The organism is Streptomyces sp. NPDC031100, from assembly GCF_055570785.1.
The window spans coordinates 1-57,671 of sequence record NZ_JBVIGN010000014.1 but is presented as its reverse complement, the minus strand read 5'-3'; the positions used below and the strand labels follow the sequence as shown (position 1 = coordinate 57,671).

41 protein-coding genes and 2 pseudogenes (1 of these 43 running past the window's edge) are annotated in these 57,671 nt (G+C 72.7%); 18 read left to right on the top strand and 25 right to left on the bottom strand.

What is annotated here, in order from left to right:
- Together ACZ5DS_RS33140 and ACZ5DS_RS33135 are read left to right on the top strand one after the other, a co-directional pair.
- On the top strand, window positions 1–514 hold the 3' portion of the coding sequence (locus tag ACZ5DS_RS33140) for an HAD family hydrolase (RefSeq protein ID WP_468245928.1). Its footprint begins 176 nt before the window's first position; the window shows 514 of its 690 coding nt (coding positions 177–690); its start codon lies off the left edge, out of view; the stop codon is at window positions 512–514.
- Between the two features lie 148 nt (window positions 515–662).
- Window positions 663–1,328: a TetR/AcrR family transcriptional regulator gene (locus ACZ5DS_RS33135; protein WP_468245926.1), complete on the top strand. Its 666-nt coding sequence runs from the start codon at window positions 663–665 to the stop codon at window positions 1,326–1,328.
- Window positions 1,329–1,371: 43 nt separating this feature from the next.
- On the opposite strand, the gene ACZ5DS_RS33130 is transcribed toward ACZ5DS_RS33135, so the two are convergent.
- The gene (locus ACZ5DS_RS33130) at window positions 1,372–1,875 is read right to left on the bottom strand and encodes a DUF6214 family protein (protein WP_468246272.1); all 504 of its coding nucleotides are present in this window, start codon (window positions 1,873–1,875) and stop codon (window positions 1,372–1,374) included.
- A 205-nt stretch (window positions 1,876–2,080) separates the two neighbouring features.
- On the opposite strand from ACZ5DS_RS33130, the gene ACZ5DS_RS33125 reads away from it, so the two are divergent.
- The gene (locus tag ACZ5DS_RS33125; protein WP_468245925.1) at window positions 2,081–3,424 is read left to right on the top strand and encodes an FAD-dependent oxidoreductase; all 1,344 of its coding nucleotides are present in this window, start codon (window positions 2,081–2,083) and stop codon (window positions 3,422–3,424) included.
- Window positions 3,425–3,552: 128 nt separating this feature from the next.
- On the top strand, window positions 3,553–4,917 hold the full coding sequence (locus ACZ5DS_RS33120) for a nucleobase:cation symporter-2 family protein (RefSeq protein WP_468245923.1): 1,365 nt from the start codon (window positions 3,553–3,555) through the stop codon (window positions 4,915–4,917).
- A gap of 76 nt (window positions 4,918–4,993) precedes the next feature.
- On the opposite strand, the gene ACZ5DS_RS33115 is transcribed toward ACZ5DS_RS33120, so the two are convergent.
- Entirely contained in the window at window positions 4,994–5,794 is an 801-nt protein-coding gene (locus ACZ5DS_RS33115) for a PaaX family transcriptional regulator C-terminal domain-containing protein (protein WP_468245922.1), read from the bottom strand.
- Between the two features lie 63 nt (window positions 5,795–5,857).
- On the opposite strand from ACZ5DS_RS33115, the gene ACZ5DS_RS33110 reads away from it, so the two are divergent.
- Together ACZ5DS_RS33110 and ACZ5DS_RS33105 are read left to right on the top strand one after the other, a co-directional pair.
- Entirely contained in the window at window positions 5,858–7,534 is a 1,677-nt protein-coding gene (locus tag ACZ5DS_RS33110; RefSeq protein WP_468245921.1) for an acyl-CoA dehydrogenase family protein, read from the top strand.
- Between the two features lie 145 nt (window positions 7,535–7,679).
- Window positions 7,680–9,656, top strand: coding sequence for a HEAT repeat domain-containing protein (locus tag ACZ5DS_RS33105; RefSeq protein WP_468245919.1), 1,977 nt, complete (start codon window positions 7,680–7,682; stop codon window positions 9,654–9,656).
- A 124-nt stretch (window positions 9,657–9,780) separates the two neighbouring features.
- On the opposite strand, the gene ACZ5DS_RS33100 is transcribed toward ACZ5DS_RS33105, so the two are convergent.
- Complete coding sequence (locus ACZ5DS_RS33100) at window positions 9,781–9,918, bottom strand: hypothetical protein (protein WP_468245917.1); 138 nt, start codon at window positions 9,916–9,918, stop codon at window positions 9,781–9,783.
- Between the two features lie 88 nt (window positions 9,919–10,006).
- Complete coding sequence (locus ACZ5DS_RS33095) at window positions 10,007–10,594, bottom strand: Rv1733c family protein (protein ID WP_468245916.1); 588 nt, start codon at window positions 10,592–10,594, stop codon at window positions 10,007–10,009.
- A 272-nt stretch (window positions 10,595–10,866) separates the two neighbouring features.
- Between ACZ5DS_RS33095 and ACZ5DS_RS33090 the strand changes: the two genes are divergently transcribed.
- Both ACZ5DS_RS33090 and ACZ5DS_RS33085 read left to right on the top strand, forming a co-directional pair.
- Window positions 10,867–11,952 (top strand): WD40/YVTN/BNR-like repeat-containing protein, encoded by a 1,086-nt coding sequence (locus tag ACZ5DS_RS33090; protein WP_468245913.1) that lies wholly within the window; start codon window positions 10,867–10,869, stop codon window positions 11,950–11,952.
- A gap of 70 nt (window positions 11,953–12,022) precedes the next feature.
- A pseudogene (locus tag ACZ5DS_RS33085) lies at window positions 12,023–12,172 on the top strand (uracil-DNA glycosylase); the annotation flags it as partial.
- A 237-nt stretch (window positions 12,173–12,409) separates the two neighbouring features.
- On the opposite strand, the gene ACZ5DS_RS33080 reads toward ACZ5DS_RS33085, so the two are convergent.
- Complete coding sequence (locus ACZ5DS_RS33080; protein WP_468246300.1) at window positions 12,410–12,925, bottom strand: hypothetical protein; 516 nt, start codon at window positions 12,923–12,925, stop codon at window positions 12,410–12,412.
- Window positions 12,926–13,412: 487 nt separating this feature from the next.
- Between ACZ5DS_RS33080 and ACZ5DS_RS33075 the strand changes: the two genes are divergently transcribed.
- Together ACZ5DS_RS33075 and ACZ5DS_RS33070 are read left to right on the top strand one after the other, a co-directional pair.
- A complete protein-coding gene (locus ACZ5DS_RS33075) occupies window positions 13,413–16,265 on the top strand; it encodes an AfsR/SARP family transcriptional regulator (RefSeq protein WP_468245912.1) in 2,853 nt (950 codons plus the stop codon).
- Window positions 16,266–16,503: 238 nt separating this feature from the next.
- On the top strand, window positions 16,504–17,724 hold the full coding sequence (locus ACZ5DS_RS33070; RefSeq protein WP_468245910.1) for a metallophosphoesterase: 1,221 nt from the start codon (window positions 16,504–16,506) through the stop codon (window positions 17,722–17,724).
- A 91-nt stretch (window positions 17,725–17,815) separates the two neighbouring features.
- On the opposite strand, the gene ACZ5DS_RS33065 is transcribed toward ACZ5DS_RS33070, so the two are convergent.
- Window positions 17,816–18,493, bottom strand: a complete 678-nt coding sequence (locus ACZ5DS_RS33065) for a uracil-DNA glycosylase (RefSeq protein ID WP_468245907.1) — start codon at window positions 18,491–18,493, stop codon at window positions 17,816–17,818.
- A gap of 217 nt (window positions 18,494–18,710) precedes the next feature.
- Between ACZ5DS_RS33065 and ACZ5DS_RS33060 the strand changes: the two are divergent.
- The 3 genes and pseudogenes from ACZ5DS_RS33060 to ACZ5DS_RS33050 all read left to right on the top strand — a co-directional run.
- A pseudogene (locus tag ACZ5DS_RS33060) lies at window positions 18,711–18,842 on the top strand (uracil-DNA glycosylase); the annotation flags it as partial.
- Window positions 18,839–19,813, top strand: coding sequence for an N-acetylglucosamine kinase (locus ACZ5DS_RS33055; RefSeq protein ID WP_468245906.1), 975 nt, complete (start codon window positions 18,839–18,841; stop codon window positions 19,811–19,813). The pseudogene ACZ5DS_RS33060 and the gene ACZ5DS_RS33055, both read left to right, overlap by 4 nt.
- A 142-nt stretch (window positions 19,814–19,955) precedes the next feature.
- Complete coding sequence (locus tag ACZ5DS_RS33050) at window positions 19,956–20,879, top strand: sirohydrochlorin chelatase (protein WP_468245905.1); 924 nt, start codon at window positions 19,956–19,958, stop codon at window positions 20,877–20,879.
- 161 nt (window positions 20,880–21,040) lie between these two features.
- Here the strand turns inward: ACZ5DS_RS33050 and ACZ5DS_RS33045 are convergent, their stop codons facing one another.
- Entirely contained in the window at window positions 21,041–22,072 is a 1,032-nt protein-coding gene (locus ACZ5DS_RS33045; protein WP_468245903.1) for a lactonase family protein, read from the bottom strand.
- A gap of 1,058 nt (window positions 22,073–23,130) precedes the next feature.
- A complete protein-coding gene (locus ACZ5DS_RS33040) occupies window positions 23,131–24,621 on the bottom strand; it encodes an FUSC family protein (protein ID WP_468245901.1) in 1,491 nt (496 codons plus the stop codon).
- Between the two features lie 239 nt (window positions 24,622–24,860).
- Here ACZ5DS_RS33040 and ACZ5DS_RS33035 point away from each other — a divergent pair, with 239 nt between their 5' ends.
- From ACZ5DS_RS33035 to ACZ5DS_RS33020, 4 genes are all read left to right on the top strand, one after another.
- Window positions 24,861–25,337 carry an Lrp/AsnC family transcriptional regulator gene (locus ACZ5DS_RS33035; RefSeq protein ID WP_468245900.1) on the top strand — a complete coding sequence of 159 codons (477 nt, stop codon included), beginning with the start codon at window positions 24,861–24,863 and terminating at the stop codon, window positions 25,335–25,337.
- 20 nt (window positions 25,338–25,357) lie between these two features.
- Window positions 25,358–26,053 (top strand): HAD family hydrolase, encoded by a 696-nt coding sequence (locus tag ACZ5DS_RS33030; protein ID WP_468245898.1) that lies wholly within the window; start codon window positions 25,358–25,360, stop codon window positions 26,051–26,053.
- Between the two features lie 111 nt (window positions 26,054–26,164).
- On the top strand, window positions 26,165–28,966 hold the full coding sequence (locus ACZ5DS_RS33025) for a beta-L-arabinofuranosidase domain-containing protein (RefSeq protein WP_468245896.1): 2,802 nt from the start codon (window positions 26,165–26,167) through the stop codon (window positions 28,964–28,966).
- Window positions 28,967–29,033: 67 nt separating this feature from the next.
- Entirely contained in the window at window positions 29,034–30,536 is a 1,503-nt protein-coding gene (locus tag ACZ5DS_RS33020; RefSeq protein WP_468245894.1) for an MFS transporter, read from the top strand.
- Window positions 30,537–30,540: 4 nt separating this feature from the next.
- On the opposite strand, the gene ACZ5DS_RS33015 is transcribed toward ACZ5DS_RS33020, so the two are convergent.
- Window positions 30,541–31,314, bottom strand: a complete 774-nt coding sequence (locus tag ACZ5DS_RS33015; protein ID WP_468245891.1) for a LysR family substrate-binding domain-containing protein — start codon at window positions 31,312–31,314, stop codon at window positions 30,541–30,543.
- A 58-nt stretch (window positions 31,315–31,372) separates the two neighbouring features.
- On the opposite strand from ACZ5DS_RS33015, the gene ACZ5DS_RS33010 reads away from it, so the two are divergent.
- Window positions 31,373–31,774 carry a DUF5997 family protein gene (locus ACZ5DS_RS33010; RefSeq protein ID WP_468245890.1) on the top strand — a complete coding sequence of 134 codons (402 nt, stop codon included), beginning with the start codon at window positions 31,373–31,375 and terminating at the stop codon, window positions 31,772–31,774.
- A gap of 15 nt (window positions 31,775–31,789) precedes the next feature.
- Here ACZ5DS_RS33010 and ACZ5DS_RS33005 read toward each other — a convergent pair whose 3' ends face one another.
- The 16 genes from ACZ5DS_RS33005 to ACZ5DS_RS32930 all read right to left on the bottom strand — a co-directional run bounded on the left by ACZ5DS_RS33005 (window position 31,790) and on the right by ACZ5DS_RS32930 (window position 57,330).
- On the bottom strand, window positions 31,790–32,680 hold the full coding sequence (locus tag ACZ5DS_RS33005) for a peptidoglycan-binding protein (RefSeq protein WP_468245888.1): 891 nt from the start codon (window positions 32,678–32,680) through the stop codon (window positions 31,790–31,792).
- The gene (locus tag ACZ5DS_RS33000; protein WP_468245886.1) at window positions 32,680–34,230 is read right to left on the bottom strand and encodes a DUF6519 domain-containing protein; all 1,551 of its coding nucleotides are present in this window, start codon (window positions 34,228–34,230) and stop codon (window positions 32,680–32,682) included. The genes ACZ5DS_RS33005 and ACZ5DS_RS33000 overlap by 1 nt, the downstream gene beginning before the upstream one ends.
- Window positions 34,231–34,293: 63 nt before the next feature.
- Entirely contained in the window at window positions 34,294–36,462 is a 2,169-nt protein-coding gene (locus tag ACZ5DS_RS32995; protein WP_468245885.1) for a hypothetical protein, read from the bottom strand.
- Window positions 36,462–40,235 carry a putative baseplate assembly protein gene (locus tag ACZ5DS_RS32990; protein WP_468245883.1) on the bottom strand — a complete coding sequence of 1,258 codons (3,774 nt, stop codon included), beginning with the start codon at window positions 40,233–40,235 and terminating at the stop codon, window positions 36,462–36,464. The genes ACZ5DS_RS32995 and ACZ5DS_RS32990 overlap by 1 nt, the downstream gene beginning before the upstream one ends.
- Window positions 40,232–43,315 carry a putative baseplate assembly protein gene (locus ACZ5DS_RS32985; protein WP_468245882.1) on the bottom strand — a complete coding sequence of 1,028 codons (3,084 nt, stop codon included), beginning with the start codon at window positions 43,313–43,315 and terminating at the stop codon, window positions 40,232–40,234. The genes ACZ5DS_RS32990 and ACZ5DS_RS32985 overlap by 4 nt, the downstream gene beginning before the upstream one ends.
- Window positions 43,312–43,698 (bottom strand): GPW/gp25 family protein, encoded by a 387-nt coding sequence (locus ACZ5DS_RS32980; protein ID WP_468245879.1) that lies wholly within the window; start codon window positions 43,696–43,698, stop codon window positions 43,312–43,314. The genes ACZ5DS_RS32985 and ACZ5DS_RS32980 overlap by 4 nt, the downstream gene beginning before the upstream one ends.
- Window positions 43,695–44,030 carry a hypothetical protein gene (locus ACZ5DS_RS32975; RefSeq protein ID WP_468245877.1) on the bottom strand — a complete coding sequence of 112 codons (336 nt, stop codon included), beginning with the start codon at window positions 44,028–44,030 and terminating at the stop codon, window positions 43,695–43,697. The genes ACZ5DS_RS32980 and ACZ5DS_RS32975 overlap by 4 nt, the downstream gene beginning before the upstream one ends.
- A 16-nt stretch (window positions 44,031–44,046) precedes the next feature.
- Entirely contained in the window at window positions 44,047–44,583 is a 537-nt protein-coding gene (locus tag ACZ5DS_RS32970; RefSeq protein ID WP_468245875.1) for a phage baseplate assembly protein V, read from the bottom strand.
- A 33-nt stretch (window positions 44,584–44,616) separates the two neighbouring features.
- The gene (locus ACZ5DS_RS32965; RefSeq protein WP_468245872.1) at window positions 44,617–45,756 is read right to left on the bottom strand and encodes a hypothetical protein; all 1,140 of its coding nucleotides are present in this window, start codon (window positions 45,754–45,756) and stop codon (window positions 44,617–44,619) included.
- Window positions 45,749–46,111 carry a hypothetical protein gene (locus ACZ5DS_RS32960; protein ID WP_468245871.1) on the bottom strand — a complete coding sequence of 121 codons (363 nt, stop codon included), beginning with the start codon at window positions 46,109–46,111 and terminating at the stop codon, window positions 45,749–45,751. The genes ACZ5DS_RS32965 and ACZ5DS_RS32960 overlap by 8 nt, the downstream gene beginning before the upstream one ends.
- Window positions 46,112–46,121: 10 nt before the next feature.
- The gene (locus tag ACZ5DS_RS32955; RefSeq protein ID WP_468245869.1) at window positions 46,122–46,808 is read right to left on the bottom strand and encodes a hypothetical protein; all 687 of its coding nucleotides are present in this window, start codon (window positions 46,806–46,808) and stop codon (window positions 46,122–46,124) included.
- Window positions 46,805–47,521 (bottom strand): hypothetical protein, encoded by a 717-nt coding sequence (locus ACZ5DS_RS32950; protein ID WP_468245867.1) that lies wholly within the window; start codon window positions 47,519–47,521, stop codon window positions 46,805–46,807. Before ACZ5DS_RS32950 ends, ACZ5DS_RS32955 begins: the two co-directional genes overlap by 4 nt.
- Before the next feature lie 8 nt (window positions 47,522–47,529).
- Window positions 47,530–54,189, bottom strand: coding sequence for an eCIS core domain-containing protein (locus tag ACZ5DS_RS32945; RefSeq protein ID WP_468245866.1), 6,660 nt, complete (start codon window positions 54,187–54,189; stop codon window positions 47,530–47,532).
- Complete coding sequence (locus ACZ5DS_RS32940) at window positions 54,186–54,470, bottom strand: hypothetical protein (protein ID WP_468245864.1); 285 nt, start codon at window positions 54,468–54,470, stop codon at window positions 54,186–54,188. The genes ACZ5DS_RS32945 and ACZ5DS_RS32940 overlap by 4 nt, the downstream gene beginning before the upstream one ends.
- Window positions 54,461–56,446, bottom strand: a complete 1,986-nt coding sequence (locus tag ACZ5DS_RS32935; RefSeq protein WP_468245862.1) for an ATP-binding protein — start codon at window positions 56,444–56,446, stop codon at window positions 54,461–54,463. Before ACZ5DS_RS32935 ends, ACZ5DS_RS32940 begins: the two co-directional genes overlap by 10 nt.
- Before the next feature lie 35 nt (window positions 56,447–56,481).
- A complete protein-coding gene (locus ACZ5DS_RS32930; RefSeq protein ID WP_468245860.1) occupies window positions 56,482–57,330 on the bottom strand; it encodes a Pvc16 family protein in 849 nt (282 codons plus the stop codon).
- Window positions 57,331–57,671 lie beyond the last annotated feature (341 nt).

The window sequence follows — 57,671 nt, the reverse complement described above, 5'->3', positions numbered from 1 at the left end:
GCTGCCCGAGGACCTCGCCGGTCTGTGGGCGGTACGGGACGAGAGCGCAGAGCTGCACCGGGCGGCCTACACCGGGCTGGCGCGGCGCGTGCCGCTGCCCGGTCCGGGCCTGTACGACGCACTGTACGAGCGGCACATGTCCCCCGCCGCCTGGTCGCCGTACCCGGACTCCGCCGAGGTGCTGCGCACGCTGCACGAGCGCGGCATCGGCGTCGGGGTGGTCAGCAACATCGGCTGGGACCTGCGCCCGGTCTTCCGCGAGCACGGTCTCGACGCGTACGTGGACGCCTATGCGCTGTCGTACGAACACGGCGTGCAGAAGCCGGACCCGCGGCTGTTCGCGGCTGCCTGCGCGGACCTGGGTGTCGATCCGCGGCAGGCGCTGATGGTCGGTGACAGCAGGCCGGCCGACGGCGGCGCGGCCGCGCTGGGCTGCCGGGTGCACTTCGTGGACCATCTGCCGGTGGCGGATCGCCCCGCTGCACTGCTGCCGGTGCTGGACCTGGTGGGCTGAAGCAACGAGCGCGGAACCGCGCCGTCCGTCTGAGACGATCCCCCGCGTCGCCCCAGACGGACGGCAGCCCTGAATAGGCCCCGCGCAGGGCGGTGCCCCCTGCGGTGAGTATAGTTGGCTGGTAGCCAGTCAACGCAGGAGTTACAGGATGTCCCCGCGCAGCGCCTCGGTCAATGAAGAGTTGCGCCGTCGTTCCAGGGAGCGGCTGCTGCAGGCCGCGGTCGAGCTGGTGGACGAGCACGGATACGAGGCGACCACGCTGGCCGACATCGCGGACCGGGCGGGCTCGGCGCGCGGACTGGTGTCGTACTACTTCCCCGGCAAGCGCCAGTTGGTGCAGTCCGCCGTGCACCGGTTGATGCACCGCACGCTGGAGGAGGCGCTGGAACGCGAGCCGCACACCGAGGACGGCCGGGAGCGGCTGGCCCGGGCCATCGACGCCATCCTGGGCCTCGCCCACGACCGGCCGGTGCTCATGCGGCAGCACATGGCGGGGCTGCTCCAGGCCGAGGGCTTCGTACAGTGCCCGGAACAGCGGCGGCTGTCGGAGCTGCTGAGCGACACGGTCGCCCGGTACGGCTCCGCGGACGTGACCGCCGACTACCCGCTGCTGCGGTCCCTGCTGATGGGGGCGGTGTACGCGGCGCTGGTGCCGGGGGTGCCGATGCCCGTCCCGGTGCTGCGGGCCGAGCTGTTCCAGCGGTACGGGCTCGACTGGGAGCTGGGCGTGCCGCCGGGCAGCGACACGGACGACGGGGCGGGTCGGGGGCGGGATCTGGCGCGGTTCTTCGCAACAGAGGAGCGGGACGGGTAGCGGGTACCGGGCCGGCCGGCGCTCGGCTCCCTTTCACCGGCTGTCACCGTCTGGCGTGACGAGGGGCCAGGAATCCGGCGTCCCGCGCCTGCGCGATCAGCCAGAGGGAGCGCCGGCGGCTGTGCCCCGTCGCGCACATCACGGCGAGCACCGGGTCCGTGCCCTCCTCCTGGGCCGCGCGGTATTCCCGGGCGGCCAGCCGGCACCCCTCGATGCCCCGCGGCCAGTCGGGGCGGGCGCGCCGCCCTCCCGCGTGGCCGGCATCCTGCCGCGCCCAGTCGCCTCCGTGCTCCCCGGAACCTTCGCCGGAGCCCTCGGCCGCGAGCCCGCACGCCTCCAGCAGCGGATCCTCGATCCAGTCGGCGAGCACGGTCAGGTCGGCGAGGGAGAGGGCGGGCTGCGCCTTGACGTCCTCGATGGACACGTATCCCCCGGTCACCACGGCCACGGCGTCGACGTGCGCCCCGTCGGGGAAGGCCAGCCGGACGTTGACCCAGGACGTGACGCCCCCATGCCCCTGCACCTTCCAGGCGGGCCACACGGACACCGCGCCGTCGTGCACACACCGATCGGAAAGATGAAGAAAGGATGCTTCTAGCACACACGCAACGTAACCTCATGATCACACTCCATACGGGGGGACACGCGTCCGCGTCACCCCGCCGGACCCTGCCGTCGCGCGTCCGGCGGTGCCATGCTGGAGCCGTCCGCACACTCTCCTCCTGCGAGTCTGTCGAGCAAGGAGTACCGCCGTGCTGCGAGTCGCCGTCGTCGGATCCGGGCCGAGCGGGTGCTACACCGCCCAGACCCTGGTCCAGCTCGATCCCGAGGTGCGGGTGGACGTGCTGGACCGGCTGCCGTGCCCGTACGGCCTGGTGCGCTACGGCGTCGCCCCGGACCACGAGAAGATCAAGTCCCTGCAGGGCAGCCTGCGCACGGTGCTGGAGCACGACCGGGTGCGCTTCCTCGGCGGGGTCCGGGTGGACGGGCCCGGCGGGCTGCCCGTGGCACGGCTGCGGACGCTGTACCACGCGGTCGTGTACTGCGTGGGCGCGGCCGCCGACCGCCACCTCGGGATCCCCGGCGAGGAGCTGCCGGGCAGCTGGTCGGCGACCGAGTTCGTGTCCTGGTACAGCGCGCATCCGGACGCGGCCGACGCGGGGTTCGTGCGCGACGTCCGGTCGGCGGTGGTCATCGGCGTGGGCAATGTGGCTGTGGACGTCACCCGGATGCTGGTGCGGGGCGCCGGTGAGCTGCGTCCGACGGACATGCCGCAGGCGGCGCTGGACACGCTGGCCGCGAGTGGGGTCGCCCTGGTCCACATGGTCGGCCGGCGCGGCCCCTCGCAGGCCCGTTTCACGACCAAGGAGCTGCGTGAGCTGGGCGGCCTGCCCGGCACCGAAGTGACCGTGGATCCGGCCGAGTTGGCACTGGATCCGGAGTATGCCGATCCCTCCGCACTGCCCGCCGTGCAGCGCCGCAACGTGGAGGCGCTGCGCGGCTGGGCGGACGCCCCGCCTCGGCAGGCCGCCCGCCGGATCCGGCTGCGGTTCTTCCTGCGGCCGGTGGAACTGCTCGAGAGTGGGGGAGGCCGGGTGGGCGCCGTGCGCTTCGAGCGGACGGCACCGGACGGGCACGGCGGCGTGACGGGCACCGGCCGGTACGAGGACGTGGCGGCGCAGTTGGTGCTGCGCTCGGTGGGCTATCGCGGAGTGCCGCTGGAGGGGCTGCCGTTCGACGTGGCGACCGGCACCGTGCCGCACCGGGAGGGCCGCGTCCTGCGCGACGGTGTCGTCTCGCCGGGCGAGTACGTGGCCGGATGGATCAAGCGGGGCCCGACGGGAGTCATCGGCACCAACCGGCCGTGCGCCAAGGAGACGGCGACCTCCCTGCTCGCGGACGCGCCCGTGCTCCTGCGCGAGGAGGTGCCGGAGGACCCGCTGCCGGCACTGCGCGCGGCGGGCATCGAACCGGTGCCGTGGACGGGCTGGCAGGCGATCGAGCGCGCCGAGGCCGCGCTGGGGGCGCAACTCGGCCGGGGCGTGGTCAAACTTGACGACTGGGACAGGCTGCTGGGGGCGGCGCGATCGGCGTAGCGGGGTCGGCGGCTGCCGGGCGGGCATGACACACAGCGGCAACACCCTCGCAATCAACAAACTGTTCAAGAACCTTACGGTCTCGTGCTGTTCGGATGTCACTGCCCACCCGCCGCTCTGGAGTCCCCATGGCCACGACCGCAGAAGTGCACCCCGTCGACGAGATACCACCGGCACGGCAGCTGGCGGCCTTCGGCCTGCAGCACGTGCTCGCGATGTACGCGGGTGCCGTCGCGGTGCCGCTGATCGTGGGCGGTGCGATGAGGCTGTCGCCCGCGGACCTGGCGTATCTGATCACCGCCGATCTGCTGGTGTGCGGCATCGCCACGCTGATCCAGTGCATCGGGTTCTGGCGGTTCGGCGTCCGGCTGCCGATCATGCAGGGCTGCACGTTCGCGGCCGTGTCGCCGATGGTGCTCATCGGGACGACGGGCGGCGGACTGCCCGCGATCTACGGCTCGGTGATCGTCGCGGGCCTCGCGATCGTGCTGCTCGCGCCGGTCTTCGGCCGGCTGCTGCGCTTCTTCCCGCCACTGGTCACCGGCACGGTGATCCTGATCATCGGCGTCTCGCTGCTGCCGGTCGCGGGCAACTGGGCCGCGGGCGGTTCCGGCACGAAGGACTTCGGCGAGCCGAAGAACCTGGCGCTGGCGGCCTTCGTACTGGCGGTCGTGCTCGGCGTGCAGCGGTTCGCGCCGGTTTTCCTCAGCCGGATCGCGGTGCTGACCGGCATCGCGGTGGGCCTGGCGGTGGCCGTGCCCTTCGGGTTCACCGACTTCAGCGGGGTCGGGGACGCGGACTGGGTGGGCATCAGCACGCCGTTCCACTTCGGGGCTCCGACGTTCAAGGCGTCCGCGATCGCGTCCATGCTGGTGGTGGCCCTCGTGACGATGACCGAGACGACCGGTGACCTGATCGCGGTCGGCGAGATGACCGGCCGCAGGGTCGAGCCGCGCTCGCTGGCCGACGGACTGCGCGCGGACGGGCTGTCGACCGTCCTCGGCGGGGTGTTCAACACCTTCCCGTACACGGCGTACGCGCAGAACGTAGGACTGGTCGGGATGACCCGGGTGCGCAGCCGCTGGGTGGTCGCGGCGGCCGGCGGCATCCTCGTCCTGCTGGGTCTGCTGCCCAAGCTGGGCGCGGTGGTCGCGGCGATCCCCGCGCCGGTGCTCGGCGGAGCGGGCCTGGTGATGTTCGGGACGGTGGCGGCGAGCGGGCTGCGGACGCTGGCCCGCGTCGACTTCCAGGGCAACAACAACCTGACGGTGGTGGCCGTTTCGGTGGCGGTCGGCATGCTGCCGGTGGGCGTGCCCACGGTCTACGCGAGGTTCCCGGACTGGTTCCAGACGGTGATGAACAGCGGAATCAGCGCGGGCTGCCTGACGGCGGTCGCCCTGAACCTGCTGTTCAACCACCTTCCTGCGAAGGCGGGTTCGGACACCTTCGACGCCACGGAGGTTGCCGGGCAAACAGCGCCCCGCACGCAGTGAACCGACGGACGCTCAGACTCCGGAGCCATACCACCGGCCGGTCCGGAGGCCGCGTGTGAAGTTGTCATCCCCGACCTCATCCGGTCCTGGCGCCGGGTCGTGCGCGAGGCGAGGGCGGTCCGTCGCAGCGCTCCCGTCCCCCCGACGCGGCCAGCTCCTCCTGATAGGCCGCGTAGGCCGTGCGCAGGGCCTCGCCAGGCCAGTCCGCAGGCAGGAGCGCGGGCGGGAGGACAGGGTCGGTGAGCAGGTGGCGTACGGCCGCGGCGAAGGCGGTGAGACGGTCGGCCGGCGAGCGGGCGCCTGCCGCGTGGGCGAGCAGGGTCCGCGCGGTGGCGGCCCAGGCGTCCAGCGGCCACAGGCGGGCCGCCAGCTCGTGCGGGGAGCCGTCGGGGCGGGCGGTGTACGAGAGGGCCACGCGCGCGAGGTCGCCGGGCAGGGACCGGCCCAGGTTGGCCGGGCGCAGCCACACGCCCTCGCGGAGTTCGGCCAGGCGCAGGGCGGCCAACCGGGCGCGCAGGTCGGCGCGTTCGGCGGGGCCGCGGCCGGTCACCGTGATCACCACCATCTCCCAGTCGCCGTCCCACGCGCGCGTGCGCGGATGCAGCGCCTCGTCCTGGCGGCGCTGGCGGGCCAGCAGCCGGTCGCTGAGCCCGTAGACGGCGTCCGTGCGGCGCAGGTCCCCGGCGGCCGTCATCCGGCTCAGCGCGGCCCGGAGCGTGGAACCGCCGACGCCGAACGGCTCCACCAACCGGACCAGGTCCTTCACCGGCAGCTCGGGCGGATGCGCGCCGAGGAGCAGGCTCAGCACGACCGACCGCGCGGACAGCGGCCGCAGCCCGGCGGCCTCACCTGCCTCTGCTGACACGTTCATGCGCATGGGCACGTACTGTACGTGCGCCTCCTTGTTGCATCATTGCTACAGCCGCACGGAGAGTGCAACATGGCCTGCATGGTCTCGAATCCCGTGCAGTCGCCGCCGCAGCCGCAGTACGCCACCCACGACGTCACCAACCAGGCCCCGCCCCTGCCTCCGTACGACGCCTCCGACGACCCGGCCCTGCTGGAAGGGCTGCGCCGGGAGGGCGCCGGGTGGGCCGAGGACGACATCCGGCAGCTGGGGCTGCGGGCCGGCAGCGCGGAGGCCCAGGAGTGGGGCGAACAGGCGAACCGGCACGAGCCGGAGCTGCGCACCCACGACCGCTACGGCCACCGGATCGACGAGGTCGACTTCCACCCCAGCTGGCACCATCTGATGCGGACCGCGGTCGCCGAGGGCCTGGCCGGCGCCCCGTGGGCCGACGACCGGACCGGCGCCCATGTGGCCCGTACCGCGGGCGGACTGGTGTGGGGGCACACGGAGGCCGGGCACGGCTGTCCGACGTCGATGACATACGCCGCCGTCCCCGCGCTGCGCACCCAGCCGGACCTGGCCAAGATCTATGAACCCCTGCTGACCAGCCGCGTGTACGACCCGGAGCTTCGCGTCCCCACCGAGAAGCCCGGGCTGCTCGCCGGGATGGGCATGACCGAGAAGCAGGGCGGCTCGGACGTCCGCACCAACACCACCACGGCCACACCCACCGGTGAGCCGGGCGTGTACACGCTGCGGGGCCACAAGTGGTTCACGTCGGCGCCGATGTGCGACGTGTTCCTGGTGCTGGCGCAGGCTCCGGGCGGTCTGTCCTGCTTCCTGGTGCCACGGATCCTGCCGGACGGCAGCCGCAACACCTTCCGCATCCAGCGGCTGAAGGACAAGCTCGGCAACCGGTCCAACGCCTCCTCCGAGCCGGAGTTCGACCGGACGGTGGCCTGGCTGGTCGGCCCGGAGGGGCGGGGCGTGAAGACCATCATCGAGATGGTCAACTGCACCCGTCTGGACTGCGTGATGTCCTCGGCGACCCTGATGCGCAAGACGCTCGTCGAGGCGGGCCACCACTCCCGCCACCGCAGCGCGTTCGGTGCCCGGCTGTTCGACCAGCCCCTGATGCGCAACGTCCTGGCCGACCTGGCGCTGGAGTCGGAGGCCGCCACGACCCTCACGCTGCGGCTGGCCGGGGCGGCGGACCGGGCGGTGCGCGGGGATGCCGGGGAGCGGGCGCTCCGGCGGATCGCCACCGCCGTCGGCAAGTACTGGGTCACCAAGCGGGGCCCGGCGTTCACCGCGGAGGCCCTGGAGTGCCTGGGCGGCAACGGGTACGTCGAGGAGTCCGGCATGCCCCGCCACTACCGGGAGGCTCCACTGCTGTCGATCTGGGAGGGCTCCGGGAACGTCAACGCGCTCGATGTGCTGCGGGCCCTGGGTCGCGAACCGGACACCGCCGAGGCGCTGTTCGCCGAACTCGCCCTCGCGCACGGGGCCGACGCACGGCTGGACGCGGCCGTGGCCGGGCTGAAGGCGCAGTTGGCCGAGACCGACCAGGTGGGGGCCCGCCGGCTGGTCGAGCGGATGGCCCTCGCCCTGCAGGCGTCGCTGCTGGTCCGGCACGCCCCGCACCCGGTCTCGGACGCCTTCTGCGCGAGCCGGCTGGGCGGCGACTGGGGGCACGCGTTCGGCACGCTGCCCGCCGGCACCGACCTGGACGCGATCCTGGAGCGGGCCCTGCCCGTCCGGAACTGATCCCCCGCACCGGCCACCGGGCCGGATCCCGCCCGGTGGCCGGTGAGAGCCGACGGATCGCACACAGTCAGCGCCCGGTTCCGCTTCGTTGTCAGTGGCGTGGTGCAGACTCGCGATCAGGTGGCACTCGTCTGGGGAGGACAACGTGTTCACGGGGATCGACGAGGTCGACTGGGCCTCGCTGCACCACGCGCGCGGCAGCGCGGAGGAGGTGCCCGGATGGCTCCGGGGACTGGCCTCCGCGGACGCCGCCGAGCGACAGACCGCGCTCGACGGCATGTACGGCACGGTGCACCACCAGGGGAACGTGTACGACTCGACGCTCGCCTGCGTGCCCTTCCTGTGCGCGCTCGCGGCCCGCGAGGCGGTGCCGGACCGGGGCTGCATCGTCGAACTGCTGGTCAGCATCGGGGCGGAGAGCGGGGACGCCCGCGCGCGTGAGGCGGTGTGCGCGGGCTCCGAGGTGTTCGTCTCCCTCCTCGGGGACTCGGACGCGGCAGTGCGCCGGGCGGCGGCAGGCGCCGTCGTCCGCTTCCTCGACGCCCCGGCCCGCGTCCCGGACCTGTTACGGGGGCGGATACCGGTCGAGCGTGACGGCCGGGTCCTGCTCGCGCTCACGGAGGCCCTCGGCCTGTTCGTCCGCAGGCACCCGGCGCAGGCGGCCGCTGCGGTGGACCTGTTGAACGCGCAGAGCGCCCCGCCCTACGACCCGGGGCTGCGGCTGGCCGCCCTCGGCCAGCTCGCGCTCGCCGTCCCCGAGCGGCTCCCGGCCGACCTGGTGCCGACCGCCGTCCGGCTGCTGCGGGACAGATCCGCGCGCCGCGCGGACGTCCAGGAGCAGCCGGGGAACGACACCCTGGTGGGGCGGATACGACGGCTGCGCCCCTCGGACGAGGAGGGCGCCCAGCTGCTGCGCACCCTGCACACGGCGCTCGGTGACCGGACCGGGGAGCGGATCGCCCTGCTCACCGGGCAGTTGAGCAGCCCGGACCCGATCGACCGGTGCAATGCCGTGTGCATGGCGGCGGCGCTGTTCCGCGGCTGGCGCGCCGACGTGGCCGAGCCGGTAGCCCTGATCGGCGCCCAGCTGGACACGGACCAGGATCGGTTGCGGGAAACGGCCGTCTCGGTCCTGACGGAGCTGTTCGGGCTGGCCGCGCCCGCCGCGGACGACCTCCACGCCCTGGTCACCGCCCGGCCCGAGCTGTGGACCCACCGCTGGGAACGCGGCTCGCCGAGCCTGGGCGGCCCGCTGAAGGCCCTGGCCAGGAGCGGCGATCCGCGGGCGGTCCCGTTCCTGGCCCAGCTCCTGGCGAGCCCGGTCCTGCCCGGCGGCCTGGGGCAGGAGATCGCACGCCTGGGCCGGGCCGCGGCTCCCCTCGCCCCTGCGTTGCGGCACCGGCTGGCCCGGATCCCGCTGGACTCCCCGGCCGCCGACACCCTGGCCGCTCCCCTGCTGACGGCGCTCGGGGCCATCGGCGACCGGGAGGCGGTTCCGGAGATACTGCGCCTGCTGTCCGGTGCACCGGACGGTCTCGGGGCACGGGAGAGACTCGCCGGTCAGGTCGTCCGGACCCTGGACGACCTCGGAGCCGCCGCGCAGGCGGCACCGGTGCTCGGAGACCTGCTGCACACCCGGCACGCGGCCGCGGCGGCGGGCGCCCTGTGGTCGGCGGACGGTGCTGCCGCGGCCGTACTGCCCGTCCTCCTGCGGGAGTTGACGCAGGGCGAGCCGGGAAGCCGCCGACTGGCCGCGCGGCAGCTGGGCAGGCTGGGTCCGGCGGCCCGCGCGGCCCTGCCCGAGCTGCGCCGGACGGCCGCTTCGGGGCAGGTCCGGCAGCGGGTGTCGGCCGCGTGCGCGCTGTGGCACATCGGCCGGGATCCGGGACCCGTGCTGCCGGTGTTCCGGGCCGCCTGGTCGGAGAACCCCTGCACCCGCGGCCCGATCACCCGGTGCCTCGCCGCCTTGGGCCCGGCGGCCGCACCGCTGCGCGACCTGGTGGCGGCGGAACTGGCCGCGCCCCGACGCCACACGGCCCGCGCGGGCGGCTGGGGCGGCCATGACATCGCTGATGACGAGGCGTTGCTCACCGCCTGCAGGGAGGTGCTGACGGGGCTGTAGAGGCGCGCCTGCAGGGGGCTGGCGGCGCTGTAGAGGCGCGCCGGTGTAGCGCCCCCTCACGCCCCTCACCATCGCATCCGGCCCCACTGCGGCGCCAGCCGGGCCCAGTCCGCGACCCAGCGGTTCAGCGGCGGCGCTCCAGGCGGCCGCGGAGAACACGGCCGCCGACGAACGGGACGGCGGCGGCGCTCACTCCGACCAGGCTGCCGATCAACCTGGCGCCGAAGGCAGCCTCGGCGGCGGACGAGGCGTCGCTCGGCACCTGCAAGGAAGTGCTGGCGGCGCTGTGGACGCGCGCCGGCAGGAAGGTGCTGCCGGGGCTGTAGAGACCCGCCGGGACGCAGGGCCCCTCACCATCGCATCCGGCTCCACTGCGGCCCCAACCGGGCCCACTCCGCGTCCCAGCGGTCCATGCGGCGACGCTCCAGGCGGCCGCGGAGAACACGGCCGCCGACCAACGGGATCGCAGCCGCGCTCACTCCGACCAGAGCGCCTATCAACGTGGCGCGGAAGGTGGCCTCGGCGGCGGTGGTGGGGCGGGTGACCAGGTGGCCCTGCGGATCGGTCCAGACGGTGACAGGGGTCCCGGCCTTGCTGCCCGGCGCGACCCGGGCCTGGCCGGTGTGGGCCGAGCCGTCGGCGACCGTCCAGCGGACCTCGGCCCAGACCCGTTCGCCGCCGGCGCCTGCCGGGGCGGACCTTCCGGGTGCCTGCACGACGACGCGGGCGACGGCGGGATGCCAGTCGGCGCGTTCCCGGGCCAGTCCGTGCTCCACCGACCGGGCGGCCGCGAGACCGGCCAGCACCCCCGCCAGGACGGTCAGCAGCCAGACGGCGAGGACCACCCAGGCCTCCACCACGTCGGCCCGGCGCCTGAGCGGGTTGCGCCGCCAGCGCCACAGCCACACCTTGGGACCACGGAACGCCTTCAAAGGCATCCTCCTCACGAGCGCACCGACAGGCCGGACCGCCCTCCCATACGGGCAGGGCCGCCCCCTTGCTCACGACGAGTCGTCTCCCCGACGGTCGCACGAGACACCCCCCTCGCGCAGGCACATGCCGCAACGGGCCACGCCGATCTCCGTGACAAGCCGACGCCACCGCCATGACCTGCGGCGACACGGCTTTCGGTGCCGACTGTCAGTGGCGGGGTGCAGACTGGCCGGTATCTGACGACTACCTGGACAAAGACGTCCCGGAGGTGATCGGCATGACCGAGGTTCTGCTCGCCGTGGGTACCCGCAAGGGCCTGTTCATCGGGCGGCGGCGGGGTGGCACCTGGAAGTTCGACGACAGCCCCTACTTCAACGCGCAGGCCGTCTACTCGGTCGCCATCGACACCCGCGGCGACACCCCGCGACTGCTCGCGGGCGGCGACAGCGCGCACTGGGGCCCGTCGGTGTTCCACTCCGACGACCTGGGCCGCACCTGGACCGAACCGGCCCGGCCCGCCGTCAAGTTCCCCAAGGACACCGGCGCTTCGCTGGAGCGGGTCTGGCAGCTGCACCCGGCCGCCGCCGAGCCGGACGTGGTGTATGCGGGCACGGAACCGGCCGCGCTGTACCGCTCGGAGGACCGCGGGGAGAGCTTCGAGCTGGTGCGTCCCCTGTGGGAGCACCCGACCCGCTCCCAGTGGGTTCCGGGCGGCGGCGGTGAGGGCCTGCACACGGTGCTCACCGACGCGCGCGACCCTCAGGCGGTGACCGTGGCGGTCTCCACCGCCGGGGTGTTCCGCACCCAGGACGGCGGGGCGCACTGGGAGCCGTCCAACTCCGGTGTCTCCGCGGTGTTCCTGCCGGATCCGAACCCGGAGTTCGGCCAGTGCGTGCACAAGATCGCCCGGGACGCGGTCGACCCGGACCGGCTCTACCTGCAGAACCACTGGGGCGTGTACCGCAGCGACGACGCGGGCGCGCACTGGACCGACATCGGCGCCGGCCTGCCGTCGACGTTCGGCTTCGCGGTCGCCGCCCATCCGCACCGCGGTGACACGGCGTACGTCTTCCCGATCAACGCCGACGCCGACCGGGTGCCCGCGGACCACCGCTGCCGGGTCTTCCGCACAGCCGACGCGGGCAAGACCTGGGAGCCGCTGTCGAGAGGGCTGCCCGCGGAGGACCACTACGGCACCGTGCTGCGCGACGCGCTGCGTACGGACGACGCGAACCCGGCCGGGGTCTACTTCGGCAACCGCAACGGCGAGGTGTTCGCCTCCGCGGACGACGGCGACAGCTGGCAGCAGCTGGGCTCCCATCTGCCGGACGTGCTGTGCGTACGGGCGGCGGTGATCGGTTGAGGGTCCCGGGTCCACAGGTCTTGGCCACAGGTCGATCTCCGTGTTGCCCGCGGCAGTAGGGGTGGCGCCCGTGGCACCACGACCGTTGCATGAAATCGTCGCAGTGGGCTGGGCGAAGGCCCTGGACCCCGTGGCCGGACGGATCGCCGAGACGAGCGACTTCCTGCGCTCGGAGATCGCCGAGGGGCGCACCTACCTTCCGGCCGGCCCGAATGTTCTGCCGCGAGCCGGGCCCTGCCCGGCCATCAAGGAATGCCACCCCGCACACGCACGCCGACGCGGAACTCCTGCTCAACGAGGCCGGACAACGGATGCTGACGGAACTGAGCGGAGTCGGCGGGCGGCGCAATGGAACGCCACGAACATGCCGGGCAGGCCACCCCAGCAGCCGAACCCGGAGGGAGCGGGCGGCCACCGGTCTTGTGCCTCGGACCGGCAGCCGCTCGGCCCTGATGGGCTAGTGCGCTCCGATGGTGGTCCTCGGGCTCTGTACGTCGCCGTAGTACCTGCCGTTCAGCCAGAAACCGGTGGAGACCACGTAGGTGCCCGCCGGCGCATTCCAGTATTCGCTGTACCCGGCCCCTCCTCCACCGGTCCCCGCCGTGGTGGAGCCCTGGCCGGTGGAGACCCCGGAACCGCAGCCGAAGTCGTGAGCCCAGCCGCCGGTGTTGACGTTGATCGCGTGCGCGCAGTACCACACGCCGGTGCCGGAGTAGTTCTGGAACGGGATCGTGGCGGACATGGTGTATCCGTTGTTCTCGACCCAGTAACAGGAGTCGATCGAGATGTTGTTGGTGACGTACGCGTAGTTGCCTGTAGTCCATGACCGGCACGCATGTGCGCTGTATGCCGGGGAGACGACGTGGGTGCTGGACGACGGGGTGGCGGCATGGGCGCCGGACGCCGTGAGCAGGCTGCCGGCCAGAGAGGCCGCAACGGCTGCCGAGACGGTGAGTGCCTTCTTGAGACTCATAGATACCTTCCAGTGTCGACGCTTTCGCGTAGTTCGCGAGAGCAATGAGCGTGAGCCTCGTTCCTCATCCGGCGCGTTCCTGCGTCGGTGACGAACTTCGGCTCAGATCGGCCGTGCTGCCCCGGCTGGGAGTGGCCGCTTGGCCGGTGAGAAGCTGCGGTCCCACCAACCCGTCGGTCAGCCATGGGCCTGGGCCACTCCGGCGGAGGTGACAGTGGCGACGGCCATCGTCGCGGCCACCACTGCTGCCTTGACCGAACGTTTCATTGCTGTTCCTTTCGTTGCGCGGGAATGGCTGAGTGACCCACCGTGACGCTATGGACACGGGTCCGTCGGCCGTCCTAGATTCGTCCTAGTGCCAGGTCAGGCAGGGGATCGGCGCTGATCGTGAAGTGCTGGGGGGAGCATGAGATTTGGCGTGCTGGGGCCGTTACACGCCCAGATCACGGGACACGAGGTCCGATTAGCCGGACCGCGGCAGGCCAAGATGCTGGCCGCGCTTCTGGTCGACGCCAACAACCTCGTCGCCATGGAACGGCTCGTCGCCGTGATGTGGGACGGGAAAGCACCCGCCACCGCGGTCCGTCAGGTCCAGGACGCTCTCTCCGGGCTGCGCCGCAACCTCGCCGCGTGCGGAGCACCCGGCTCCTTGATCAGCACGCGCCGCGGCGGCTACCAGATCCACCTAGCGCCGGATCAGCTCGACCTACTGGAGTTCGACCACGAGCGGCACCTCGCCGAACGGCACACGGCCCCGTTCGAGACGGCTGTCGCGCTGCGGCGGGCGCTGACCTGCTGGCGCGGTAACGCCCTGGTCGACATCTCCAGCCGGGTCCTGGAGCTCGATGCGGCACGGCTGAACGAGAAGCGCGCGGCCACGCACAAACTGTGCCTGAGCATCGAACTCGGCCTGGGGCGTCATCGTGAGGTCATCGAGGAGCTGACCGCCCTGCTCCGCGAGCACCCCTACGACGAGCAGGTCGCCGAACACTTGATGGTCGCCCTCTACCGGTGCGGGCGACAAGGCGAGGCGCTGGAGGCGTACGAGCGGCTGCGCCGGACACTCGCAGGCGAACTCGGCGTCGACCCCACCCCGCCGATCCAGGCGCTGCATCTGCGCATCCTGGCCGCCGATCCCGCCCTGGCGGCTCCGGTCCCGGCGAGCGGTCCCCCGGATACACGACCGGAGAGTCCGGGCACGGCGGCCACCGAACCGGTCATGGCGATGCCGGTGCGTCAACTGCCGCTCGATGTACCCGACTTCGTGGGCCGGGCCGACGTGCTGGCCGAGGTCGCCCGATTACTCGACGGGTCGGCGCCGCACCGGGCCCCGGTGGCCGTCATCGTGGGCGGTCCCGGTGTCGGCAAGTCCTCTCTGGTGACGCACGCCGCTCGGCTGGCGAGCGCCACGTTCCCCGACGGCCAGCTCTACCTCAACCTCGCCGGGACATCGGACGAGCCGCGGGACCCGGCGCAGATGCTGGCCGAGGCGCTGCGCGCACTCTCGATCGCCGGCAGCGCGGTCCCGAACGGCCTGTCCGAGCGGGCCGCGCTCTACCGGTCGTTGCTGGCGGACCGCCGGATGCTGGTCGTGCTGGACGATGCCGGTCATGCCGACCAGGTGCTGCCATTGCTGCCCGGGGCCGACGGCTGTGCCGTGTTGATCACCAGCCGCGCTCTGCTGACGCAACTTCCCGGCGTCCGGCACATCGACCTGGACGTGCTGAGCCCGGCAGAGGCGAGGGAGTTGTTCACCGGCATCGTCGGGCGGCGGCGGGTCGAGCAGGAACCGGCGGAGGCCGACGCGATCCTCGACTGCTGCGGCAACCTGCCGCTGGCGATCCGGATCGCCGGCGCCAAGCTCACCGGCCGCCCGGCGTGGTCGCTGCGGGTGCTGCGGGAACGGATCGAAGATGAGTCCCGGCGGCTGGCCGAGCTGAGGATCGGGGATCTCAGCGTACGAGCCAGCGTCGAACTGAGCTTGCGGCTGCTGCCGGCCGACGCGGTGCGCGCACTGAGCCTGCTGGGCCTGCTCGGCCCCTACACTCTGCCCGGCTGGGTGGTCGGCCCGCTGCTGGACCACTTCGACGCCGAGGAGGTGCTGGACACCCTCGTCGACGCCAGCCTGGTGCGGCTCACCGCCACCGACGCCATCGGCCAGCCGCGCTACCGGCTGCACGACCTGATCAGGACCTGTGCCGTGGAGATCGCCGCGCAGCTTCCGGCGGCGGACAAGCGGGACGCGATCGTCCGGGTCCTGTCCGCCTGGCTCGATCTGGCCGGGCGCGGCACCGATCGGCTGCCGGCCGGGCTGCTGGCCGCCGCGCCCGGTTCGGCGCCGCGCCTGTCGCTGCCCGACACGGTCGTGGACCGGCTGATGGCCGACCCGGTCGGCTGGTTCGACGCGGAACGCGACACCCTGCTCGGCGCGGTGAAACTGGCCGTGGACTGGGGACTGGACGAAATGGCCTGGGAGCTGGCGGCCGGCCCGGCGACCTACTACGACCACCGGTGCCTGTATCAGGACTGGGAGCACGGGCACCGGCTCGCCTTGGACGCTGCCGAGGCCGCCGGCAACATGCGCGGCGCATCGGTGCTGCTGCGCGGTCTTGGCCAGCTGCACATCTACCGAGACGAGTTCGACGCGGCGACCCGTGCCCTGCAGTCCTCCCTCGGACTGTGCCAGGACGGCCAGGACAAGCGCGGCGAGGCGCTGTCATTGGCGATGCTGAGTACGATCAGCCGGGTGCAGGGCCGTTACGACGAAGCCGCCGATCGTACCGAGCAGGCGCTGGCCATCGCGGTCGGTGAGGGGGACCGGCACCTCGAAGCGCAGCTGTCGTGCTCGATGGCCGTGATGCGGCTCATGCAGGGCGAACTCGACGAGGCCGGGTCCTGGTTCAGCGAAGCCTTGCGCCAGGCCAGGGCGCTCGACGACGGGCATCGGGTGGCGGTCGTGCTGCGACGGTTCAGCCGGCTGCACGATCGGCGCGGTGATCCGGACGAGGCGCTGCGCTGCCTGTGGCAGGCGTTGGCCACCTTCGAGGAACTGGCCGACGAGCGGTGCGCCGCGTACACGCTGCTGGAAGTCGGCCGCGTCTACGCCGGCCGGCACGACCGGGACCGGGCGAGCCCGGCATTGGAGCGCGCGGCGGACCTGTTCCACCGGCACGGCGACCGCCACGACGAGGCCGCGTGCTGGCAACTGATCGGCGACCTGGACGCCGCCGCCGGCTTCCACGACCTGGCGCGCCGGCACCGCGAGCGGGCGCAGCGGCTATGGCAGACCATCGGTGACATGCACCTGACTAAGGCGGCAGCGCCACCATCGTCGCCGTGACCTGGCTGGGTTCGCCTGCCATCTCGCGTGCGCTGCCCGAGGCCACGGGTGTCTACGTGGACAACCAGACCACACGGCTCCTGCTGCGCGCCGTTGCCGATGGGACGCTTATCGCCTCTGCGGGTGCCGATACATCATCCGGCCTCGTCACGCGGCATGGTCTTGAAAGCCCGTCGGGCCGGCCCGAGGGCGACCGGATACAGTGCGCGAGACGGCAGCCTGGTTGGAGAGGGGAAGCGTGACCGACACCAGTAATGCCAGACCCGCTGACAGTGAAGCGCAAGCTCCGCGGCAGAGCCGACTGCACCGCCTGATGCGCTACATCCCCCTGATCGCCCCCGTCCTGCTGTGGGCCGTGCCCTGCTGGGTGCTCCTGTACACCGGCCAGCACTGGCCGCTGCCCGTCACGCTGGTCGGCACCGCCCTGTTCGTCCTCGGCCTCGTCGGTATGCCGCTCGCGATGGTGCGCGGCCACGGCCGGCGTCAGCAGGACCGGGCGGCGATCATCGGTGACACCCTGCTGGGCACCAGTTGGGTCCTGTTCACCTGGTCCGTCCTGCTCGGCGCCGTGCTGCGGCTCGCCCTGACCGTGTCCGGCGTCGGCGAGAGTCAGGACCGGGCCCGAATCGTCACGTGGGCCGTCCTCGGCGTAACCGCCGTACTGCTCGCCTGGGGGTACGCCGAGGCCCGCCGCGTGCCACGCGTGCGCCGACTCGACGTGCAACTCCCCCGGCTGGGTGCCGGGCTGGACGGCACCCGCGTCGTCCTCATCACCGACACCCACTACGGCCCACTCGATCGCGCCCGCTGGTCGGCACAGGTGTGCGAGACGGTGAACACCCTGGAAGCCGACCTGGTCTGCCACACCGGCGACATCGCGGACGGCACGGCCGAACGCCGCCGCGCCCAGGCCGCCCCACTCGGTACCGTGCGGGCCACCCGGGCCCGTGTATACGTCACCGGCAACCACGAGTACTACAGCGAGGCCCAGGGCTGGGTCGACCTGATGGACGAGCTGGGCTGGGAGCCGCTGCGCAACCGCCATCTGCTGCTCGAACGCGGAGGCGACACCCTCGTGGTCGCCGGCGTGGATGACGTCACCGCCGAGTCCTCCGGCCTGGCAGGCCACCGCGCCCATCTCGCCGGAGCCCTGGACGGCGCCGACCCCGACCTCCCCGTCCTGCTCCTGGCCCACCAGCCCAAGTTCATCGAGCGGGCGGCAGCCGCCGGCATCGACCTCCAACTCTCCGGCCACACCCACGGCGGCCAGATCTGGCCCTTCCACCACCTGGTCCGCATCGACCAGCCCGCCCTCGCCGGCCTCAGCCACCACGGCCCCCGCACCCTCCTCTACACCAGCCGCGGCACCGGCTTCTGGGGCCCGCCGTTCCGTGTCTTCGCCCCCAGCGAGATCACCCTGCTCGTGCTCCGCTCCCCGCACCAGCCCACCGCGCCGTAACACTGGGCGGCGCGGGACGCCTGTACCACCAGCAGATCAAGAACCTCCTGGTACTTGGCCATGAAAGCTCGGACGCAGCGGGTGCCGTGGCCTACGGGAGTCGCCAGTCCACCGGCTGCGCACCCTGCCGCAGCAGCAGATCGTTGGCCCGGCTGAACGGACGCGAGCCGAAGAATCCGCGGTCGGCCGACATCGGCGAGGGGTGCGCGGACTCAATCGCCGGAAGATCCCCCAGCAGCGGCCGCAGATTGCGCGCGTCACGCCCCCACAAGATGGATACCAGCGGCTTGCCGCGCCCGGCGAGGGCCCGGATCGCCTGCTCGGTGACCTCCTCCCAGCCCTTGCCACGGTGCGCCGCCGGCTTGCGCGGGGCCGTCGTCAACGCCCTGTTGAGCAGCAGCACACCCTGCTGCGTCCACGGCGTCAGATCGCCGTTCGACGGCCTGGGCAGCCCGAGGTCGGAGTGCATCTCCCGGAAGATGTTCTCCAGACTCCCCGGCAGCGAACGCACTTCAGGCGAGACCGCGAAACTCAGTCCGATGGCCATCCCGGGTGTGGGGTAGGGATCCTGTCCCACGATCAGGACACGGACGTCATCGAACGGCTGCTGGAAGGCCCGCAGGACATTCGCCCCGGACGGCAGATAGGTCCGGCCCGCCGCTATCTCGGCCCGGAGGAAGTCCCCCATGGCCGCGATGCGTTCAGCCACAGGTTCAAGAGCCTTCGCCCAGCCTGCTTCAACAAGTTCATGCAAGGGTCGTGGTGCCACGGCGCCTCACTCTACTGGTGGGTGCCGCGCCCTGGCACAACACAGAAGTCCTCACGCACGGCCGCCGCTCCTGGCGCTACTCTTCCTCCTCGTCGAGATCTTCGAACCGGTCGAGCAGATCACGCAGTCGGTCACCGGGAAGGAGGGGAGCCTGTTGCATCCAGTGATCAAGCCGCTCCGTCGTAGTCATCATGCCTGGTCATCCCCTCATGCGCGGCCGGCCGTCGAGTCCTCGCACCCCTCGCCCATGTCGGCCGACCGCGGGTTCTTCGGCTCGCGTCCGTTCAGCCGGGCCAACGACCTGCTGATCCAGCAGGTCGGTCAGCCGGTGGACTGGCGTCTGCCGTGACCGTCTCCGGCTACCTGGCGGTGGACTCCGGGGGCTCAGGTCTCCGGGTCGCCGTCGGTGTTCCGGGGCGGGCGCCGTCGGCCCAGGGCGAGTCCGGGGAGCCGGTCCGTACCGGCGCTCGGGGCATCGATCCCGCCCACCTGATGGAGCAACTCGCGCCTCTGGCCCGTAGGTTGGCGGCCGAGGCCGAGGTGGGCGGGCTGGGCACGGCAGTCGTCGGCGCCGCCGGGTTCGCCTCCCTGGGTGACGCCCTGCGCGCCGAACTGCCGGGTGCACTCGCCCGGGAGCTCGGTGTCCGCACCGTGGCGCTCGCCGCCGACGCCGTGACGGCCTACGTGGGCGCCCTCGGGCCGCGTCCGGGTGCCGTGATCGCCGCGGGCACCGGCCTGATCGCGATCGGCACCGATCTGACCGGCTGGCGACGGGCGGACGGCTGGGGCCATCTGCTGGGTGACTGCGGCGGCGGTGCCTGGATCGGGCGGGCCGGGCTGGAGGCGGCCCTGCGTGCCCACGACGGCAGGGACGGCGGCTCCGCCCCGCTGCTGGCCTGCGCCGAGGAGCAGTTCGGCCCGGTGCGCGGGCTGCCCGGCCTGCTCTATCCCCGCACCGACCGTCCCGCGCTGCTCGCGTCCTTCGCACCCCGGGTCGCCGACTGCGCGCCGCACGACCCGGTCGCCGCCGGGATCCTGCGCGCGGCGGCCCGGAACATGGCCGAGTCCGCCGCGGCGGTGTGCCCGGCCTCCGGTGTACCCGAAGTGGCGTTCACCGGCGGGCTCTTCAAGATGGGCGACCCGCTCCTCGTACCCCTGCGGGAGGAGTTGGCCGAGAGGCTGCCGCACGCCCGGCAGGTGCCGGCCGAGGGTGACCCGCTGCACGGCTGTGTGCGCATCGCCACCGAGCTCGCGGCCGGGCGGCTCACTCTGCCGGGTGAACCGTCCATGCTCTACATGGTCCCCACAAAAGGGGATTGACCCCCTTCACGGTGCATGTGTCCGGCACGTGCCCGAAACATGTGCCAAACGGACGTAACTCATCAGACAAAATGGGACGGAAACCGCTCACCTGCACCCTCCCCGAACAGGGGAGCCCAAGAAGCCAGTAACATGCGGCGCCATGAGCTCCCCCACTGGGCCCGCGTCCGGCCTGCCAGTACGAATGCCGCGACCCCGCCAGCCCGGACGGCACCGCCGACCGGAACCGCTGGTGGCTCCCGAGGACGCGCCCGCGCTCGTCCTCGCGGTGCCCGGCGCGCCCAGCGCCGCCACGCGCAGCCTCGCCGAGGAGGTCGTGAGCATCGCCCGCTCCGAGCTGCCCGGCCTGGATGCCCGGATCGGTTACCTGGACGGGGACGACGCCGAGTTCCCGAGCCTGCGGTTCGTGCTGGCGCACGCCGCCGAGGGGCGCACCGCCCGCTACGAGCAGGCCGTCGCCGCCGGTCTCGAGGTCAAGGAGCCCGACGGCCCGGTCGCGGTCGTCGTGCCGCTGCTGGCCGGTCCGGACAGCGCGCTGCTGCGCCAGGTCCGCCAGTCCGTGATGGACAGCCGGGTCGCCGCCGACCTGACCGATGCGCTCGGCCCGCACCCGCTGCTCGCCGAGGCGCTGCACGTGCGTCTGTCCGAGGCCGGCCTGGCCCGCGCCGACCGCGCGCGTCTGTTCACCGTGGCCACCGCCGCCGACGGCATCATCCTGGCCTCCGTGGGCGGCGAGGAGGCCGTGCAGGCGGCCGGGATCACCGGCATGCTGCTCGCCGCGCGCCTGGCCGTGCCGGTGATGGCGGCGGCCCTGGACCAGGAGGGCTCGATCAGCTCCGTCGCCGAGCAGCTGCGCTCCTCGGGGTCGCAGCAGCTGGCCCTGGCGCCGTACCTGATCGGCCCGGAGATCGACCCGGCGCTGCTGACGGCGGCCGCCGAGGAGGCGGGCTGCGCCACGGCCGAGGCGCTCGGCGCCTATCCGGCGATCGGCAAGCTCGCCCTGGCCAAGTACATGACGGCGCTGGGCATCACCCCGCAGCAGCCGCAGGGCGCGCCGGTCCGCTGACGCATCACCCGGCACCCGAACGCCACAGGGCCCGCTCCAGTCGCTGGAGCGGGCCCTGTCGGGTTTCCGGGCGGGCCTGCTCAGCCGAACGGTCGGGGCAAGCCGACTCAGCCGAAAGGACGGGGCAGGTCGCCTCAGCCGAAAGGACGGGGCAGGTCGCCTCAGCCGAAGACGACGCAGGAGGCCGCGGCGACCTCGACGGAGCCGTCGTAGCGGGGCAGCCCGGTCTTCTCGTCGACGACGAACCAGGTCACGTCGCCGGAGCGTTCGTTGGCCGCGTAGAGGAAGCCGTCGTGCTCGGCCAGCGCGCGCGGCCAGTGCCCGCCGCACGGCACCGTGGCCGTCAGCCGCAGCCCGTCGGCCTGGACGGCGAACACGGACAGGACGTCCTCGCCGCGGGTCGCGGTCCACACGAAGCGGCCGTCGGGCGAGACCACGATGCCGGAGGCGTAGGCGTCGCCGGCCGGGGCGCCCGGCAGGACCGGGACCTCGGTCAGCGGCTTGAGGGAGCCGCGGTCGGCGTCCCAGCGGCAGACGGTGACGGTCGGGGTGAGTTCGTTGACCACGTAGGCGTGCTCGCCGTCCGGGTGGAAGGCCAGGTGGCGGGGGCCCGAACCGGGGCGCAGCGCGATCTCGCGGTGCAGGGCCGGGGCGCCGCCGTCCAGGGTGCACACCCGTACCGAGTCGGTGCCGAGGTCGACGCTGACCGCCCACCGGCCGCTGGGGTCGGGCTGCACCTGGTGGGCGTGCGGGCCGCGCTGGCGCCGGTCGTGCGGGCCGGAGCCGGTGTGCTGGAGCACGCCCGAGGGCGCGGTGGCCAGGGTGCCGTCCGGGCGCAGCGGTACGGCGGTGACGCTGCCGGACCCGTAGTTGGCGGTCAGGAGGTGCCCGGCGTACAGGCTGAGGTGGGTGGGTCCGCTGCCGTCGACCGGCACGGGCGGCCCTGCGGGCTCCGGCTTGTCACCGCCGACCCGGAACGCGCCGACGGCGCCGTCGGCCGTCTCGCTGACCGCGTAGAGCATGGACCCGTCCGGCGACAGGGCCAGGTAGGACGGGTCGGGCAGGGTGCCGAGTCCGCCGGTGAGGGTCAGCGCGCCGTCGCCCGGGCGAACGTCCGCGACGACCAGCCCCGGGCCGCCCGCCGCCGTGAACGACCCGATGAACGCCCTGTGCCGTCGGCCGTCTTCCGCCACCGCTGTCCCCTCTCCGTCGGAGCCAGTGCCGACGGTAGCAGTCGATCACTCAAGGTCTAGACCAAAAGGGTGACGGGGGCGTTTCGCCGGCTCCTCCCGGAGGCACTTCGCCGGGTGCCTTCAGGCACCGACCACCGGCGACCGCGACGAGTCACACAGGGGTTCAGGGCGCCTTCCAGGCCGTGGAGATGAGCCAGAGTCGGCTCGACAGGGGCCTCGGCGGGCGTGGAGCTGACCGGAGCCGCCCTCGGTCAGCGCCTCCACCGCGGCCTCCACCCGCCAGAGGGCGGCGGCCAGACGGACGCCGGAGGCACATCGGCGGGTGCCCTCAGGCACCGAACAGTGGCGACCCGACGCAGCGCGCAGCGGCTCGGCAAGAGCGCGCTCCAGGCCATGGAGATGAGCCAGGGGCCGACTCCGCAGGGGCCTCGGCGACCGGTGGAGCTCACCGGCGCTGCCCTCCGTGAGCACCCGACCGCGCTCTCCACCCGCAGGGACACGGCGGCCAGACGGGCGCCGGAGGCGCTTCGCCAGCTCCTTCCGGAGGCCATCGGCGGCTCCCTTAAGCCACCGTCCAGCGGCGACCCCGACACGGCACTCAGGCGACCCCGACACGGCACTCAGCGGCTCGGCAAGAGCGGGTTCCAGGCCATGGAGACGGGCCAGGGGCCGATTCGGCAGGGGCCTCGGCGGGCCGGCAGAGCTGATCGGATCCGCCTTCGGCGAGTGCCTCCGCCGCGGGCTCGACCGCCAGAGGGCGGCGGCCAGACGGACGCCGGAAGCACTTCGCCAGCTCCTCCCGGCGCCGCATCGGCGGCTGCCCTCAAGCGCCGACCAGCGGCGACCCCAAACGGGAACGCAAGGGCTCGGCCAAGTCGGCAAGGGCGTGCTCCAAGAGCCGTGGAGATGAGCCAGGGCGGACTCGGCAGGCCGGTGGACCGACCGGAGCCACCCTCGCTGAGCGCCTCCACCGCGGCCTCCACCCGCCACCAGGCGGCGGCCAGACGGATGCCGGAGGCGTATCGCTAGTTCCTCCAGGGGCCGCTCGGCGGCTGCCCTCAAGCGCCGACCAGCGGCGACCCCGAGGGAGCACGCAGGGGTTCGGCCAGGTCGGCGAGGGCGCGTTCGAGGCCGTGGAGGTGGGCCAGGGCCGGTTCGGCCGGGGCCTCGGCGGGCCGGTGGAGCTGACCGGATCCGCCCTCGGTCAGTGCCTCCACCGCGGCCTCCACTCGCCAGCAGGCGGCGGCCAGGCGGGCGTCGTGGGAGGCCTCGGGGTCGGCCGCGATCGTGACCAGGCCGCGGATCTCGTGGGCGCAGTCGTCGAGGAGGGCGAGGACCCGGCGGGCGCGCCGCTTGCGGCCGAGCATCGGGTTCAGCGGGTGCACCAGCGGGGCGACCGAGAGCCGGACCCGGCCGAGCAGCTGCTCCAGTTCGGCCACGTGCGGCGCCGGGTCGGCGGTGGCCGAGTCGGCGAGACGGGCGGCGGCCTCGGCGGTGCAGGCGTGGACGCAGCGCAGGGCCCGCTGGATCCAGGCGTCGGTGGTGGCGTGGGTGGTGACGGGCAGCACGAAGAGGACGGCGAGGACCGCACCGAGGGCGCCGACGGCGGTCTCGGCGAGGCGCAGGGCGAGCAGCGCCGGACTGAGGACGCCGAGCAGGCCGTAGAGCAGCTCGGCGAGCAGGGTCACCCAGAGCATCATCCAGGTGTAGGAGACGGCGGCCGTGTAGAAGATGCCGAAGACGGCGACCACGACCAGGACGGCCGTCGGGACCGGCGCGCCGTCCACGGGTACGGCGACGAGGAAGCCCAGGGCGATGCCGATCACCGTGCCGAGGACCCGCCGGAAGCCGCGCACCAGCGTCTCGCCGCGCGAGGCGGTGTTGACGAAGACCCACCAGGTGGCGCCGACGGCCCAGTACCAGCGCTGCCCGGACACCAGCTGGCCCACGACCAGTGCGAACCCGGCGCCGGCGACCGCCTGGACGGCCTGCCGCGTGGTCACCCGGGCCAGTCCGGTCCCGGCGGGCGGCGTGGGGGCGACCGACGGCGGCAGCCGGCGCTCGTAGCACCACAGGCCGAAGCGCACCACGGCCGCGCTGAGCACGGACAGCAGGACGGCCGCGTACAGCTCGGGCAGCTGTCCGGGCGTGGCGCGCAGGAACTGGGCCACGAAGAAGGTCATGAAGGCGAACACGCCGAGGCTGTGCCCGCGTGGGCCCCAGCGGCGGGCGTACACGCCGGCGCCGACGACGGCGAGGAAGGCCAGGTCCCGGGCCACGGGGTGGTCGTGCAGCTCGGCCGCGGCGGCGAGCACGGGCACGCCGACGACGGGCAGCAGCGCGGTGGTGACCGCCTGCCCGCGCACGGTCGCGTCGGCGACGGTGAACAGGGCGAGCAGCGCGGCGAGCCCGCCGGTGACCGCGCCCGGGAGCGAGTGCCCGGCGAGCCCGCTCACGACGACGGCCAGACCGATGCCGAGGACGGCCCGCGCGGCGAAACGCAACCGCGTCCGCCCGGGGTCCGGAGCCACGAACACCCTCTTCAGCACTGCTGCCCTCCCGTGGGAACACCTGGATCACCGGCATACAAAAGGCGCCGCGGGGATCCGCAGCGCCATCGACGTGTCCATGAGAGCATCCCTGAGGTCGATGGCTCAAGTGTCGCTCGAATCACTGAGCCGTTGGTCCACCACGAGGCGCACTCGCTCGTTCCCGGGAAGGCCAACGGACCAGGTCGGGCGGCACATCGGGTGGGCGGCTTCCTGAGCCATTGGTACAGTCGTAGATCGTGAGCGTGGACGAACTCGACACCCGGATCCTGCGACTGCTGCTGGAGCAGCCGCGCACCAGCGTGCGCGAGTACGCCCGGATCCTCGGCGTCGCCCGCGGCACGCTCCAGGCCCGCCTGGACCGCATGGAACGGGACGGTGTGATCACCGGTACGGGCCCCTCGCTCTCGCCCGCCGCCCTCGACCACCCGGTGCTGGCGTTCGTGCACATCGAGGTCACCCAGGGCCATCTGGACGACGTCGGGGACGCGCTGGCCGCCGTACCGGAGATCGTCGAGGCGTTCTCGATCACGGGCGGCGGGGATCTGCTCGCCCGGGTGGTGGGGCGGGACAACGCCCATCTGGAGGACGTGATCCAGAAACTGATCAGCCTGCCGGGCGTGGTGCGCACCCGCACCGAGGTGGCCCTGCGCGAGCGCGTGCCGTACCGGTTGCTCCCTCTGGTGGAATCGGTCGGGCGGGCGGCCCGCGCCTGACGCTGGGCATGCTGGACGGCATGAGCAAGCTCGGCACCCTTGCGGTCATCTTCGATCTCGACGGAACGCTGGTGGACAGCGAGCCGAACTACTACGAGGCCGGTCGGCAGACCCTGGCCGAGCACGGCGTCCCTGACTACACCTGGGCGGAGCACGAGAGCTACGTCGGGGTCAGCACCCTGGAGACGGCCGCGATCTGGCGGGAGCGCCACGGCCTCAGCACCCCGGTGGACGCGCTGCTCGACACGACGAACCGGCGCTATCTGGAGCTGGCCCGTACCCACACGCGCGCGTACCCCGAGATGCGGAAGTTCGTGGAGCTGCTGGCCGCCGAGGGCGTTCCGCTGGCGGTGGCCTCCGGTTCCTCCCGCGAGGCCATCGATGCGATCCTCGCCGGGACCGGCCTGGACACCTTCCTGCGCACGGTCGTCTCGGCCGACGAGGTGGCCCACGGCAAGCCCGCCCCCGACGTCTTCCTGGAGGCGGCCCGGCGGCTCGGCACGGACCCGGCCGACTGCGTGGTCGTGGAGGACGCGGCACCGGGTGCCGCGGCCGCACACGCGGCAGGGATGCGCTGCATCGCCGTCCCGTACGTGGCCGCCCAGGCCGGCGCACCCGAGTTCGCCACGGCCACGCTGCTGCTGCGGGGCGGCCAGACGGAGTTCACGGCACAGTCGGCGTACGCGTGGCTGACGGATTCGGTCATGTCCTCCTGAGCAACTCCCCTACCTGCCGGTACCGTTGACGCTCCTTCGCCTCTTCCTTATCGTCTGGGCGACTTGTCGAACCACATTCGACATCTCGGACAGCAAGGAGGTGAGGAGCACATGACCCCGCCCCTCTCGCGACGCACTCTCCTCCGGGCGACCGCGCTCGCCGCCGCGGCGAGCGGCCTGACCGCGGCTCCCGCCGGGTCGGCTGCCGCCACCGAACCCGCCGGGACGGTACGGCCGTTCGGGCTGGGTGACGTGACGCTCGGCCGGGGGCTGTTCGCCGACAAGCGCGCGCTGACGCTCGACCACGCCCGCGGGTACGACGTGAACCGGCTCCTCCAGGTCTTCCGCGCGAACGCGGGCCTGGACACGGGCGGGGCGGTGGCACCCGGTGGCTGGGAGGGACTGGACGGCGAGGCCGACGGAAACCTGCGCGGCCACTACACCGGGCACTTCCTCACCATGCTGGCGCAGGCGAAGGCGAGCACGGGCGAGGAGGTGTTCACGCGGAAGCTCCGTACGATGATCGCCGCGCTCACCGAGGTCCGCGGTGCGCTGCGCCGGGAGCCCACCGTGCTCGCCACGGACGGCAGATTCGGCTCCGCCGCGGAGCTGGTCCGCGGCTCCTACCAGTACGTCGACCTGCCGTCCGGGGTGCTCGGGGACGGCAGCGCGGTCACCCTGTCCGCCTGGGTGAAGCCGACCCACGACGCGAACTGGGCCCGCGTGTTCGACTTCGGCAACGGCACCACCCGGTATCTGTATCTGGCCGTGCGCAACGCCGGCGGTGTGCCCCGGTTCGCCATGACCACGTCCGGCGCGGGCGGCGAACAGGCGGTCAACGGGACCGCTCCGCTGCCCCTGGGCGTGTGGAGCCACCTGGCCGTGACGATCGGCGGCGGCACCGGCACGCTCTACGTCAACGGCACCGCCGTGGCCCGCAACACCGCGATGACCCTCACCCCGGCGGCGCTGGGCACCCTGTCCGACCACTGGCTGGGCCGCTCCCACTACGCCGCCGACCCGGTGTTCGCGGGCGCGTTCGAGGAGGTCGACATCTGGTCGCGGGCGCTCGGGGCCGCTCAGATCGCCGAGTTGCAGGACCGGCGGGCGGCGGACACCTCGGCGGGGCCCGGCGACCTGGTGTCGTACCGCTTCGAGGAGACGTCCGGCTCGCGTTTCGCGGACTCCTCCGGACGCGGTCTGGACGCCGTCCTGCGCCGCACCTGGGGCGGGCCCAGCCACCCCGGCTTCCTCGCGGCCTGCCCGGAGACACAGTTCATCCTGCTGGAGTCGATGACGAGCAGCGACTACACCAAGGTGTGGGCGCCTTACTACACCGCGCACAAGATCCTCCGCGGGCTGCTGGACGCCCACCTCGCCACCGGAGACGACCGGGCGCTGGACCTCGCCTCGGGCATGGGCGACTGGATGTACGCACGGCTGTCCCGGCTGCCCGCGGCCACCCTCCAGCGCATGTGGGGGATCTTCTCCAGCGGTGAGTACGGCGGGATCGTCGAGGCGATCTGCGACCTGCACGAGCGCACCGGCACGGCCGAGCACCTCGCGCTGGCCCGTCTGTTCGACCTGGACCGGCTGATCGACGCGTGCGCGGCGGACACCGACGTCCTCGACGGGCTCCACGCCAACCAGCACATACCGATCTTCACGGGCCTGGTCCGGCTGTACGACGCGACGGGCGAGCAGCGCTGCCTCGCCGCCGCGCAGAACTTCTGGCGGATGGTCGTACCCCATCGCATGTACGGCATCGGCGGCACCGGCACCGGGGAGTTCTGGAAGGCGCGGGACGTCATCGCGGGGACGATCGGCGCGACGACCGCGGAGACGTGCTGCGCGTACAACATGCTGAAGCTGAGCCGGTCGCTGTTCTTCCACGAGCAGGATCCGGCCTACATGGACTACTACGAGCGGGCGTTGTACAACCAGGTGCTCGGCAGCAAGCAGGACCGGCCCGACGCGGAGAAGCCGCTCGTCACGTACTTCATCGGGCTGACGCCCGGTCATGTCCGGGACTACACGCCGAAGCAGGGCACGACCTGCTGCGAGGGCACGGGCATGGAGAGCGCCACCAAGTACCAGGACTCGGTGTACTTCGCGGCGGCCGACGGCAGCGCCCTGTACGTCAACCTGTACAGTCCCTCCACCCTGACCTGGGCCGAGAAGGGTGTCACGGTCACCCAGACCACCGCCTACCCGCGGGAGCAGGGCAGCACCCTCACCTTCGGCGGCAGCGGCAGTCGCGGGGCGGACTTCGCACTGCGGCTGCGGGTGCCCGGGTGGGCGACCGCCGGATTCCAGGTGACGGTCAACGGGCGTTCGGTGGAGGGCACTCCGACGCCCGGCAGCTACTGCACGATCGCGCGGACCTGGCGGGCCGGCGACACGGTGCGGGTGGGCATCCCCTTCCGGCTGCGGGCGGAGAAGGCCCTGGACGACCCTTCGCTGCAGGCCTTGTTCTACGGCCCGGTCAACCTGGTGGCCCGCAACTCCGCGACGGAATACCTGGAGTTTGGCCTGTACCGGAACGCGGCGCTCTCCGGCGACCTGCTGCCCTCCCTGACCCCGGTCGCGGGCGCCCCGCTGCACTACACCCTGGACGGCATCGAGTTCGCCCCGTTCTTCGAGGGCACGGAGGACCCGACCCACGTGTACGTCCGCCGGTCAGAGCCCCGGGTGGTCTTCGGCGGCCTGGACTCCGGCGTCGCGAATCCCGCTCGGTCGGACGGGACCACGCTCCTCGACGAGATCTGGGCGGGGGCGCCCTTCCGGAGCAAGGGCGTGCTGGTCGCCCGCGTGCGGGCCGTCGTGGCGGTGTGGGTGGCGCAGGGGCTGCTCGGGCGGGAGGAGGGTGCGGCCGTGGTGGGTACCGCGGCGAAGGCGTCGTACCAGGACTGACGGCTACGACGCGCGCGGAAATGCTCCTTACCGTGCGTTGGGCGGGGCGGCTGCTTAGCGTGACCCCATGACCACAGTCCAGGCCCGGCCCACCCCCGACGACCGGCGGTGGAAGGCGCTCGCGGTCTGTCTGACGGCGGGCTTCATCTCGCTGCTCGACACCTCGATCGTGAACGTGGCGCTGCCCTCGATGGAGCGCGGGCTGGACGCCTCCGAGGCCGCCCAGTCCTGGGTGGTCTCCGGGTATGCCCTGACCTTCGGGCTCGCGCTCGTCCCGGCGGGCCGGCTGGGCGACATGCGCGGGCGGCGCCAGGCCTTCCTGTTCGGGCTCGCCGTGTTCACGCTGGCCTCGGCGGCCTGCGGGCTCGCGCCGAGCGCCTCCTGGCTGGTGCTCTTCCGGCTGGTCCAGGGGACGGCGGCGGGCATGGTCGCACCGCAGACCTCGGGGCTGATCCAGCAGATGTTCCAGGGCGCCGAACGGGCCAAGGCCTTCGGCCTGCTCGGCAGCGTCATCGGGGTCTCCACGGCGGTGGGCCCGCTGGCCGGCGGTCTGCTGATCGACGCCGCCGGCACCGACCACGGCTGGCGCTGGGTGTTCTTCGTCAACCTGCCCATCGGGGTGGCCGCGTTCGCCGCGGGAGTGCGGCTGCTGCCCCGTATCCCCGCGTCGACGGGCAGGCGGGAGGAGTTCGACCTGTTCGGGGTGCTGCTCCTCGGCTCCGGCGTGCTCGCGCTCATGCTGCCCCTGGTGCAGGAGCAGCAGTGGACCGGGCGGATGAAGTGGGCGCTGCTTCCGGTGGGTGCGCTGCTGCTGGCCGCGTTCTGGGCGTGGGAGAAGCGCGAGGGAGAGCACGGGCGGGCGCCCCTGGTCGACCTGAACCTGTTCTCCCTGCGGTCCTTCACGCTCGGCGCACTGATCAGCCTGACCTACTTCGCGGGCTTCACCACGGTCTTCTTCGTCTACGCGCTGTTCCTGCAGAACACGGTCGGATACAGCGCGCTGGCCTCGGGTGTCACGGTGCTGCCCTTCGCGGCGTCCTCGGCGGTCGGCGCCGCCATCGGGGGCCGACTGGTGGTGCGCTACGGGCGCAAGCTGGTCGTCATCGGGCTCGGCGGGGTGGCGGTGGGGCTGCTCGGGACGGTCGTGGCGGTGCAGCTGGTGCCCTTGCAGAGCGTGGGGTGGGCCACGGCGGTGCCGATGCTCATCGGAGGGATCGGCTCCGGCCTGACGGTCTCGCCGAACACGACCCTCACCCTCACCCGGGTCCCGGTGCGCCTCGCCGGTGCGGCCGGCGGGGTGCTCCAGACGGGCCAGCGCGTCGGGTCGGCGGCCGGGATCGCGGTGGTGGGCGCGGTGTACTTCGCGCACCAGGCCGGCCACCAGCGCTCGGTCACGGCCATTCAGCTCGGGTTGCTCACCGCCGTGGGGATCATCCTGATCGCGCTGCTGCTGGCGGCCGCGGACCTGCGGGAACGCCAGGTGCGTCCCGAGCCGGAGCGGGCCGCGGAGACCGTACGGCGGGGTACTGAGGAGGGGGGCGCGGAGGAGGCAGTGCAGCGCGGTACGTGAGAGCTCACGACCTGCGGCGCGGCTTCCCCCGCTTGGCGGGCTTGGCGCCGCCCCCTGAGCCGGTGCGGCCGCGCGCGGTACGGCCCGCGGGCTTCCCGCCCGTCGACTTCGCACCCGTCGACTTGCCGACGGGCTTCCGTTGCCGCTCGGTCTCGGCCTTCGCCGTCGTACGCCCCCGCGTGCTGTTGACCGTGCGGCCGCGGACGATACCGATGAAGTCCTCCACCAGGTCGGTGGTGGCCTCCTCCGGCCAGGACAGGGCGACGCTGGACTGGGGGGCGTCGACGACCGGGCGGTAGGTGAGGTCCCTGCGGTGGTACAGGCGGGCCAGGGACTGCGGCACGATCAGGAGGCCGACGCCCGCCGCCACCAGCTCGAGGGCGTCCGGTGTCGTCGCGGGACGCTCGAAGGCCGGCTCGCCGGGCGGGCCGTCCCAGTCGAAGACGTCGTCCAGCGGGTGGAAGAGCACCTCGTCGGCGAGGTCGGCCAGGGTCACCTCCTCCGCCGCGGTGATCAGGTGGTCCTTGGGGACGACGACCACCGTGGTCTCGGTGTAGAGGGGGATCGCGCTGAAGAACGTACGGTCGACCGGCAGCCGGACGAGACCCGCGTCGGCCTCGCCCGCGCGCAGCAGGTCCGGTGCCTCGCCGGCGGGGACCTGGAGGAGGGTGAGCGGGACGTCCGGCAGGCGCTCGTTCCAGATCCGCACCCACTTGGCGGGCGTCGCTCCGGGGACGTACGCGAGCCGGAACGACGGTGTTTCCTGCGAGCCTGTCACCAGGCCAGGTTACCGGCCGTGGTCGGCCGCCCGGCACGCGGCCGATACCCTTGACGTCATGAGTTCGCAGCAGAGCACCCAGACGATGAAGCCCGCGACCGCGGCGAAGAAGCTGGGTGTGTACCTCCCCGCCACCCCCGCCGAGTTCCAGGAGGGTGTGGTCTCGCGCGCCGAGCTGAACGAGCTGCAGGCCAATCCGCCCGAGTGGCTGCGCGAACTGCGGGCGAACGGCCCCCACCCGCGTCCGGTGGTCGCCGCCAAGCTCGGCGTGTCCATCGCCGGCCTGGCGCGCGGCGGGGTCACCGAGCCGCTGACAACCGAGCAGATCGAGGCGCTCAAGCAGGAGCAGCCCGAGTGGCTGGAGAAGGAGCGCGCCACGCAGGCGGAGGTCCGCAAGGAATCGGTGCGGATCAAGAAGCTGCACAAGGAGAAGCAGGAGAAGGGCGCCGAGCGGCGCTGACGCCCTTCTGCCGGTTCAGCCGTCCGACGGCACCTTCAGCTTGTCCCAGCTGGTCTTGCCGGGGATGCCGTCCGCGTCCTTGCCCCTGAAGCCGAGCTTGTGCTGCCAGGCGGCGTAGGACCTGCGGTCGGCCTCGGTCCACTCGGGGCTCGGGCCCTCCTCGTAGTGCCCGCAGCCCTCGGCGACCAGCCGGCGGCCCATGGCGGTGATGAGGGGCGACTTCTGTCCGATGTGGAAGAAGCCGCTGCCCGGGAACGGCGCGTACTTCGGCTTGGGCGCGGGCTTCGGGTCCCCGGGGTCCTTCCCGCCGCCCTTTCCGGCCAGCCGGTCGGCTATACGCCTCCGCATCCCGTCCATGGTGAAGCCGCGCGGGTCCTGCTTGCCGGGCTGCCACTCCTTGTGGCCGATGACGGAGCGCTCCGACCAGCCGTGGTGCCGGCAGATGGCGGCGGCGACCTTCTCGATGGCCTCTTTCTGCGCCTCGGGCCAGGGGTCCTTGCCGTCGCCGAGGTTGATGCACTCGAAGCCGTAGAAGTGGCGGTTGCCGTCGACGTCGGCCTCGTTGTCGTGCGGCAGCTTCGTCTCGTTGATCACCGCGCGCAGCACGTCGCTGTCGCCGAGGCCCGCATGGTTGGCGCGGCCGTTGCCGACGAGGTGGACATGGCCCTGTTTGTCGATCACGCCGTGGCACAGGGGGCCGGGCAGGCCGGAGTAGCCGTTGTAACAGATGTTCACGGAGTTCTCGGTGCCCGAGGTGACGGTGTGGTGGATCATGACGCCGTTCACCGGGCCCCAGGGGCCCTTGGTGTTGCGGTTGTGGTGGCGCCAGTCGCGCACCTCGTGCACGGTCAGGCCCTCGGCGCGCAGGACCTCCAGCAGCTTCGACCCGCTCATCGGCTGAGCCATCACTCGTCTCCTTCCACGGCGGCCTCCGCCGCCGCTGTGGTCTGGGAGCGGCCGCCGGAGGGGTCGGCCTCGGCTGCCTGTTCCTCGCGTGCCGCCTGTGCCTCGGCGTCGAGGGCCGCCTGGTCGGCGGCGGGGATCTCCGCGCCGAGCGGGCCGAAGGCGTATCGCAGGTCGACCGTGCTGCCCTCGCCCTTGACCAGGGCCAGCGGCGCGAAGTGACCGGCGATGCCGGCCGGGGCCTGGAGCAGCGGGCGGCGGGCCGGGTCGGCCGGCCACTCGACGCTGCCGGTGGCCGTCCGGGCGGGGATCAGCCAGTGGTCGCCGGTGCGGTAGGCCCCGCCTTTGGCGAAGTACACCTCGACGCCGTCCTCGAGCGGCAGCCACTCCCCCTCGGTGACGGGCACGGCGCCGCCCTTCAGGGCCGCCGTACGGCCCTTGCGCCGGGGCCCCTCGTGGTGGTCCCAGCGGCGCAGGAACGGGTGCAGGTGCGGCAGCCGTCCGACGCGCGGGTCCGGTGCGGCGGACAGGCGGACGCGGCGGCCGGGCAGGTCCAGTTCCTCGACCCGCAGCAGGGGCAGGGCCTCCAGGCGGGAGGCGTAGGCCGTGTCGGTGAACTCGACGTGGTCGCCGACCTCCAGGTCGAGCTTGGAGTCCTGGCCGAGGGTCGCCAACTGCACCCAGGTGCCGTCCAGTTCGTCCACCGGGAAGACCACGGAGCCGTTCTCCCGGGACCACTTGAAGGTGGCGTCCTTCGCCTCGCCGGCCGCGTGGATCTCCACCCGGTACAGCTGGTTCTCGGGACCCCGGTAGCGGGCGTCCGGGCGGACCAGGCAGGGGTCCTCGTCGGCGTGCTCGGGCCGCTCACTGCGGGCGGCGAGCCGGGCGGCGGGCGTCGCCTGGGCCTTCGCCCACTTCTCGAACGCGTCGCGGACGGTCTGCGGAGACGGTTCGGCGTCCTCGATGTCCAGCGCGGACAGGGTCAGCGGCAGCACCTGCCAGACGACCTTGGCGCGGACGGCGGTGTCGGGCAGCGTGGCGCCGAGGGCGACCTCGCGCAGCGCCGGGTCCTCGGCGGCACAGACCGCGCGCTCCCACACCTTGAGGTAGACGACGAACGGCGACTGGGCGGGCGAGGGCAGCCGGTCGCCGGGCTTCTCCGGGTCGCGGAAGCCGTCGGGCTGGTTCCAGTAGTCCCAGTAGGCGTCCGTCTCGGGGGTCTGCTGCTCCTCGGCGTCCTCGTCCGGTACGGGGATGCCGGGCGCGGGGCGGTCCGCGTCGCACAGGATGCCGTCGACGTAGTAGCGGCCGCCGTGGATGTACAGGGTGTCGATGTCGTGCTTGCCGCCCACGTACTGGATGCGGAAGCCGGTGGCGCCGCTGGGTCCGCCGTGCCGTCCGATCAGGTCGGCGGCGAGGGTGCGGGCCTGGTGGAGCTGGATGGCTGCCTGTTCGTTGAGGTCCGCGTCCAGTTGGACGCGGCCCTGCTGGGCGACGACCGCGGAGTAGTGCCGCTCCGGGCGGAAGGTGGAGCGGGAGAGATCAGCGTGCATGAAGGGGGTCCCCCTGGTTCGGAAGTCTGCGGGTGGGTCGTACGGCGGCACTGCTCACGTCACTCACGTCACGAAGAAGATCCCGGCGTCCGCGTCCGCAGGCGTGTACTCGGCGAGCCGCGCCCTGAGGCCGTCCTCCCGCTGGGGCCGGTACAGGTCGTGGAAGGCGCCGAGTTCGGCGCCGTCGTCCGCGCCGCGCCGGATCTCCTCGGCGCACCGGTCCGCCAACTGGCCGTACCAGGGCGTCCCGTAGCGCTCGGAGGCGAACAACGGCCGTACGCGCCCCGCCTGTTCGGGGCCGACCAGGTCGGGCTGGCAGCGGTGGCGGCGCGGGGTGCGCGAGCCGGGCGGCACGTAGCAGTACCGCAGGCAGCCGATGCCGCGCCGGGCCACGTGGAGCCTGCCGGTGAAGACCGAGTTCTCGGCGATCTCCACCGCGTGCGTGTGCACCTCGCCGATGACGGTGGTGCGGTGCAGGTGCAGGACGGCGTGGGCATGGCGGCAGTCGGGGGCGGAGAGGGCCTCGCGGTCGTCGCCGGTGGCGTCCAGGACGCTGTCGCGCAGATGGATGTCGAGGGGGTCCTCGCTGACTTCGTCGCCGATGACCTCGATGGTGCCGAGGATGCTGTGCTCGATCTGAAGGCAGACGGTGGTGCGTTCCAGGACGATGCTGGGCTCGTCGGGCGAGTGGGGTTCGCACTCGGGCTCCAGCGACCAGCCGGGCACGAGCGTGGAGTGCCGGACGACGACGGCGCCCATCGGACCGGTGACGTTGATGCCGCGGCCGGCGACGAGGAGTCCGTCGAGGACGATCCGCGGCTTCTCGTGCGGGGCGCAGTCGCCCGGCACCGCGCGGATGTTGAGGGCGTCGGGGCGGTTGCTGTACCAGTCCAGCAGGCGTATCACCGGCCGGGTGCCCTCGGCGGCGCGCAGTTCGAGACGGTCGCCGGGGTCGAGGTCGAAGTCCAGCTGCTCCTGGTAGGCGCCGCTGTGGGTGATCTCGATGATGCCGGTGCGCTCCGGGCTCCGCCCGTCCTGCCAGGCCCGGTAGGCGTCCATGATCCGCTGGTACGGCTGTCCGGGGCCGACCCGGTAGAAGTCGGCCTCGGGGCGGGGCGCACGGTCGGGGCGCTCGTACTCCCCGCCGCCCATGTCGGCGCCGAACGCGTAGTGATAGTCGACCCACACGCCCTGCCGGGGCGCGGAGCGGGAGCCGAACGCGATCCGGCCCAGCTCCGGGTCGACGGCGACCTGCCCGCGCTTCGGCCGGTAGCGCCAGTCGGACAGGTCGGCGACGACGATGTCGGCGGGCGGTACAGGCCGGTCCTCGCCGTCGCGCCGGATGACGAGGCTCTTGCCGGGGCCGTAGTAGTCGGCGAGCCGGTCGTGCAGCAGCCGGCGGGTGATGAACGCCGGCACGTTGTCGACGGCGGCGATGTGCGCGGGCGAGGGCTCCGGGACCGGCTTGGTGACCAGGGGGGTGTCGTTGCCCAGGATGGAGAAGGTGTACAGGTTGCGGGCGCGGTCGATGCAGTAGGCCGGGGACGAGGTCAGGGAGTACGGCTTCAGCCGCCACACGAAGAGGCCGACCCCAACCGGAGTCCAACCACCTTGTTTCCTCGTGGAGTTGGCGCGGCGTACGTCGACCGTCCTGGCCGTCTCCTGGAACGGACCGCCGGTGAGCGCGAGGGCGCTGCCGTCCCGCAGGTCGAGCAGGCGGCCGCGGTCCCCGCGCCGGCCGGTGCCGTACAGCTTGACCGGCTGGGTGTGGGCCACCTGCCGGGACAGCTCGACGGCGCGGGCGGGCCAGTCGGCGACCTGCTCGGCCAGCTCCTCCAGGAGGTGGAGGGTGCCCTTGCGGCGCCGGCCCGCGACCGTGGCCGCCACGTCCCGGCGCGGGGCGACGGCCTCGGCGAGCGCGTCCCGGCCGCCGCCGTGCAGGCCGGTGGTGAGGACCCGCTCGTAGCCCGGCAGGGTGCGGTAGCCGACCAGGTCGCCGAGGTACGGCAGCACCCAGGGTGCGGCGGTCTCCACGAACAGGTCCTCGTAGCCCTGCTGGACGCCGTCGCGGACCCGGTCCAGCTGTTCGGCGATCACCGCGAGCAGGGCCCGCAGCGGTTCGCCCTCCTCGGCGTCGCGCAGCCGGTGCCAGCGGGGCAGCAGCTCGGCGAGCCCGTCGGGCTCCCTCGGGCCCACCGCGGCCGGCGTCTCCAACTCGGCGTCCGGGGACATTACTTGACCTCCGTCAGGATCAGGGTGTCCGCGGCCTTCGGCGACAGCAGGGCGAGCTGGGCCGGCCGGATGCCGCGGAAGACGAACACCGTCCGGCCCTTCGCCAGGGGCCGGGTGTCGGTGATGTCGGGGTTGAGGCACAGGAGTTCGGCGAGCGGGATGCCGTAGCGGGCGCAGACGGACGACAGGGTCTCGCCGTTCGGGTCGCGGACCGTGTGGGTCTGTTCCTCGTACGACGCCGGGTGCGCGGGGACGGACGCCCTGGGCGTGCCGGGGCCCGCGAGCAGCGCGGTGAGCTGTTCCGGGGTGGCCGAGGCGGGTACACCGGTGAAGACGTCGACGTCCACGTAGTCGACGCCGGGCACGGTGTGCGCGGTGGCGAGAACCTCCGAGAGGCGGGCGGGCCGGGCCAACTCCCGTCCCTCGTAGCCGAGTCGGAGCAACAGCGCCTGGCGCAGCCTCGGTTCGACGATCTCCCAGGCGTGGTCCGGGGCGAGCTTCACCTTGGCGGCGATGAGCAGCAGGACGAGTTCGCGTACGTCCACGCGCACCGGCAGGTTCGGGTCGCCGTACTCGGTCAGTGCCCCGCGCAGGGGCCGGAGGTTGTCCTCGGCGAGCGGCACGTCGTCGGTGCCGGCGACGGTCACGTGCAGCACACGCCGCCGTCCGTCGAAGAGTTCGCGGGCCGCGGCCCGGCCGATTCCGGCGCGGGAGCGGGCGAAGTCCTCGTAGTCGGCCTCGGAGACCAGCCGGTCCAGGGCGGAGACGGCGAGCGGGATGGTACGGCGGGTGAGGCCGGGACCGTCCGCGTCCGCGCCGCCGGTCGCCGGGCGCGGGTTGGTGACCGCGGTGACGCCTAGGGGGCGGGTGAGGGGCTGGGTGATCCGGTCGGCGGGGACGTTGGCGGCCTTGCCGGTGCCGAAGCGGTAGCGGGCCCGGACGTTCTCGTGGCCGCTGGGCAGCCGGGCGCCGTGGATACCGTCGCCGAAGGTCACCGTCGTCCGGCCGTTGGAGGCGGTGCCGGTGATGTACACCCGCTCGGTCGGGCCGCGCCCGGCGAGGCTGTCGACCTCGTGCCAGAGCACGCCGTCCACGCGGATCTCCAGGACCGGTGTGGCGCCGAGGGGGTTGTCGGCGGCGAGCCAGGTCAGTGGGGACTGCCAGAGGGCGAAGGTCTGGTCGACTCGGTCGGAGTCACCGCTGCCGATCGCCTCCTCGCGGCTCTCGCCGTGGGTGGCCTCGACCACGTTGCCGAGGATGCGGACGCTCGCCCGGCGGTAACGGTGGACCAGGTCGGTGGTGAGCGTGAGCCGGGTGTGGACGTGGTCGCCCGGGAGCTGCGGGTCGACGGCCGGGTCGGCGGCGGCGATGGTGACCACCTCGGTGGCGGTGACGCCGGTCGCGCCCGGGACGTCGGTGCGCTCGCCGCTCACGATGAGGGTGCGGCCGGGGCGCAACCCGTCGTACAGCTCGGCGAGTTCGATCTCGTTGCCGTGCACGTCCTCGCCGAGCGGCTCGTCGGCCGGGCGCAGCCGCTCGCCCGCCGCGTGCACGGTGGTGTCGCGGATGTGCGAGAGCAGGACGTCGAACTCGTCCAGCCACGGGTCGGCGAGGGTGAGTTCGGTGCCGCGGCCGGTGATGCCGTAGTTGGAGTACGCCGCCGTACGGGCCGCCACGACCTGGGTGGTGACGAAGGCGAGCTTGGCGTCGCCGGGGACCCCCGTGCCCTTGGAGGGGCGCTGGATCACCACCCAGCTGCCGACCGTGATGCCGTCGTGGACGCTGTCCAGTTGCAGGACGCGGCGCTTGACCGGCTCCGGCTTGCCGGCGATGACGATCTCGACGTTGGGCTCGGTACTGCCCACCGTGTACGTGACGCTCACCTGGTACTCGCCGTGGGTGAACTGCTTGCTGCCGCCGGGCCGCAGGGGGATCTCCTCGGCCGTTCCGTTGTGGATGCCTACGTGCACCACGCCCTCGTCGTCCGGGCGGGACACGAACAGGGTGCGCTCGGGCAGGCCGGAGTGGAGGCGGGCGGTGACGCCCGGCTCTTCGGCGGTGGCCGGACGGCGGCTCAGCCAGCTCAGCTCACGGTCATGGGGGGCGCGCGTCGACAGGTCGACCTGGCCCGGGCCCAGGGTGAAGGCGACCGGCTGGGCGACGGGCAGGTTCTCGGCCCGCTGGTCGCTGCTGCTGCCCTCGACGTACTGGAACTCCGCCCGGACCGGAACCTTGCCGGCCGGGTCGTACACCACGCGCATGCTCGCCAGCACCGCGCCCGTCAGCGGCCAGTCGGCGGTGCGGATGACCCGGCCGCGCTCGTCCTGGACGGGCTTGAGCGGGGCGGTGGCGCCGAAGGGGGCCGCGGTGACGCGCATCGCGAGCAGCTCGCGCAGGAGCTGCGGGGTGTCCGGGGCGGCGGCCGTGCGCCAGGCCGGGTAGAGGCTGCCCAGGCCGGGGTTGAGGGCCGTCAGGAGGCGGGCGGTGTCGGTGCCCGGGCGGCGGGTGCGCGTCCCCTGCCGGGGGGCGGGGGCGGCGGTGCGCAGGGCGGGCAGGACTGCGCTCAGGGCCTGGAGGGCGGCCTGGCGGGGGTCGGGGAGGGCGGCCTGCTGGGCGGCGACGGTCTGGGTGGCCTGTGCGGCCTCCGCGGGCTGTGCGGGCTGTGCGGGCTGTGCAGGGGCCAGCTCCAGAGCCCGCTCGGCCAGCTCCGCGAGCACCGCCTCCAGCTGCTCGAACCACGCCGCCACGTCCACGTACGGCTCGGCCAGCACCTCGGCCTCGCGCAGTCGGGCGACGGGCTCGCCGAGGCGGGCCGCGAGGCTCTCCGGGGTCTTGATGCCGTCCAGGTCCGTGCGCAGCGGGGCGAGGACCTGGTCGTCGAAGTCCTCGATCAGGCGGCTGACCGGGCGCGGGTTGGGGACCTCCGGCGTCGGCGGCTCATCGCCCGGCTCGCCCGGGGCGGCCGGCTCCGCGGTCCAGCGCCGTACCTCGTCGACCAGCTCCTTCAGCGTGGGAGGGGCCGACTTGGGCAGCGAGATCGCGGTGATCTCGTCCTCGCGGTCGATCCGGACGCCCGCGACGGGAAGCACCTTCCGCTCGCCGCCCGCCTGTTCACCGAAGACGAAGAGGAGCCGGTCGCCGGTCTGGAGGGAGTTCGCCGTGCCCTCCACGAACAGTTCGGGGCGGCGGTCCAGGTCCTCGGGCGTCACGAGGGAGGGGCGGCGGCGCCGTACCTTCAGTTCGTTCCAGTCCCAGCGGGCGGTGAGGTCGCGCGCGGTCTCGAAGGTCAGCGACTGCTCGTCGGCGGCGGCGGGCACGTTGTGGCTGCGCGCCCCGCGCGGGATCAGCACCGGCAGGGCCTCTGCGCGCGCATCGCGTTCGAGGGCGTACGCCAGGTGCGTGCCGGCTGCCACTCCGGGGCGCGGCCGGTGTCCGACGAGCCGGCCGAGGAGCACCAGCGAGCGGTGCTCGTTGGCGGTGCGGATGTAGGCCTCGTCGGCGATCCGCTCGGAGTGGAAGGTGAGCAGGTCGCCGAGGACAGCGGTGGCGTCGAGCAGCCCGACGGCCGGGTCGTCGGGCGTGCGGACGGTCAGCCCGGCGAGCGCCGGATAGGCGGGCGAGGCGAGCCGGTCCAGGAGGGCTGCGAGGAAGGAGCCGTACTCGCCGACGCGGTAGTCGAGGGCGGTCCGGCCGGGCGGGTTGTGGAGCGGGGCGGGGGCGAGGCGCTCGTCGTGGCCGCCGCACGCACCGCCGCAGGAGCAGGCCTGGCTCATCGGGCGCCTCCCAGGAGTATCGCCAGTCGGCCCTGTTCGGGCCGGTCCGGATCGTTGTCGCAGGTGGCGATCTCCAGCGGGCCGAGCCGCAGCACGCCGTCCTCCCTCTCTCCTCGGTCCTGTTCGAACAGCCGCCGCAGCCGGGTGACCTCGACGCTCTCCACCCCGGGGACCGCTGCCGCGACGGCGACCAGGCGGCTGAGCCGGACGGGCTCGCCGAAGGTCAGCGCGTCGGGGTGGAAGAAGCCCTGGCGGCCGCTTCCCAGTACGCGGTACAGATCCGCCAGGATCTGGCCGTGCTGATGGCCGGGGGCGGCGCACACGCTGAGTGCGATGTCGAGGGGCACCAGGCGGGCCGGGCCGACGACGAGCTCGTGCCCGATGCGCCGGTAGGCCTCCAGGGCCTGCGCCGCCGAGGACAGCAGCTCCTTGGACGGAGTGCCGTTGCCGTACGCGTCGATCGCGACATGGGCCTCCTGGACGCTGCCGGTCCAGCGGATCGTGGCCGCGGCCCGCTGCACTCCCGGCAGGGCTGAGGCGAGCGCCGCGTAGTCCTCGGCGGTGACCGCGCGCAGCCGGGTGCGGCGCAGGTCGAGCGGGGCCAACTGCCGTACCTGCTCCAGAGGTTCGGGCTCGGTTCCGCCGGTGGCGGGCAGCGGGTTGCGGACCGTGGCGGCGGGTGCGCCGCTGCCCGCCTCGACGACGAGGTGGTTGATGGCCTCCGCGCCGACGTTGCCCGCGGCTCCGCCGCCCAGCCGGTAGCGCACCGCCAGCCGTGCTCCCGGCGTGGGCGCCGCGCCGTGTCGTCCGTCGCCGAAGCGCAGGGCGAGCCGCCCGTCGTCCTCCGGCTCACCGACGAAGTGCCGGTCACGGGAGGCGCTGTCGAGCAGGTCGCGGCGCGGCTCCCAGGTCTCGTCGCGGTCGTGGAGGCGTACGGCGGGCAGGGCGCGGCGCGGGTCCTGCGCGAGGGCGGCCGTCGCCGAACCGCGCAGCACCGGCTCCTCGGGATGGAGTCCGGCCGCGTACCCCGGGCCCCAACTGTGCGCGATCTCCCAGGCGATGTGCCCGTCGAGGACGGTGCTGGCGCGGGCCCGTGCGGTGAGGATCGCGATGCGGCGCAGCTTGGCGTCGAGCAACTCGTCGGAGCGGTGCAGGAGTTCGCGCAGGGCGCGGACCGGGTGGCGGCGCAGTTCCAGCCGTTCCAGCACCTTCAGGCCGTAGATCAGGGCGAGTTCGGTGATCTCCTCCTCGCCGAGGCCGTCGCGGTCGCGGGCGCTGCGCCACAGTTCCACGAGCCGCTGCCGGACCCGGCCCGGGATGGCGGCGATCCGCTCGGCCTGCCCCGCGGCGACCGTGCCCGGGTCGGGGAACGGCACGGCTTGGGTGACCGGTGCCCGGCCGAGGACGGGACGGAAGCGGGGCCGGATGCCCGGGTAGACGGACTGCGCGAGCAGCGTTCGCAGGGCGGCGGCCTGGGCGTACGCCGTGCCGGGCACGACGTGCTCGTGCCGCTGTCCGGCCCGCTCCAGGCCGAGTCCGGCCCGTACGGTGGCCCGCTCCCCGACGATCTCGAACAGCTCGCGGATGTCGTCCGGGGTCAGGGCCCGGCCGCTCTCCGTCTTGTCCGTGAGGGAGGTGACGAGCCGTGCGGGCGCGTTGCCCTCCGTGCGGTCGTGGCAGCCGAACTCGGGAGGGTCGCAGGGCGCCACGACGGCCGATACCGGCGGCACGGTGACGGTCTCGTGGAGTCCGGAGCGGCCGTGGTCGACGAGGACGGCGTTGCCGCGGGCGAGGGTGACGTCCTCGACGGGCAGGCAGTCGCGTCCGCCGCGTGTGGTCAGGCAGAACGGGTGGCGCAGGGCGTCCTCGGCGGCCCAGGTGACCTCCAGGACGGGCTGGTCCTCGATGCGGTCCAGGCCGGGGGTGACGGAGGTCAGGCGTACGGTCTGGCGGTGGGCGGGGTCGGCGTCGCCGGGGGTGCCGGTGCGCGGGCCCTTGACCTCCTCCAGGACCAGGACGTCGCCCGGCCTCAGGTCCAGCCGGCGTTCCCTGCAGGTCTCGGGGTCCGCCCATTCGTCGCGCAGGGTGGCCGTGGTGGCGCCCGCGGGCAGGGCACACACCTCGCCGCCCCAGGTCCACAGCCGGATCGCGTTGTGCGCGACGCGCAGCCGCAGCGGATCGGCGGCGACGACCGGTTCGAAGACCTCCACCGAGCCGCGCTCGTCCAGGTCGCCGAGGTCGTTCTCGTCGATGACGGTGCCGGGCTCGGGACGGTCGTGCGGGTCGAGGGTGCGGACGTCGACCGAGGCGAAGCGGAACGTGCCCGGGGCCAGGGTGTGGTCGGCTGCGGTCTCGACGGTCACATACGCGCGGGCGTTGCAGCCGTCGTGCATCGCGTAGTCGATGAGCCGGACGTGCCGGCGCACCGAGACCCGGCGGCGCGCGGTGTCCAGGTAGGCCTCGGTGGCGACCGCGTCCTGCTGGTAGCTGATCTGGTCGCCGGTGTACGCGAGCAGTTCCACGAGGGTGGTGCCCAGGTCGGCGGGGTTGCGCTCCACCCAGTCGGGGGTGGTCAGCGCGAGCCGGTCCAGCAGCAGCTTGCGGATGGTGTCGTAGTCGCGGGCCGTGTAGTCGACGACCGGGGCGGCCGGGAAAGCCGGGGGCTCCTCGGTCTCGTCCGTGCAGTCGAAGGGGGTGGGGCAGTCGGGCCGGAAGGCGAAGGTCGCGCTGTGGTAGCGCTGGTCGAAACCGCGGTACGGCTCGGTGCCCGGCCGGCCGTACGGGTCGGCCTCCACCAGCGAGAGCCGGTATCGGGAGGTGTCGCCGGCCCGGTCGAGGGTGACGTGGAGCCGGTCGTCCAGCTCCGGGTCCTCCTCGCGTTCGACGCTGACGTCGACGGCGGTGATGCCGGTGATGCGCCGGCCGCCGTCGATGCGGACGTTCTCGGGGCCGAGTCCGTGCGGGGCCTTGCCGAGGAAGGTGACGCTGAGCAGCAGCCCGTCGTCGCTCACCTCGACGGCGTCGACCCCGCCCAGCTGGGCGGCCCGTACCTTGGCCCGCCGGGTGGTTCCCGTGCTCATGCCGCCCTCCCCTCGAAGACGTCCTCGCGGACCGCTCCGGTGGCGCGGACGACGTAGGACAGCTGGACGCGCACCACGTCGTCGTCGCTCTCGATGTCGAGGGACACGACCTCGACCAGGTCGCCGAGCCAGCGCTGCAGCGCGGCCTGGACGGAGAGTTCGAGGGTGCTGACCAGTTCGGGGCTGCTCGGGGCGAAGACCAGGTCGAGCAGTCCGCAGCCGAAGTCGGGCCGCATCACGCGCTCGCCGGGGCTGGTGAACAGCAGTTGCTCGATCAGGTCGTGGACGTGCTCGGCGGGGCGGGCGTGCGCGGTGCGTCCCCGGCGGTCGGCGCGGAAGGGGAACGCGATGTCGGTGCGGGTGCGGTGACTCGTCGGCCTCATCGGACGGTGACCTTTCGCTGCGCGGCCTGGACGACGGGTGGTCCCTGCGGGACGAAGGCCGCGCTGAAGCACTGGGCGGCTGAGGTGTCGAGCAGCACATGCGCTCCGTCGGCCGTGACGCCGGTGTCCTCGGCCGTCCAGCGGACCGTGGCGCACGGCGAGGGCACGCCGTCGACGATGTGCGGGCAGCCGGTGACGACGTACGCGTGCGCGGCGGTGGCGACGGCGGCACCCGCGATCCGCAGGCCGCCGGAGGCAGTGGTGGCCGGCGCGACACGGCCGCCGTGCGGGCAGCCGATGACGGCGCTCGCGTCCAACAGACTTCCGGACAACTTCTTCCCCCGTTGTCTATCGCTTGGAGAGGACGGTCAACTGGCCCTCGTTGATGGTCACTTCGCGACCGCGCAGGACGACCTCGGCGCCGGCGCCGGTGGCGATGACCACGGCTTCCTTGGTGATACGGATGTAGGCGCCGCCCTGGGCCTGCAGGAGGATCCCCTGTTCGGCGCCGGCGGTGTCGTTGAGCACGATCTTGTGGGCCTGCGGGGTCTGCACGACGACCGGCTTGCTGGCCGCGTTCGCCTCGAGTTCGCGGCGCGCGTCGGGCGGCAGTTCGCCGGCGTCGCCGTACCAGCACCCGGTCCACACCGGGAAGCTGGGGTCCCCCTGCTCGAACTCCACCCACACGCCCGCGCCGGGCGCCGGCACCACGAACTGGCCCGACTGCGGCCCGGTGAACGGCAGGCAGGGCAGCGCCCAGGTGGACGGCTCGTCACCGAGGACGTCCGGGACCTCGGCCGTGATCCGGCCGAGGTGCAGCGGGTCGTTGTTGTCCACCACCCGGCCGCGGAACTTGCCGAGGTAGCGATTGCTGGGTGCCGCCATGGTTGGGGTGCTCCTGTTGGTGGGTCGAGGGTCTTACGGCCGGACGCGGTCGCTGCGCGCTTCCAGGCCCTCCCGGGAGAGGGTGAAGTTCTGCTGGAAGGAGCCCGGGCGCAGGTTGTGGGTGACGGACTTGACGAAGTAGTCGCCGTCGTAAGCCCGTCCGGCGCCGCGGACGCCGACGAGCCGGCGCGGCTGGAGGAGGTAGCCGTGCCGGTTGACGTCGAGCGAGCCGGAGCCCGAGACGACGTCGGCGGAGACCGCGGCCCGGGCGAGGAGTTCGGCCTCGGCCTGCTCGCGCTGCTGCTTGGCGGTGCCGGCGAGGGTCCTGCGCTTGAGGGCCGGGGTGGGCCGTCGGCCGAGCGGCGGGCGCAGGGGGCTGATGGGCGGCTGGGGCAGGAGGGTGGCCTGGCGTGTTCCCGGGTCCTGCCAGCGGGCCTGCGGCTCCTCGCGTGCCGTGCCGTCGTACGCGAACGTCAGCTGGTCCACGGTGGTGTTGGCGTCCATGTTGACGTTGAGGGCGTGCTGGCGCAGTCCGAGCCGGACCTCCGGTCCCCAACGGGCGGACGACTGGCCTGGGTTGGGACCGGGCTCCAGATAGAAGGTGTAGCCGTTGGCGCGGGCGAGGTCGGTGATGTACTGAAGATCCGTCCCCGTCTGGTAGTGCACGCGCAGGTCCTGGTGCGGGGGCTGGGACACCTTCTCCGTGTACACGTCCGGCCGGATGCCGTAGTCCGAGTAGCGGCGCAGGATGGCGAGGACGCGCTCGGACGGGGGCAGGTTGGGGTAGCGGGCGGTGCGCTCCTCCAGGTCCATGAGCAGGGTCAGGTCCTCGCCCGTGACGGTGAGGGTGGAGTGGCCCGGAATGTTGCTGGCGCCGACCTCCTGCCGGACGATCAGCCCGTCGAAGAGCACCTCGGGTGTGCCGCGGACGCTGACGGTGAGGATGACGCGCGTCTTCGGATCGAAGAACCCTTCGGGCAGCAGCCGCTGGTTGAGCAGTCCGTTCTTGGTGAGGTCGAAGGCGAACTGGAAGCCGCTGCGCTCCCCCGCGGTGGCGGTGATCTGGGCGGACAGCAGCGCTTCGGCGACCTCGACCGGGACCGGGCGGGCCAGCGTCGGCCCCATGAGGAGCTGGATGTGGACGGGGCCCTGCCCCACGGGCTGTTCAGACACGCCGCTCTCCACGCGGGAACCCGCCGATGACCGGGATGCCGATGACGCGCCCCGCCTCGTCCGTCAACTCCCGCGGATCGAGCACGGGATTGGCGTCGGCGATCCGCCACCACTGTCCCGGGTCGCCGAGGAAGCGCTGCCCGAGCAGATCGGGCCGCTCCCCGGCGCCGACGACGTGCGGCTCGGTCTCCTCGTCGAGCCGAGGCAGCAACCGCCGCTTGGTGTACCGCACTTCGGTCCCGTCTGCGCGCCGGTGCACGCCGATCTCGGCGTCGTGGTAGCGGCTGGTGCGCGGGTAAGGGTGCGCTCCGGGTATGGAGTCGAGTGCGCTCTCGTAAGGCTCGGTGCCGGCCATGTCCCTTTCCTCATCCCCTTCCGGTCACGAGTCCGACGCCGCCGAGGCCGAGGGCGCCCAGGCTGCCGCCGCGCGCCGCGGCCGCGAGCCGCTCCTTCTGTGCCAGGTGCGCCATGTACAGGTCGGCGCCGCGGTGCCCGGCGGGCAGGTCACTCACGGTCAGGATCTTCATCCCGATGCTCAGCGAGGCCCGGATCGGATTCAGGTTGACGTCGAAGGCGGACTCGCTGACGGAGAGTTCGGTGAGCCTGACGGGCATGACCCGCTTGCTGCCCCAGGTGAACAGCGTCAGCGGCATCTCGATCGGGCTGATCTCGATGCTCCCCTTCCGGGTCAGCTTGCTCGCGGCCCGCAGCTGCGCGGTGGTCGGCTGCACCAGCATCTCCAGGGTGGCGAGCTGCGGGTGGATCCCGTCGGGCGCCGCGATCTCCAGCTGGTCGGTCGCGTCGATCTCGGCGGTGAACTTCCAGGATTCCTGGGCGGGGCCCTTGAGCCGGAGGGCCTCATTGCGGTCTCCGCTGCCGGTTCCGCCCCCGCCCGCGTCGCCGCCGTCGCCGGCGGACTGCGGGGCGATGCTGCGCTCCAGGGTGTCCGGGTTGAACTGGAGGACGATGATGCGCTGGGGGGTGCCGGTGTCGGGGTTGACGACGACTATTCCGGAGCGGATGGGTTTGGGGATGTCGGCGTAGCGGGTCACAGGCGGGCCTCCAGGCGGCTCGTGAGCTCTGTGTAGCTCCAGGCGGGGAAGAGCTGGGGGAAGAGCTCCAGCATCACCGTCAGCTGGTTCTTGACGTCCTCGAAGTCCGGGTGACCCAGCGGGACCTCATCGGTGAAGAGGTACTGCCAGCCCAGCGTGCCTTTCGTGATGGCGAGCTGCTCCATGTATTCCGGATAGGTGAGGTCGAGCTTCACGTACTGCCGGGTCCATCCCTCGACGCTGGTCAACTCCATGTCGTAGTACCAGAGTTCCCATGGGTCGGCCTGGCGTCGGATGCGAACTGCCGCAAGCTGCCCGGTCGCGGCGAGTGGTGTGTCGTCGACGACCCGCAACTCGCTGAAGAACTCGCGCTCAGCGTCGGAGGAGCCCCTCCAGGCCAGATTCGGCGACGGCATGCGCACCGCGGTGAACAGGTCGGTCACACGGAATTCGCCACGGATTTCAGGAATTCCGGCAGCCGGATCGCAGTGCCAGCAGTTGGCGATCTCCGAGATGCGGGGGCTGAGCACACACAGGTCACGGCTGAACGTGATGCCCTCCCATTCGGGTAGATAGGAGAAGAGCACAGGCGCCTCCTCGAAGACCTGACCAAGCTCGCCGGTGACGGAGCGGTCCACGGTGACTACAGCGCAGTCGAGGAGCTCCTGCTGGGCCCGGAGCAGTTTTCTTTCGATATCGGTCGGAGTGCGCATGTGCCGCCTCAGAACTTGAGATGTCGGTCTTGATCTGCCACTGCCAGGGCAATGATTCCCGCCCTGAAGTCCAGCATTCGGTTCTTACGCCTTTCCGGCAGTTTGTCCAGGCGGTCGACAAGCTCCTGGGCGTTGCCCGGCGTGGTGGTCGTCGCCGATCCGTCTCCGTCGTGGTCGCGGACGTATCTGATGGCTTCCGCGAAGGCAGGGGAGACGTTCAGCATGCGCACCATGCGCCGGACGGAGTCGCGATTGACGTTGACGAGACTGTTCGCGGCCGGTGCGGGCGGCTGCTCCAGCGGCCCAGCCGTGTAGGTCAGCGGTCCACGGTTCCTCGGCTGCTTCTCTCTCCATTCCCCGGCGTCCCTGTCGTAGCGGTACGTGCCCCAGGTGGCGGTGATGGAACGGGGGAAGCCCTTGACCGTGCTCTGGTGCCAGGTCAGATCGATCTGGTACCAGACCATGCGCAGTTTGTCGTGGCGCGTGTCGTCGTTCCGCCGCACCTCCTTCTCCGGGTACTGCTCGATGCTCCACTTGAATTCCGGGTTGTTGACGGCGTTCCGGGCCGGTACCAGGTTGGATCCGAGGAAGGGCCCGCCCAGCTTCTCGGTCAGCAAGTGCATCCGGACCCAGCGGCTACTCCGATCCGTGTTGAGGTCGTACTTGTTGAGGTACCGGAAGCCGATGGGTTCCTGGAGCAGGCTCGAATTCGCTTTCTGCCCGTGACCCTGGGCGAAATTCTTGTTGAGGTACTGCGCCTTGAAGTTCTTGGCCAGCTCACCATTGACGAAATTCGGTGTGCGGGGCGCCGGCAGGCGGGGATCAGGCGGGTCCGTGAGGTAGTCGGTGTGCTCCACGTAGTCGTTCGTGTCGAGGTCCTCGGCCTTGGTGTAGCCGTTCGTCACCGGAGCCGTGGGGTTCAGCGTGGCCTCGATCTCGAACCCCGGGCGGCCGACCTTCGTCAAACGAGTGAGCCGGTACCAGCGCCGCACATTCTCGAGCAGTTGGCGATCTGCCTCCTGGTCCATCCCCTTGGCCAGCTTCTTGCGGATGAGGGGGCGGATGCGTGCGACGATCTCCGCGAGCCGCTTCTCCTTCCTCTCCTCCTCTTGCTTGCGCCGGTCCTTGTCCTCCTTGCTCTTGGGCCTGCCCGGCCCGGGCTTGTCCGGCCCCTTCCTGGGCCGGTGAGGACCATGCTCGTCGCGCTTGGGCTTACGTGGCTTTCCGTCCTTCTCGTGCTTCGGCTTCTTCGGATCCGCTCCCCTGTCGCCCTTCGGCCTCTTGGGGTCCTCCTCCTTGTCGCCCTTCGGCTTCTTCGGCCGGTCGGTGTCCTTGTCCGGCTTGGGCCGGGCCGGTTTGCCGTCGTCCTTGGTGTCCTTGGGCCGCTTCGGAGCGTCCTTGCCGTCGCCCCCGCTGTCCTTCGGCTTGTTCGCGGCGTCCTTGCCGTCGTCCTTCGACCCGGTCCGTTCGGGCTCCTTGCCGGCGGGGGGCTTCTGGTCGTCCTTGGGCCTGGTCGGGTTCTTCTCGTCCTTCGGCCTGCCCGGGGTTTCGTCCTTGTCGAGCTTCGGCTTCGGCCGGGGTTCCGGCTTCGGCTTCGCCGTCGGAGTGGGACGCGTGTCCGGCTTGGCGGCGGGCGTGTCGGCCGGGCGGGTGGTGCCGGGCTCGTTCGTCTTCGGTCGGGCGGGCGTTCGCGTGTCGCCGGTCGTGGGTTTCCGGCCGGCGTCCTCGGATTCCTTCGGCCTGCTCGGGGCCGCGCCCGTGTCCTTGGGCCGCGCAGCCGGCGCGGGCCTGGTCGCCGGCCGGTCCGCCGGAGCGTTCTCCGCGCGCCGGTCCCGGCGCGGGGCGCCCCCTTCCTCCGTGCCTCCGGCCGAAGGCCTGCCCTCGCCCCGGCCTTCCCTGCCGCCCCGGCCGAGCTTCGCCGCCACGCCCTTCAGGCGCCGGCCGACCTTCGCGACGTACTTGCCGATGCCGTCCAGCAGGGCCTGGTAGGCCAGTTCCAGGAGGGCGACGATGCCTGCCGCGACCGCCTTGGCGAACAGGATGCCGGCGCCTCCCTGGCGGACCGCCCTCAGCCAGGCGAGGACCGCTCCCATGGCGCGCAGGATCTCGCCGAGGGCGCCGATCGCCGTGCGGATCGCGTCGATGACGGCCGTCACCCAGCCCGCGCCGGGGATCAGCTTCGCGATCACCTTGGTGATCACGATCTCGCCGATGATGAACGGGAGCTGGGGCACCACGGCGTCCCAGGTCTCCTTCACGATCCGCTCGAGCGAGAAGCCACCCTTGATCAGCTTGTCGATGATGGCCTTGGGTACGCCGATGATCTCCTCGATCTTCGTCTGGAACCACTGTTTGACGGCGGCCTGGACCTCGCGGAACAGGTGGTGCTTCGCGCCGTCCACCGCGGAGTTCTTCGCACCGCTCAACCAGCCGCCGGGATCGTCCAGGAAGTCGATCGCGATCATCATGAACTCGCCGAATGCACCAAGGAGTTTGGAGGCGTAGTCGAGGACGGTCTTGATCGCGTCGATCACGGACTTGATGACGTCCATGAGCATCTTCTTGAGGATGTTCAGGATGTCGCTGAGCATCTTGGCGAGGGCGTTGAGCAGGTCCGTGACGATCTGCTTCAGCTGTGCCGCGAGCCTGGTGACGAACGCGATCGCCGCCGCGATCAGGTTGGTGATGAACTTCCGGATGCGGGCGGCCAGTTCGATGACGGCCCGGACCATCGCCTTGGCGAACTCGATCAGGTCGTTGATCAGGTTCTTGATCGTGTCGACGACGAACTTCCGGGCCTCGTTGATCCAGCGTTCGACGGTCTCCTTGAAGTTCTTGATGAAGCCGACGACCGCGTCACGCGCGTCCCGGATGATCCGGACGATCGCGTTCTTGATCTCGATGACCTTCTCTTTGATCCAGTCGAAGGCCTTGGTGAGCCAGTTGCCCGAGTCCTTGGCCGCGCCGTCCGCCTTGTTCTTCGCGTCGCTCTCGGCCTTGTCGCCCTCGTCCTTGATCTTCTCGTCGCTGTCGGTCTTGTGCTTCGAGACGTCGTCGTCGGTCTTCTTCTCGCGGTCCTCGACGTCCTTGCGGAGCTTCTCCGACCGCTCGGTCTTCTTGCTGCCGAGCTTCTGAAGCTCCTGGTCCTGTTCCTGGCGCCAGTCGGCGCGCTGTGCCGTGACCTCGTCCAGGGCCTTGGTCCGCTTGCCCGCCTGGTCCTGCGTGTTCTTGCCGATCTCGCCGTCGACCTGCTGCTTGTGCTTCTGCTGAGAGTCGCGGAAGTCCTTGTCCTTGGTCTGACGGCTGTCGGACATACCCTTCTGGCCCTGGCTGAACGCCGCCTGGAACTCGGGCCCGCGGTCGTGCTCGGCCACCGCGGACGCCGCGTCCGGGGGTACGGCGCCCGTGGACGCCTTGCCGGGCGCGGCGGCCTTGGCGCCCTCCGCGCCGGGCACCTTGCCCTTCAGCTGCTCCTGGGGGGCGTCGGGGTACACCTGGTCCTCGCCCATCGACCGGCCGGAGTCGTCCCGTGCCGTGTCGACCGCCTCCTGGCCCTTCGCGTCGACGGCGGAACCCTGTTCGTCGGCCGTCCGGTCGGCGTCACCCTTCATCTGCACGCCGGGCGCGTTGCCCGCCTGGGCCTGTTTGAGGGCTTCGTCCTTGGTGGGCAGCCCGGCGAACTTGGCCGCCAGCTCCTGCTTGTCGACCTTGAAGCCGAGCTTCTCGGCGAGCCAGCCGATGCCGAAGCCGAGCGCCATCTTGAAGGTCTGCCAGCCGCTCGGCTCCTCCGCCTTTTCCGCCTCGATCTGCCCCTCGGGCTGCTTGGCCCCGGTGACCTCGGCGTTCTTCTGCTCGGGCGCCTCCGACTTCTGAGCCGGGTCCTGCGAGTACCGGGCGGGCGCGTCGGTCTTCGGCTTGCCCTCCAAGGTCTGCGGCGCACCTGCGGGACGCTGCATCGAGGGCGGTGCGGCGGCGAGTTGCCGGTGCTCGTCGCCGACACTGCGGTCGACCGAGCCGCTCACCCCGCCCATCGCCTCGAGTGCCTGGTGGGGCTTCAGCCCGGCGGCCGTGCTCAGGCCCGCCTCGGGCGAGACCTGCGAGAGGTTCGGGGCCTTCCCCGAGTCCTTCTTCCCCTTGCCCTTGCCGGCCGGCTTGCTGGCGACGCCGCCGCCCGCGGCGCCGGATGCGGCTGCCGGTGCCGTCTTCGGGACCGCGGTCCTGGGTGCCCGTTCCGCCTGCGGCGCGGGCTCGGCGTCGGCTGCCTTCGGGGAGGGCCCGGCATCGGCTGCCTTCGGCGCGGCCGCGGGCTCCGTCGCGTGGGCGGGCGCCTGAACCGTCGCCGGCTGCGGAGCCGGGCTCTCCTCGCTCGCGGAGCGCTCGGCGGCGCGGTCGGCCTCGGGCGCCGCCCCGCTCTGCGAGCTGCTGGTGGGGCCGCCGGGCCGGTCCGCGTTGGAGCCGCCGGTGACGTGGGAGTCACGGGCGGCCGAGGCCGCCGGCTCACTTCCGCCCGCCGGGGCCGAGGCGGCCTGCTGCTCGCCCTTCGGCGCCGCCCCCTTGCCCTCGGCCTCCGGCGCCGCGGCCGTACCGCCCGCCGCCTGCGGGGAGTTCTTCTCCTGACCCGCCGCGGCTCCGTCCCCCGCAGCCGGAGTTCCCTTCTCCTGCTTGGCCGCGTTCTCCTTGGCGGCCCCGCTCTCCTCGGACCGTCCGCCGTCCTGTGCGCCCGGCGCCTGCTGCACCGTGGTCTGGGCCGTGACGGGACCGGCCTTCGGATCGTCACCGCTCCTCGGGTTCTTCGCGGGGGCCCCGGGCCCCGGCAGACTCGCGACCGTGCGGTCCGCGTCGAGGTCGGCGAGCAGGGTGTCACCCGGCCCGCCCTCCGTCTCGGGCGACGGCGCGGGTTCGGCATCCGGTTCGGCGACGGCGTCCTCATCGGGCTCCGCTTCCGCTTCGGCCGCCGCATCCTCGGCGTCCTCGGCGTCACGCTCCGCCTGCACCCGGTCGGCCTTGGTCTGCGGCGGTGCGGGGAAGTCGGGAACCGTGGTGGTCCCGCGCTGGTCCGCCGTAGGCACACCGGACACGTCGGGATCCTGATCGGGCAGGAAATCCTCGGGCTGGAGCCTGGTGTCCCAGGCGCTCTGCTCCGCGCCCCCGACCTCCACTTCCGAGGTGCTGTCGGGCAGGTCGGCTTCCTCGTCGGCCGACTCCTCCAGGCCGTCGAGATCCTGACTGCGTACGCCGTCCAGCTTGCTCGACGGAGCGGGCAGCGCGGTGTCCCGGCCCACCGCGGGCGAGGCGGTCGGCTGGTCGGAGCCGCGCCTGTCCTCCTTGCGTACCTGCCGGCCGGCCACGAACTGCTGAGCGGCACCGGGGCGGTTACGGGCCGCTGACTCCTCCGCGCCGGCCGCCGGAACGCCCTGCTGGTCGGCTTTCTCCTCGGCGCCCTCCTCCTTCTGGCCCTTCTGGTCCTTGCCGCCGTGGTCGGCTCCCTGGGCGTGAGTCTTCTCGCCGGCTTGCGCGCCCTGCCCGGCGGACCCACCTGCCGACGCGGTGGTGGCCGCCGTCCGCCCCTGCGCGATTCCGGAAGAGGGCCCGGATGCGGAGGACGGCCCGGCACCGGAGGGCTGCCGGGTTCCGCCCGCACGCGGCTCGGCGCCCGCCTGCCGTCGCTGCTCCTCACGGGTGCCGCCGTTCGGCGGGGTGCTGCCGGACGCGCCGTCGTGGTCGGCCCGGTCCTTCTCCGGACCGGGTGCGGGCTCCGGCTTGTCCTGCCGGGCCCGCTCCTCCGCGTCGCTGCGCCGGGTGCTCTCCCGCTCGGCCTGTATCTCCTCGGCCGCGTCGGGCTCGATCTCGGGCGCGTCGTGGGACTCGCGCTCCAGTCCGTCGTCGGCGTAGTCGTCGTACGCGTCGATCTCGTCGACGAGGTCCAGGACCCGGTCGTGCTCGGAGCCGAGCAGCCGGTTCTCCAGGCGGTCGAGGACGCCGTCGAGCAACTCCGCCGGCAGCCCGGCCAGTTGCTTGCGGGTGCGCTTGGACAGATCCTCCGGGTCGCCGCGCAGCGAGCGTACGACCGAGTTGGCGAGCCGGTCGACGAGGGTCGCCGGATCCATCGCCTCCGCACGGCTGCGGTCCGCGTCCACGGTGGCGTACCGCAGCCAGCCCGGGGTGGCCTGCCCCTCCGCCACCTCGGGCGCGGACTCGGCCCGCTCGGGCCGTACGAGCTCCTGGGCCGCCGATTCGGCCTCCCGCTCGATCGCATGCTGCGGCAGGCTCACCGCCCCCGGCTCACGCCCGGCCCGCAGGGCGCCCAGGCCGTGCGGGTTCTGCACGGTGTGCAGCAGCTCATGGGCGAGGAGGCGGCGGCCCTCGTCCGTGCCGGGCTTGAAGGCGCCCTCGCGGAAGAGGATGTCCTGGCCGACGGCTACGGCGTCCGCGCCGAGCAGCTGGGTGAGCTGGGCGGCGTCGCGGCCGGTGTGCAGGCGTACCCGGCTCAGGTCGTGCCCGAGCTGCTCCTCCAACTCCCGGCGTACACCGGGGTCGAGTGGCTGGCCGGCGCCGCTGACGATGTTCTTCGGCTCGGGGACACGCGACGCGGCGGCCCGCTCCTTGCGCTTGCGCCGACGCTGCTCGGCGCTCTGCTCGGAGTTCGCCTGCCGGGACCGGGAGTTCACGCTGTCACCTCCCCGTGGCCGCTGAGCCCCTCGTGTACCGCGCGGGCCAGCTCCTGGCCGAGCCGACGCGCGGACAGCCCGGCGGGCAGGGGCGCGAGGCCGCTCAGCGCGTCGAGGGTCAGGGTGCCGTGTGCGGCCAGGGGTACGCCGTGCAGCCGTACCAGCCGGGTCAGTTCGCGTTCGAACGCGGCCGAGACGCGGGCCGGGTCGGCCCGGAAGCCGTCGAGCACGAGTTCGCCGATCTCCACGCGGATCGCCGCGGGCCGTCCGCTCACACCCATCCGCGGACCTCCGTCGGGGTCAGGGAGCGCTCCAGCTTGAGGTACTCGGTGCGGGCGGCCGCGAGCATGTGCCGCATCTGCAGCCGGTCGCCCTCCTCGGCGGCGAGGAACGCCCCGGACAGGGCGATGTTGCGGATCGAGCCGCCGGCGACGGTGAGCCGGGCGAGGAGGGCGGGGTCGATGTCCTTGAGGGGCGCCTGCGGCGGCAGCACCCGGCGCCAGATCTCGGCGCGTTCGTGCTCGGCAGGGAAGGGGAAGTCGACGACGAAGCGGATGCGGCGCAGGAACGCCGTGTCGAGGGCCTGCTTCATGTTGGTGGTGAGGATGGCGAGGCCCCGGTAGGCCTCCATCCGCATGAGCAGGTAGCTGACCTCGAGGTTGGCGTACCGGTCGTGGCTGTCCTTGACCTCGCTGCGCTTGCCGAAGAGGGCGTCGGCCTCGTCGAACAGCAGCAGCGCGCCACCGCGTTCGGCGGCGTCGAAGACCCGGCGGAGGTTCTTCTCGGTCTCGCCGATGTACTTGCTGACCACCTGGGAGAGGTCCACGACGAACAGGTCGAGGCCCAGCTCCTTCGCCATGACCTCGGCGGCCAGCGTCTTGCCGGTGCCGGAGCCGCCCGCGAACAGGGCGGTGACGCCGAGGCCGCGGCGCAGGGTCGCGGCGAAGCCCCAGTCGTGGTGGACGGTCGGCCGCTGCCGCACGTGCGCGACGATCTCCCGCAGCACGGCCGTCTGCCGCTCGTGCAGCACGAGGTCGTCCCAGCCGGCCCGTGGCTCGATACGCCGGCCGAGTTCGTCCATGCCGATCCGGGCCTCCTCCAGCCCGGCCCGCCAGGCGAGTTCGGCGGCGTCCGTCTCGTCCTCGTGAGGCAGGCGCCGGCGTACGGCAGCCGCGACGGACCGCACGACGTGCGGCGGGAGCTGGAACTGCGCGACCAGCGAGCCGAGTTCCCCGTCGCCGAGGTCGGCGATCTCTTCGAACGCGTCGGCCCAGAGCGCGAGTTGCTCGTCGTCGTCCATGCGGGGCACGGCCACGCGCAGGCCGTGCGGGCGCTCCGTGCGCAACGGGTCCTCACTGGACACGACGAGGGGTACGGCGGCCCCGGCCAGGAACGCCTCGGTCGCCGCCCGCTGGTCGCGGTCCAGGTCGCCGGCCTCGACCAGCAGCGCGGCGGGCAGCAGGATCGCCTCGCGCTGCCACAGCCGGGCCAGCCGGTCGCGTTCGACGGGGTCGGTCGGCACGTCCTCGGCGCTCATGGCGTACAGCCCGAGTCCGCAGCGGGCGGCCGCCGCGGTGGCGATGTCGGCCCGGCTGCGCAGGTCGCCGCCGGTCACCTCGACCAGCAGCGGCGCGTCGGAGCTGCGGCCGTCCTCCGTCCAGCCCTCAGCGAGGCGGCTCGCGGCCAGGTCGTACGACGGCGGCAGCGTGTGCGGCGCCGGGGCGGGGCGCAGCCGGCCGTGCAGCCGGGCGTCCAGGTAGGGCGAGCCGAGCAGGAAGTGCAGGATCCGTTCGTCCAGCCGGAGCCGGGAGACGGTCAGCCGTGTCTCGTCCTCCAGCTCCACGATCCGCCAGCGCCTGAGCGGCGCCACGGGGGTGAGCGCGCTCCAGTGCGGCCCGTCCAGCGCGGCCAGCGCGAGCGAGAAGGTGGGGTACGCCCGCTGCGGGTCGCCGGAGGCCGCCGCGCACCGGGCGGCGGTCGTGGGGTCGAGTTCGTCGGCGGCGGTGAGCAGGACGAGGTCGCGTTCGAAGGGGGTGAGGCCGAAGCAGGCGACGAGCGCGTCGACGGGGGCGGTGGCCTCGGGTACGGGTACGACGGCGGTGTCGGTGTCTGCGGACTGCTGCCCGGTGGCGCCCTCCGTGTGCCCGGTGGCGCGTGCCGCGTGGGCGTCGACGCGGGCCAGGACGCGCCGGATCCCGGAGGTCAGCGCCGTCCCGCCGTCGCCCGCGTCCGTAGCGCCCTGCTCGTGCATGCCCATGTGTTCACCTGCCCCCGTCGAGTCGCCCATCCGGTTCAGTTCTCCGTGTCCTCGCCACCGCTGCGGCCGCCGTCCGTCCTCCGGGCTGCGGGCTGCGTGGACTTGGCCGCCCGGGACGTGCTCTTGCGGGTGCGCGCCGGAGCCTTGGCCGGGGTCTTGGCGACGGCCTTGGCTGCCTTCTTCTCGGCAGGCTGAGCCTCGGTCTCCCTGCCGGATCGCCACTCTGACGGCCCCTCAGGCTGCTGGTCGGCCCCCGGAGGGACCGGCGCCCCCGGCGCCCCGAACGGCAGCACCCGCACCTCGGGCCGTTCGACCGGCTTGGCCGGTACCGGCGTCTCGAGGCCGTCGATGAAGACGAGGGAGGCCTGGTAGACCACGGACAGTGCGTACGGGGTCTGGTAGAGCATCCCCCACAGCTTGGATGTCTCGTCGACGTCCATCACGGTCGGCGTGAACCGTACCCGCTGGGCCGCCTCGGCGAGGTTGCTGCCCGCCAAGTAGGGCTTCTCACCGGCGAGTTCGATGACGTCCTTGGGAAGGATCGGTATCTCGTGCAGGGTGCGCACGACCGAGCCGATGAGCCGCTGGCCGACCAGTTCGGTCTCGTCGCCGTACGCGGTGATCAGATACTGCAGGTCGAGTGCGGCGGCGGCCCGGCGCACCAGCTTGCCGTCGGGCGCGCGCGTCGGCAGGTCGTTGTTGCGCTGCGAGGCGTTGGGCGTGACCTGATACAGGAAGACGGAGATGGTGGGGTCCGTCGGCGGCTCGGTGGGCGGCTTGCGCGGCTCCACCTTGACGGCCATGTCGATCTCCGGCTGCAGATGGGACTCGATCAGCAGGGCGAGGGCCTGGCTGACATGGGCGAGGGCAAGTGCGTTGCTCATGGCGTCAGTTCCTCGGTTCCTCTCGTGTTGCCTCTCCCGCCGCGCTCACTGCCCGCGCGGTTCACTCGCGCCCCCGGGCCAGGTACTCGGCCAGGCTGAGGGCCGTACCCGGTCGCGAGGCGGGCCGCGCGGGCTGCCGTGTCCCGTTCCGCGACGGCGACTGGCCGGCCGTCACCTCGAGCCGGCCGATCTGCACCTGGACCACCTGCTCTGGCGCCCGCCCGGGCCGGCGTGCGGCGGCCTGACGGGCGGCCTGGCGGGGCGGGGGGGGGGGGGGGGGGGGGGGGGGGGGGGGGGGGGGGGGGGGGGGGGGAGGGGGGGGGGGGGGGGGGGGGGGGGGA

Bases quoted from the DNA above. Each gene is read 5' to 3' on its own strand.
- ACZ5DS_RS33135 (WP_468245926.1), top strand. From the start codon at position 663: ATGTCCCCGCGCAGCGCCTCGGTCAATGAAGAGTTGCGCCGTCGTTCC.
- ACZ5DS_RS33120 (WP_468245923.1), top strand. From the start codon at position 3,553: ATGGCCACGACCGCAGAAGTGCACCCCGTCGACGAGATACCACCGGCA.
- ACZ5DS_RS33115 (WP_468245922.1), bottom strand. From the start codon at position 5,794: ATGCGCATGAACGTGTCAGCAGAGGCAGGTGAGGCCGCCGGGCTGCGG.
- ACZ5DS_RS33110 (WP_468245921.1), top strand. From the start codon at position 5,858: ATGGCCTGCATGGTCTCGAATCCCGTGCAGTCGCCGCCGCAGCCGCAG.
- ACZ5DS_RS33095 (WP_468245916.1), bottom strand. From the start codon at position 10,594: ATGCCTTTGAAGGCGTTCCGTGGTCCCAAGGTGTGGCTGTGGCGCTGG.
- ACZ5DS_RS33090 (WP_468245913.1), top strand. From the start codon at position 10,867: ATGACCGAGGTTCTGCTCGCCGTGGGTACCCGCAAGGGCCTGTTCATC.
- ACZ5DS_RS33080 (WP_468246300.1), bottom strand. From the start codon at position 12,925: ATGAGTCTCAAGAAGGCACTCACCGTCTCGGCAGCCGTTGCGGCCTCT.
- ACZ5DS_RS33075 (WP_468245912.1), top strand. From the start codon at position 13,413: ATGCTGGCCGCGCTTCTGGTCGACGCCAACAACCTCGTCGCCATGGAA.
- ACZ5DS_RS33050 (WP_468245905.1), top strand. From the start codon at position 19,956: ATGAGCTCCCCCACTGGGCCCGCGTCCGGCCTGCCAGTACGAATGCCG.
- ACZ5DS_RS33030 (WP_468245898.1), top strand. From the start codon at position 25,358: ATGAGCAAGCTCGGCACCCTTGCGGTCATCTTCGATCTCGACGGAACG.
- ACZ5DS_RS33025 (WP_468245896.1), top strand. From the start codon at position 26,165: ATGACCCCGCCCCTCTCGCGACGCACTCTCCTCCGGGCGACCGCGCTC.
- ACZ5DS_RS33020 (WP_468245894.1), top strand. From the start codon at position 29,034: ATGACCACAGTCCAGGCCCGGCCCACCCCCGACGACCGGCGGTGGAAG.
- ACZ5DS_RS33010 (WP_468245890.1), top strand. From the start codon at position 31,373: ATGAGTTCGCAGCAGAGCACCCAGACGATGAAGCCCGCGACCGCGGCG.
- ACZ5DS_RS33005 (WP_468245888.1), bottom strand. From the start codon at position 32,680: ATGGCTCAGCCGATGAGCGGGTCGAAGCTGCTGGAGGTCCTGCGCGCC.
- ACZ5DS_RS33000 (WP_468245886.1), bottom strand. From the start codon at position 34,230: ATGCACGCTGATCTCTCCCGCTCCACCTTCCGCCCGGAGCGGCACTAC.
- ACZ5DS_RS32995 (WP_468245885.1), bottom strand. From the start codon at position 36,462: ATGTCCCCGGACGCCGAGTTGGAGACGCCGGCCGCGGTGGGCCCGAGG.
- ACZ5DS_RS32990 (WP_468245883.1), bottom strand. From the start codon at position 40,235: ATGAGCCAGGCCTGCTCCTGCGGCGGTGCGTGCGGCGGCCACGACGAG.
- ACZ5DS_RS32985 (WP_468245882.1), bottom strand. From the start codon at position 43,315: ATGAGCACGGGAACCACCCGGCGGGCCAAGGTACGGGCCGCCCAGCTG.
- ACZ5DS_RS32980 (WP_468245879.1), bottom strand. From the start codon at position 43,698: ATGAGGCCGACGAGTCACCGCACCCGCACCGACATCGCGTTCCCCTTC.
- ACZ5DS_RS32970 (WP_468245875.1), bottom strand. From the start codon at position 44,583: ATGGCGGCACCCAGCAATCGCTACCTCGGCAAGTTCCGCGGCCGGGTG.
- ACZ5DS_RS32960 (WP_468245871.1), bottom strand. From the start codon at position 46,111: ATGGCCGGCACCGAGCCTTACGAGAGCGCACTCGACTCCATACCCGGA.
- ACZ5DS_RS32950 (WP_468245867.1), bottom strand. From the start codon at position 47,521: ATGCGCACTCCGACCGATATCGAAAGAAAACTGCTCCGGGCCCAGCAG.
- ACZ5DS_RS32940 (WP_468245864.1), bottom strand. From the start codon at position 54,470: ATGGGTGTGAGCGGACGGCCCGCGGCGATCCGCGTGGAGATCGGCGAA.
- ACZ5DS_RS32935 (WP_468245862.1), bottom strand. From the start codon at position 56,446: ATGGGCATGCACGAGCAGGGCGCTACGGACGCGGGCGACGGCGGGACG.
- ACZ5DS_RS32930 (WP_468245860.1), bottom strand. From the start codon at position 57,330: ATGAGCAACGCACTTGCCCTCGCCCATGTCAGCCAGGCCCTCGCCCTG.